This is a genomic window from Pseudomonas sp. SAR267, assembly GCF_052077595.1.
Taxonomy (GTDB): Bacteria; Pseudomonadota; Gammaproteobacteria; order Pseudomonadales; family Pseudomonadaceae; genus Aquipseudomonas; species Aquipseudomonas vlassakiae.
Genome location: NZ_JBQIHU010000001.1, coordinates 5,546,635 through 5,604,305, shown reverse-complemented (window position 1 = coordinate 5,604,305; position 57,671 = coordinate 5,546,635). Strand labels below are relative to the sequence as shown.

46 protein-coding genes and 2 pseudogenes (2 of these 48 only partly in view) are annotated in these 57,671 nt (G+C 63.4%); 30 read left to right on the top strand and 18 right to left on the bottom strand.

Annotation, left to right across the window (positions count from 1 at the left end; genetic code table 11):
• The 5 genes from ACTORR_RS26570 to dctM all read left to right on the top strand — a co-directional run.
• On the top strand, positions 1–845 hold the 3' portion of the coding sequence (locus ACTORR_RS26570) for a CaiB/BaiF CoA transferase family protein (RefSeq protein ID WP_262110348.1). It extends 355 nt beyond the left edge of the window; the window shows 845 of its 1,200 coding nt (coding positions 356–1,200); its start codon lies beyond the left edge, outside the window; it ends in the stop codon at positions 843–845.
• Positions 842–1,660 (top strand): HpcH/HpaI aldolase/citrate lyase family protein, encoded by an 819-nt coding sequence (locus tag ACTORR_RS26565; RefSeq protein WP_441344076.1) that lies wholly within the window; start codon positions 842–844, stop codon positions 1,658–1,660. Before ACTORR_RS26570 ends, ACTORR_RS26565 begins: the two co-directional genes overlap by 4 nt.
• 206 nt (positions 1,661–1,866) lie before the next feature.
• Positions 1,867–2,865 (top strand): TRAP transporter substrate-binding protein, encoded by a 999-nt coding sequence (locus ACTORR_RS26560; protein WP_054887428.1) that lies wholly within the window; start codon positions 1,867–1,869, stop codon positions 2,863–2,865.
• Positions 2,866–2,935: 70 nt separating this feature from the next.
• Positions 2,936–3,568 carry a TRAP transporter small permease gene (locus ACTORR_RS26555; RefSeq protein WP_313364927.1) on the top strand — a complete coding sequence of 211 codons (633 nt, stop codon included), beginning with the start codon at positions 2,936–2,938 and terminating at the stop codon, positions 3,566–3,568.
• Positions 3,568–4,851 carry a C4-dicarboxylate TRAP transporter large permease protein DctM gene (gene dctM / locus ACTORR_RS26550; protein ID WP_313364928.1) on the top strand — a complete coding sequence of 428 codons (1,284 nt, stop codon included), beginning with the start codon at positions 3,568–3,570 and terminating at the stop codon, positions 4,849–4,851. Before ACTORR_RS26555 ends, dctM begins: the two co-directional genes overlap by 1 nt.
• 135 nt (positions 4,852–4,986) lie before the next feature.
• On the opposite strand, the gene ACTORR_RS26545 is transcribed toward dctM, so the two are convergent.
• The gene (locus ACTORR_RS26545) at positions 4,987–5,868 is read right to left on the bottom strand and encodes a LysR substrate-binding domain-containing protein (RefSeq protein WP_313364929.1); all 882 of its coding nucleotides are present in this window, start codon (positions 5,866–5,868) and stop codon (positions 4,987–4,989) included.
• Positions 5,869–5,933: 65 nt separating this feature from the next.
• Entirely contained in the window at positions 5,934–7,724 is a 1,791-nt protein-coding gene (gene ggt / locus ACTORR_RS26540) for a gamma-glutamyltransferase (RefSeq protein ID WP_313364930.1), read from the bottom strand.
• Positions 7,725–7,841: 117 nt separating this feature from the next.
• Between ggt and ACTORR_RS26535 the strand changes: the two genes are divergently transcribed.
• Positions 7,842–8,492 (top strand): ankyrin repeat domain-containing protein, encoded by a 651-nt coding sequence (locus ACTORR_RS26535; RefSeq protein WP_054887432.1) that lies wholly within the window; start codon positions 7,842–7,844, stop codon positions 8,490–8,492.
• A 126-nt stretch (positions 8,493–8,618) separates the two neighbouring features.
• Here ACTORR_RS26535 and pobA read toward each other — a convergent pair whose 3' ends face one another.
• A complete protein-coding gene (gene pobA / locus ACTORR_RS26530) occupies positions 8,619–9,806 on the bottom strand; it encodes a 4-hydroxybenzoate 3-monooxygenase (protein ID WP_054887433.1) in 1,188 nt (395 codons plus the stop codon).
• 128 nt (positions 9,807–9,934) lie between these two features.
• Here pobA and ACTORR_RS26525 point away from each other — a divergent pair, with 128 nt between their 5' ends.
• From ACTORR_RS26525 to ACTORR_RS26515, 3 genes are all read left to right on the top strand, one after another.
• A complete protein-coding gene (locus ACTORR_RS26525; protein ID WP_313364931.1) occupies positions 9,935–10,813 on the top strand; it encodes a helix-turn-helix domain-containing protein in 879 nt (292 codons plus the stop codon).
• A 63-nt stretch (positions 10,814–10,876) separates the two neighbouring features.
• A complete protein-coding gene (locus ACTORR_RS26520; protein ID WP_054887435.1) occupies positions 10,877–11,275 on the top strand; it encodes a MerR family transcriptional regulator in 399 nt (132 codons plus the stop codon).
• A gap of 13 nt (positions 11,276–11,288) precedes the next feature.
• Positions 11,289–12,188 carry a hydroxymethylglutaryl-CoA lyase gene (locus ACTORR_RS26515; protein WP_313364932.1) on the top strand — a complete coding sequence of 300 codons (900 nt, stop codon included), beginning with the start codon at positions 11,289–11,291 and terminating at the stop codon, positions 12,186–12,188.
• A 529-nt stretch (positions 12,189–12,717) separates the two neighbouring features.
• Here ACTORR_RS26515 and ACTORR_RS26510 read toward each other — a convergent pair.
• Complete coding sequence (locus tag ACTORR_RS26510) at positions 12,718–13,233, bottom strand: MgtC/SapB family protein (protein ID WP_054887437.1); 516 nt, start codon at positions 13,231–13,233, stop codon at positions 12,718–12,720.
• Between the two features lie 142 nt (positions 13,234–13,375).
• Between ACTORR_RS26510 and ACTORR_RS26505 the strand changes: the two genes are divergently transcribed.
• The 5 genes from ACTORR_RS26505 to ACTORR_RS26485 all read left to right on the top strand — a co-directional run bounded on the left by ACTORR_RS26505 (position 13,376) and on the right by ACTORR_RS26485 (position 20,364).
• Positions 13,376–13,615 (top strand): DUF3203 family protein, encoded by a 240-nt coding sequence (locus ACTORR_RS26505; protein WP_054887438.1) that lies wholly within the window; start codon positions 13,376–13,378, stop codon positions 13,613–13,615.
• A 122-nt stretch (positions 13,616–13,737) separates the two neighbouring features.
• Entirely contained in the window at positions 13,738–15,108 is a 1,371-nt protein-coding gene (gene ccoG, locus ACTORR_RS26500; protein ID WP_313364933.1) for a cytochrome c oxidase accessory protein CcoG, read from the top strand.
• Positions 15,109–15,147: 39 nt separating this feature from the next.
• Positions 15,148–16,557: a GntR family transcriptional regulator MpaR gene (gene mapR / locus ACTORR_RS26495; RefSeq protein WP_054887440.1), complete on the top strand. Its 1,410-nt coding sequence runs from the start codon at positions 15,148–15,150 to the stop codon at positions 16,555–16,557.
• A gap of 60 nt (positions 16,558–16,617) precedes the next feature.
• Positions 16,618–18,234, top strand: coding sequence for a PAS domain-containing sensor histidine kinase (locus tag ACTORR_RS26490; RefSeq protein ID WP_054887441.1), 1,617 nt, complete (start codon positions 16,618–16,620; stop codon positions 18,232–18,234).
• 63 nt (positions 18,235–18,297) lie between these two features.
• Positions 18,298–20,364, top strand: coding sequence for a hybrid sensor histidine kinase/response regulator (locus ACTORR_RS26485; protein ID WP_313364934.1), 2,067 nt, complete (start codon positions 18,298–18,300; stop codon positions 20,362–20,364).
• 11 nt (positions 20,365–20,375) lie between these two features.
• Here the strand turns inward: ACTORR_RS26485 and ACTORR_RS26480 are convergent, their stop codons facing one another.
• Positions 20,376–21,122 carry an SDR family oxidoreductase gene (locus tag ACTORR_RS26480; protein ID WP_054887443.1) on the bottom strand — a complete coding sequence of 249 codons (747 nt, stop codon included), beginning with the start codon at positions 21,120–21,122 and terminating at the stop codon, positions 20,376–20,378.
• A 166-nt stretch (positions 21,123–21,288) separates the two neighbouring features.
• Between ACTORR_RS26480 and ACTORR_RS26475 the strand changes: the two genes are divergently transcribed.
• From ACTORR_RS26475 to ACTORR_RS26465, 3 genes and pseudogenes are all read left to right on the top strand, one after another.
• Positions 21,289–21,411, top strand: a complete 123-nt coding sequence (locus tag ACTORR_RS26475; protein ID WP_418055958.1) for a hypothetical protein — start codon at positions 21,289–21,291, stop codon at positions 21,409–21,411.
• Positions 21,386–22,497: pseudogene (locus ACTORR_RS26470) on the top strand (DUF2345 domain-containing protein); the annotation flags it as partial. The gene ACTORR_RS26475 and the pseudogene ACTORR_RS26470, both read left to right, overlap by 26 nt.
• Positions 22,498–22,641: 144 nt before the next feature.
• A pseudogene (locus ACTORR_RS26465) lies at positions 22,642–22,839 on the top strand (IS66 family transposase); the annotation flags it as partial.
• On the opposite strand, the gene ACTORR_RS26460 reads toward ACTORR_RS26465, so the two are convergent.
• The 4 genes from ACTORR_RS26460 to ACTORR_RS26445 form a co-directional block, all read right to left on the bottom strand.
• Complete coding sequence (locus ACTORR_RS26460) at positions 22,830–23,051, bottom strand: hypothetical protein (RefSeq protein WP_441344075.1); 222 nt, start codon at positions 23,049–23,051, stop codon at positions 22,830–22,832. The pseudogene ACTORR_RS26465 and the gene ACTORR_RS26460 overlap by 10 nt on opposite strands.
• A gap of 721 nt (positions 23,052–23,772) precedes the next feature.
• Entirely contained in the window at positions 23,773–25,308 is a 1,536-nt protein-coding gene (locus ACTORR_RS26455; protein WP_099814593.1) for a DHA2 family efflux MFS transporter permease subunit, read from the bottom strand.
• Positions 25,305–26,498, bottom strand: coding sequence for an HlyD family secretion protein (locus tag ACTORR_RS26450; RefSeq protein ID WP_054886994.1), 1,194 nt, complete (start codon positions 26,496–26,498; stop codon positions 25,305–25,307). Before ACTORR_RS26450 ends, ACTORR_RS26455 begins: the two co-directional genes overlap by 4 nt.
• A 30-nt stretch (positions 26,499–26,528) precedes the next feature.
• Positions 26,529–27,002, bottom strand: coding sequence for a MarR family winged helix-turn-helix transcriptional regulator (locus tag ACTORR_RS26445; protein ID WP_054886995.1), 474 nt, complete (start codon positions 27,000–27,002; stop codon positions 26,529–26,531).
• 270 nt (positions 27,003–27,272) lie between these two features.
• Between ACTORR_RS26445 and ACTORR_RS26440 the strand changes: the two genes are divergently transcribed.
• Positions 27,273–28,280, top strand: coding sequence for a FecR family protein (locus ACTORR_RS26440; RefSeq protein WP_313365540.1), 1,008 nt, complete (start codon positions 27,273–27,275; stop codon positions 28,278–28,280).
• A 4-nt stretch (positions 28,281–28,284) separates the two neighbouring features.
• Here ACTORR_RS26440 and ACTORR_RS26435 read toward each other — a convergent pair whose 3' ends face one another.
• Positions 28,285–29,604, bottom strand: a complete 1,320-nt coding sequence (locus ACTORR_RS26435; protein ID WP_313365541.1) for a Na+/H+ antiporter family protein — start codon at positions 29,602–29,604, stop codon at positions 28,285–28,287.
• Between the two features lie 234 nt (positions 29,605–29,838).
• On the opposite strand from ACTORR_RS26435, the gene ACTORR_RS26430 reads away from it, so the two are divergent.
• The 8 genes from ACTORR_RS26430 to ACTORR_RS26395 all read left to right on the top strand — a co-directional run bounded on the left by ACTORR_RS26430 (position 29,839) and on the right by ACTORR_RS26395 (position 47,523).
• Complete coding sequence (locus tag ACTORR_RS26430) at positions 29,839–31,983, top strand: methyl-accepting chemotaxis protein (protein ID WP_099814591.1); 2,145 nt, start codon at positions 29,839–29,841, stop codon at positions 31,981–31,983.
• 220 nt (positions 31,984–32,203) lie between these two features.
• Complete coding sequence (locus tag ACTORR_RS26425; protein WP_099814590.1) at positions 32,204–33,220, top strand: ABC transporter substrate-binding protein; 1,017 nt, start codon at positions 32,204–32,206, stop codon at positions 33,218–33,220.
• Positions 33,217–34,065, top strand: a complete 849-nt coding sequence (locus ACTORR_RS26420) for an ABC transporter permease (protein ID WP_313365542.1) — start codon at positions 33,217–33,219, stop codon at positions 34,063–34,065. The genes ACTORR_RS26425 and ACTORR_RS26420 overlap by 4 nt, the downstream gene beginning before the upstream one ends.
• A gap of 288 nt (positions 34,066–34,353) precedes the next feature.
• Positions 34,354–34,914, top strand: coding sequence for an FMN reductase (msuE, locus tag ACTORR_RS26415; RefSeq protein WP_054887001.1), 561 nt, complete (start codon positions 34,354–34,356; stop codon positions 34,912–34,914).
• Positions 34,915–34,923: 9 nt separating this feature from the next.
• Positions 34,924–36,108: an acyl-CoA dehydrogenase family protein gene (locus ACTORR_RS26410; RefSeq protein WP_054887002.1), complete on the top strand. Its 1,185-nt coding sequence runs from the start codon at positions 34,924–34,926 to the stop codon at positions 36,106–36,108.
• 9 nt (positions 36,109–36,117) lie between these two features.
• On the top strand, positions 36,118–37,218 hold the full coding sequence (gene sfnR, locus ACTORR_RS26405) for a sigma54-dependent transcriptional activator SfnR (protein ID WP_176509921.1): 1,101 nt from the start codon (positions 36,118–36,120) through the stop codon (positions 37,216–37,218).
• 314 nt (positions 37,219–37,532) lie between these two features.
• Positions 37,533–47,192 (top strand): RHS repeat-associated core domain-containing protein, encoded by a 9,660-nt coding sequence (locus ACTORR_RS26400; protein WP_441344074.1) that lies wholly within the window; start codon positions 37,533–37,535, stop codon positions 47,190–47,192.
• A 127-nt stretch (positions 47,193–47,319) separates the two neighbouring features.
• Complete coding sequence (locus ACTORR_RS26395; protein WP_313365151.1) at positions 47,320–47,523, top strand: hypothetical protein; 204 nt, start codon at positions 47,320–47,322, stop codon at positions 47,521–47,523.
• A gap of 414 nt (positions 47,524–47,937) precedes the next feature.
• Here ACTORR_RS26395 and ACTORR_RS26390 read toward each other — a convergent pair whose 3' ends face one another.
• The gene (locus ACTORR_RS26390; RefSeq protein ID WP_099814577.1) at positions 47,938–48,561 is read right to left on the bottom strand and encodes a glutathione S-transferase family protein; all 624 of its coding nucleotides are present in this window, start codon (positions 48,559–48,561) and stop codon (positions 47,938–47,940) included.
• Positions 48,562–48,660: 99 nt separating this feature from the next.
• Here ACTORR_RS26390 and ACTORR_RS26385 point away from each other — a divergent pair, with 99 nt between their 5' ends.
• A complete protein-coding gene (locus ACTORR_RS26385) occupies positions 48,661–49,191 on the top strand; it encodes a GNAT family N-acetyltransferase (RefSeq protein ID WP_313365152.1) in 531 nt (176 codons plus the stop codon).
• Positions 49,192–49,224: 33 nt separating this feature from the next.
• Here ACTORR_RS26385 and ACTORR_RS26380 read toward each other — a convergent pair whose 3' ends face one another.
• Positions 49,225–50,103: a DMT family transporter gene (locus ACTORR_RS26380; protein ID WP_054887286.1), complete on the bottom strand. Its 879-nt coding sequence runs from the start codon at positions 50,101–50,103 to the stop codon at positions 49,225–49,227.
• Between the two features lie 225 nt (positions 50,104–50,328).
• Here ACTORR_RS26380 and ACTORR_RS26375 point away from each other — a divergent pair, with 225 nt between their 5' ends.
• Positions 50,329–51,153 (top strand): aldo/keto reductase, encoded by an 825-nt coding sequence (locus tag ACTORR_RS26375; RefSeq protein WP_054887287.1) that lies wholly within the window; start codon positions 50,329–50,331, stop codon positions 51,151–51,153.
• A 114-nt stretch (positions 51,154–51,267) separates the two neighbouring features.
• Here the strand turns inward: ACTORR_RS26375 and ACTORR_RS26370 are convergent, their stop codons facing one another.
• From ACTORR_RS26370 to ACTORR_RS26360, 3 genes are all read right to left on the bottom strand, one after another.
• On the bottom strand, positions 51,268–53,358 hold the full coding sequence (locus ACTORR_RS26370; RefSeq protein WP_313365153.1) for a sensor domain-containing protein: 2,091 nt from the start codon (positions 53,356–53,358) through the stop codon (positions 51,268–51,270).
• A 130-nt stretch (positions 53,359–53,488) separates the two neighbouring features.
• Entirely contained in the window at positions 53,489–53,983 is a 495-nt protein-coding gene (locus ACTORR_RS26365) for a GNAT family N-acetyltransferase (RefSeq protein WP_441344073.1), read from the bottom strand.
• A 158-nt stretch (positions 53,984–54,141) separates the two neighbouring features.
• The gene (locus ACTORR_RS26360; RefSeq protein WP_313364982.1) at positions 54,142–54,549 is read right to left on the bottom strand and encodes a RidA family protein; all 408 of its coding nucleotides are present in this window, start codon (positions 54,547–54,549) and stop codon (positions 54,142–54,144) included.
• 202 nt (positions 54,550–54,751) lie between these two features.
• On the opposite strand from ACTORR_RS26360, the gene ACTORR_RS26355 reads away from it, so the two are divergent.
• A complete protein-coding gene (locus ACTORR_RS26355; RefSeq protein WP_054887291.1) occupies positions 54,752–55,078 on the top strand; it encodes a hypothetical protein in 327 nt (108 codons plus the stop codon).
• A 41-nt stretch (positions 55,079–55,119) separates the two neighbouring features.
• On the opposite strand, the gene ACTORR_RS26350 is transcribed toward ACTORR_RS26355, so the two are convergent.
• Both ACTORR_RS26350 and ACTORR_RS26345 read right to left on the bottom strand, forming a co-directional pair.
• On the bottom strand, positions 55,120–55,332 hold the full coding sequence (locus tag ACTORR_RS26350) for a PLDc N-terminal domain-containing protein (protein WP_054887292.1): 213 nt from the start codon (positions 55,330–55,332) through the stop codon (positions 55,120–55,122).
• Between the two features lie 53 nt (positions 55,333–55,385).
• A complete protein-coding gene (locus tag ACTORR_RS26345) occupies positions 55,386–55,877 on the bottom strand; it encodes an FAD/FMN-containing dehydrogenase (protein WP_313364984.1) in 492 nt (163 codons plus the stop codon).
• 139 nt (positions 55,878–56,016) lie between these two features.
• On the opposite strand from ACTORR_RS26345, the gene ACTORR_RS26340 reads away from it, so the two are divergent.
• Positions 56,017–57,024, top strand: coding sequence for a GlxA family transcriptional regulator (locus ACTORR_RS26340; protein ID WP_313364985.1), 1,008 nt, complete (start codon positions 56,017–56,019; stop codon positions 57,022–57,024).
• Between the two features lie 6 nt (positions 57,025–57,030).
• Here ACTORR_RS26340 and ACTORR_RS26335 read toward each other — a convergent pair whose 3' ends face one another.
• Positions 57,031–57,671: the 3' portion of a TetR/AcrR family transcriptional regulator gene (locus tag ACTORR_RS26335; RefSeq protein ID WP_054887295.1), read on the bottom strand. The gene runs 31 nt beyond the window's last position; only the last 641 of its 672 coding nucleotides appear in the window; its start codon lies off the right edge, out of view; the stop codon is at positions 57,031–57,033.

Below are 57,671 nucleotides of genomic sequence, written 5' to 3'. Positions count from 1 at the left end.
TCCCACGGCTGATCGTCTGCGACATTTCCGGCTACGGCGCAGGCGGCCCGTATGAAAACAAGAAGGCCTACGACCTGCTGATCCAGAGCGAGGGCGGTTTTCTGTCGGTGACGGGTGGCCCCGGCGATGGGGAGATGGCCAAGGCCGGCTGCTCGATCGCCGACATCGCCGCCGGTATGTATGCCTACACCGGTGTGCTGTCGGCGCTGCTGCTGCGCGACAAGACCGGCCTGGGCAGCCGCGTCGACGTGTCGATGCTGGAGAGCCTGGTGGAATGGATGGGCTACCCGATGTATTACGCCTACAACGGCGCGCCGCCACCCCCGCGCGCGGGCGCATCGCACTCGACCATCTACCCCTACGGGCCGTTCCCCACCGGGGGTGGCGGCACGATCATGCTCGGCCTGCAGAACGAACGGGAATGGGCGCTGTTCTGCGAAAAAGTACTGCTCGACCCGGCGCTGGCCAGCGATGAGCGCTTCAACGCCAACTTCAAGCGCTCGGAGAACCGAGAGGTGCTGCGCCAGCTCATCGTCGAGCGCTTTGCCGCGCTGTCACTCGACGAGGTGGTGGCGCGCCTGGAGGAGGCGCAGATTGCCAATGCCCGGGTCAACGACATGCACGGCGTGTGGCAGCACCCACAACTGCAGGCGCGCGACAGCTGGCGTGAAGTGGACAGCCCGGCTGGCAAGCTGCCGTCGCTGCTGCCACCGGGGCGCAATGCCGCCTTCACCCCACGCATGGACGCCGTGCCGGCGCTGGGCCAGCACACCGCGGGCATCCTCGCCGAGCTGGGCCTGAGCGCCGAACAGCGCGCCAGCCTGGCCGCAGGAGGCGTGGTATGAACGCGGTACGCTCCGCCCTGTTCGTGCCCGGCAGCCGGCCTGAACGTTTCGCCAAGGCGCTGGCGGCGGGTGCCGATGTGGTGATCGTCGACTTCGAGGATGCCGTCGAGGAGCCGCTGAAACAGCAGGCCCGCGACCACCTGGCGGCGTTCCTGCAGGTCACGCCGCAGGCCTCTGTATGGGTGCGGGTAAATGCACCGCAGCATCGGCAGCACGCCAGCGACCTGGCCTTCTGCGCGCAGCAGCGCGGGGTCGCCGGGCTGCTGTTGCCCAAGGTGGAGAACGCGACTCAAGTCGCGCTGGCCTGGCGCGGCGGCAAGCCGGTATGGCCAATCATCGAGAGCGCCAAGGGCTTGCTGGCACTGGCACAGATTGCCGCAGCCGAAGGCGTCGAGCGCTTGTCATTCGGCAGCCTCGACCTGGCGCTGGACCTGGGCTTGAACACCGAGAGCGAGGCGGCCCGGCAGTTTCTCGACCAGGCGCGCATGGCGGTGCAGCTGCATTCGCGGGGGGCCGATCTGGCGCCGCCGCTGGATGGGGTGTTCCCGGCCATCGCCGATGCCGAGGGGCTGCAGCGGGCCGTGCGGCATGCCTATGACATGGGGTATGGCGGGGCGTTGTGCATACATCCTCAGCAGGTGGCGGTGATTCATGCAGCGCTGGCGCCCAGTGCCGAGGAGCTGGCGTGGGCGCGGCGGGTGCTGGCGGCGAGTGAAGTAGCCAATGGCGCCGGGGCCTTCCAGCTGGACGGGCAGATGGTCGATGCGCCGGTGGTGTTGCGCGCGCAGCGGTTGCTGGCTGGGCATCTCGACTGAACATTCCGGCCTCTTCGCGGGCACGCCCGCTCCCACAGGTACTGCGTAAACCTGTGGGAGCGGGCGTGCCCGCGAATGGGCCGGTACAAGTGACGGTGTTAAGCAAACCCGAACGCCGCCTTATACAAATGCTAATTCTCCACACGCAGCCCGTTGGTCCATCTTTACCCCACTCCTCCTACAACAATAAATCAGAGGTGACACCGATGTTGAAGCTGACCCAGGCGCTGTTCTGCGCCGCCGCAGTGTCCATGGCCGGCCTGGCCCAGGCCGCCGACCCCATCGTCATCAAGTTCGCCCACGTGGTGGCCGACAGCACGCCCAAGGGTCAGGGCGCGCTGATGTTCCAGAAAATGGTCGCCGCCGACCCGCAGCTCAAGGACAAGGTCAAGGTCGAGGTCTACCCCAACTCGTCGCTGTTCGGCGATGGCAAGGAAATGGAAGCCCTGCTGCTTGGCGACGTGCAGATGCTGGCACCGTCGCTGGCCAAGTTCGAGCACTACAACAAGCAGGTGCAGATCTTCGACCTGCCGTTCCTGTTCAATGACCTGGCCGCCGTCGACCGCTTTCAGCAAGGCCCGCAAGGCAAGGCGCTGCTGACCTCGATGGAAGACAAGGGAATCCGTGGCCTGGCCTATTGGCACAACGGCCTGAAACAACTGTCGGCGAACAAAAAGGTGATCCTGCCCAAGGACGCCCGCGGCCTGAAATTCCGCGTGCAGGCCTCCAGTGTGCTTGAAGAGCAGTTCAGGGCGATCCGCGCCAACCCGCGCAAGATGAGCTTCGCCGAGGTCTACCAGGGCCTGCAGACCGGCACCGTCAACGGCACCGAGAACACCTGGTCGAACTACGAGAGCCAGAAAGTCAACGAAGTGCAGCCCTTCTTCACCGAGACCAACCACGGCCTGATCGACTACATGGTGATCACCAACGCTAAATTCTGGAACAGCCTGCCTGAGGACGTGCGCGGCGAGCTGCAAGCGATCATGGACGAGGTCACCGTCGAGGTGAACAAGCAGGCCGAAGCGCTCAACCAGACGTCACGGCAGAAGATCATCGACGCCAAGACCAGCGAGATCGACCCGCTCACCGCCGAGCAACGCCAGCAATGGCGTGAGGCCATGCGCCCGGTGTGGGAGAAGTTCTCCGAGCAGATCGGCGCTGAGCTGATCAAGGCCGCAGACGACGCCAACAAGGCCTCCTGACCCTGCCTGCGCCCTACCCCGGCCGCCTGCCGTGCAGGTGGCCCGTCCTGTCTCTGTCTGGAGAATCCCTATGCAATCGCTCAGGCGTGTCTGGGAGCACTTCGAGGAAGGCATGATCGCTTTCCTCCTGGCGGCCATGACCTTGGTGACCTTCCTCTACGTGGCGCTGAACAACCTCTACACGATGTTCTACTCCCTCAGTGATCACTGGGCCTTCGCCAGCGACCTGCTGCTCGGCATCGGCGACCACCTGATGGCCTATGCCCAGGACATGACCTGGAGCATCGCCCTGACCAAGGCCCTGTTCGGCTGGCTGATCTTCTTCGGTATCTCCTATGGCGTGCGCACCGCCGGCCACCTGGGGGTCGACGTGCTGGTACGGCGCACCTCCAGGCCGGTGCAACGGGTGCTGGCGATGATCGCCTGCGCCTGCTGCCTGGCCTACGCCGGGTTGTTCCTGGTGGCCAGCATCAAGTGGGTCAGCGCAGTGCTGGTGGCCGGCATCGGCGCCGAAGACCTCGACCGCTATGGCATCAAGGTCGGCCATATCGCGCTAATCGTGCCGTTGGGCTTCGCCCTGGTGATTGTCCGCTACCTGGAAATCCTCTACCGCCTGTTCACCCATCGCCAGTACGGCCTGGGCCTGGCCGACGAGGCTGCCGAAGCCAGCAAGCTGGCCAACCCCGGTGAGGAGCACCACTGATGACGGTTATCTGCCTGTTCCTGCTGCTGTTCGTGTTCATGTTCCTCGGCGTGCCGATCGCCATCTCCCTGGGCCTGTCGGGGGCGCTGTCGATCCTGATGTTCAGCCAGGACTCGCTCAGCTCGCTGGCGATCAAGCTGTTCGAGACCTCCGACAGCTACACCTTCCTGGCCATCCCGTTCTTCCTGCTGTCGGGTGCGTTCATGACCACCGGCGGCGTGGCCCAACGCCTGATCGACTTTGCCAACGCCTGCGTCGGGCATATCCGCGGCGGCCTGGCGATTGCCGCAGTGCTGGCGTGCATGCTGTTCGCGGCGTTGTCGGGGTCGTCGCCGGCCACCGTGGCCGCCGTCGGCTCGATTGCCGTGGCCGGCATGGTGCGCTCCGGCTACCCGCGCGAGTTCGGTGCCGGCATCATCTGCAACGCCGGCACCCTGGGCATCCTGATCCCACCGTCGATCGTCATGGTGGTGTACTCGGCGGCCACCGAGACTTCGGTGGGCAAGCTGTTCATGGCCGGCGTGGTGCCAGGCATCTTGCTTGGCGTATCCCTGATGATCACCATCTACGTTGTCGCCCGCATCAAGAAACTGCCGGCACAACCGCGGGCCAGCTTCGCCGAATGGCTGAGCACCGCCCGGCGCGCATTCTGGGGCCTGTTGCTGCTGGTGATCATCCTCGGCGGCATCTACAGCGGCATGTTCACCCCCACCGAAGCGGCGGCCGTGGCGGCGGTGTACTCGGCGTTCATCGCGCTGTTCGTATACAAGGACATGCGCCTGCGTGACTGCCCGAAAGTGCTGCTGGAGTCGGGCCGGCTGACCATCATGCTGCTGTTCATCATCGCCAACGCCATGCTTTTCGCCCATGTGCTGACCACCGAGCAGATCCCCCAGCAGATCACCCAGTGGGTGATGTCCGAGGGGCTGACGCCGATCGGCTTCCTGATCATGGTCAACATCGTGCTGCTGGTGGCCGGCAGCTTCATGGAGCCATCGGCGATCATCCTGATCCTGGCGCCGATCTTCTTCCCGATCGCGATGAAACTGGGCATCGACCCGATTCACCTGGGCATCGTGATGGTGGTGAACATGGAGATCGGCCTGGTGCACCCACCGGTGGGGCTGAACCTGTTCGTCACCTCGGCCGTGACCGGGCTGACCCTGGGGCAGACGATTCGCGCGGCGCTGCCGTGGCTGTCGATTCTGCTGCTGTTCCTGGTGCTGGTGACCTATGTGCCGTTCATCTCGCTGGCGCTGCCGGAGTGGTTGGGCATGCCGTAGCCATCGACCTGAAATGCTGACCCTGTGGGAGCGGGCGTGCCCGCGAAGCAGGCACCGCGGTGTATGGCACCGGCTCTGCCGGTGTTCGCGGGCACGCCCGCTCCCACAGGGTTTGTGCAAGATTCAAAGGCCGAGTCAGATCCCCCCGCCCGCCAGCAACTGGCTCATCACCCCGGCCAGGTCCTTGACCATCACATCCGCCGTCTGCTTGTGCACGATGACAATCTCGTAGCTGTCCACCTCCGGCAACCCTTGTGCATGCCCCAGCACCCGGTGCTCACCGGTTGCCGCTCGCGGTGGCAGCAGGCTGATGCCCATGCCGTCGGCCACCGCCGCCTGGATGCCGCTGAGGCTGGAACTGGTGAAGCTGATGCGCCAGCGCCGGCCCATGCCTTCGATGGCACTGATCATGTCCTCGCGGTACAGCCCGCGTGGCGGGAAGGTCACCAGAGGAACCGGGTCAAGCTCGAACGCCGGCATGCGCGCACTGTCGATCCACTGCAGGCGCTCAGGCCAGCAGGCCACGCCCTCGCGGCTGTTGCGCCGCTGCTTGAGCAGGACCAGGTCGAGCTCGCCGTTGTCGTAGGCCTGGCTGAGGTCGCGACACAGGCCGCTGGTGACCTCCAGCTTGACCTGCGGGTGCAGGCGGCTGAATGCCGACAGCGCGTTGGTGGTGCGCCCGCCGACAAAATCCTCGGGTACCCCCAGACGCACGGTGACCCCGACCATTGCCCCAGCCAGGGCTTCGAGCATCTGGTCGTTCAGCGCCAGCATGTGCCGGGCATAACCGAGCAAGGTCTGCCCGGCGTCGGTCGGCAACACGTCACGGTTGCCGCGCACCAACAGGCGGTGGCCAACCATGTCTTCGAGGCGGCGCACCTTCTGGCTGATGGTCGACTGGGTCGAGTGCAGGCGTGCTGCGGCAGTGGTGAAACTGCCGCAATCGGCCACTAGGACAATGGCGCGCAACAGATCGAGGTCGAACAGGGCTCTATTCGATTTAACGCTGATGGACATCTTGGTATTCAACGGCTGCATGACAAGACTGACTTCTACCACGCCACTTCTGGCCCGGCAACGCGCTAGTCACCCAGCGCCACACCTTCTCGCCGTGGGTCGGCACCACCGTCCCAACCTTGGCCGCTGCGCTGGATGATCTGCAGGCCACTGGTCATGGTCATCGGCGTGACCTCGTGGCCCCACGCAGCCAACTGGCGGATCAACGCCGGGCTGAACAGCCCGGCTTCCACCTCAGTGCCGGCGTTGCGGCTGCCGAAGTTAGGCAGGCCGGCCGCCTGTTGCGGATCGAGATGCCAGTCCAGCAGGCCAATCAGCGCCTTGTTCACATAGCCGATGATCTGCGAACCGCCAGGCGAACCGAGGCTCGCCACCAGTTCGCCGGAGGCACGCGAGAACACCAGCGTTGGCGCCATCGCCGACAGCGGGCGCTTGCCAGGCTGCACCCGGTTGGCCACCGGCTTGCCATTCTCCGCAGGCAGGAACGAAAAGTCGGTCAGGTGGTTGTTCAGCAGGAAGCCATCGACCATGAGGTGCGAACCGAAGGCGGACTCCACCGACGTGGTCATGGCCAGGGCCTGCCCGCTGTCATCGACAGCAGACAGGTGCGAGGTGGAAATCCGCAGCGGCGAACGGTCGGGCGCCAGGGCCAGGTTGGCACCCTGCGGGGTGCCCGGACGGGCGCGCTTCATGCTGTATTCGCCGACCTGCCTGGCGCGCTCGGCGAGGTAGGCCGGGTCGAGCAATGACTTGACCGGCACCGGCACATAATCGCTGTCGGCCAGGTACTGGGCACGGTCGGCGTAGGCCAGGCGCTCGGCTTCAGCCATCAGGTGCACGGCCTGTGGCGTAGGTTCGAGCCCTGCTACGGACGGCACCTGGCGTGGCGGCTGCTGGGCCAGGTCGCGTTGCGCCGAGGCCTGCTGCAGGGCGTCGAGGATGCCCAGGGTCTGCAACACGGTCACCCCGCCGGACGACGGCGGCGGCATGCCGCAGATGTTCCAGGCCTTGTATGGGCCACAGACCGGCTCGCGCTCCTTGGCCTGGTAACGCTGCAAATCCTCGAGTGACAACTGCCCGGCATTTGCGTGGCGACGCACTTCGTCCACCATGGCCTGGGCAATCTCACCGCCATAGAAGGCATCGACGCCCTGCTCTGCAATGCGTTCGAAGGTTTGCGCGAGCGCCGGGTTGCGCAGGATTGTGCCGACGGCCAGCGGCTTGCCCTGATCATCCAGAAAGTACTTCGCCATGGCCGGCGAGCGGGCAATGAAGGGGTCGCTGGCCACCAGCGTATGCAGGCGTTCAGAGACCGCGAAACCATTGCGCGCCAGGGCGATGGCCGGCGCGAACAAGTCTTTCCACGGCAGTTTGCCATGCTGGCCATGGGCCAGTTTCAGCGCCCGCAGCACGCCCGGCACACCCACCGAGCGCCCGCCGATCTGCGCGGCACGAAACGGCATGGGCGAGCCATCCGCTTGCAGGAACAACGTTTCCGTCACCCCTGCCGGTGCGGCTTCGCGGCCGTCGAAGGCCTGCACACGCTGGCCATCCCAATAGAGGATGAACGCGCCGCCACCAATGCCGCTGGACTGCGGCTCGACCAAGGTCAGCACCATCTGCATGGCGATCGCCGCATCGATGGCGCTGCCACCGGCACGCAGCATCGCCCGCCCGGCTTCGCTGGCCAGCGGGTTGGCGGCCGCGACCATGTGCCGGCTGGCGTGCACCGGCTGCAGGCCGCTGCGGTAGCCGGACTCCAGCTCCGGTGGCGTGGGCAGCACCTGGTCGGCCCAGGTGCCGCCACTGGCCGTGGCCAGGCACAAGGTGGTGATCAGCGCAGTGGAAACTCTCATCGGCGTGCATCCTGCCTTTACCTATCAAGCGGGCCACTGTGGGTCATGCGCATTCTTAACTTCAAGCCCTGGGGTGATTTTTCTAGGATACAGGCAGATCATTCAGGAGCCCTCGCCATGCGCTTATCCCTTGCCGCCCTGGCACTCGCCCTTTGCACCAGCCTTGCCGCCCACGCCGAGACCACCGCCATGGACAAGCAGTTGCACGATGCCGCCGCAGACAATGACGTCACCCGCCTGCAACGGCTGCTCAAGCAGGGCGCCGGCGTGAACAGCCGCGATGGCCAGGGGCGCACCGCCTTGCTGGTGGCCACCCATGAGAACCAGGTCGCAGCAGCGAAAGCACTGATCGAGGCCGGTGCGGATGTGAACGCCAAGGACAACATCGACGACAGCCCGTACCTGTATGCCGGGGCGCGTGGCTTGAACGAAATCCTGCAGATGACGTTGAGCCATGGTGCCGACCTCAAGAGCACCAACCGGTACGGCGGCACCGCGTTGATACCGGCGGCCGAGCGCGGGCATGTGGACACCGTGCAGATGCTGATCGATGCGGGAGTGGACGTGAATCACCTGAACCGCCTGCACTGGACCGCGCTACTGGAAGCCGTGATCCTCGGCGATGGCGGCCCACGCCATGTCGAGATCGTCCGGCGCCTGCTGGCGGCGGGAGCGGATCGGCAGATTGCCGACAAGGATGGGGTGACCGCGCTGGAGCATGCGCGCCAGCGGGGCTATCAAGAAATGGTGCAGCTACTCAGCCACTGAGGCCTGCACAGTACCTGTGGGAGCGGGCGTGCCCGCGAAACAGACAGCGCGGAGTCTGGCACCGGCTTCGCCGGTGTTCGCGGGCTAGCCCGCACACAGGTTTCGCGTCGAACTCCAGACCTGGCGTCAGGCCACCTCTTCGTACGGCAAACCCACATAGTTCTCGGCAATATTCACCAGCCCGGCCGGTGATGTGAGGAAGTACTCGCGGTCGGCCTCCTGCATCTTCTGGTCCCAGGCATCCTTGTGCTCGCCAAAGTCATGCAGCAGCTGGGTCATGAACCAGCTGAATCGCTCGCCCTTCCAGACCCGGCGCAGGGCCAGCGGCGAATACTGCTCCAGCAGGTCGGTACGCCCCTCGCGGTACACCTTGACCAGGATCCGGTACAGGTAGTTGACGTCCGACGCCGCCAGGTTCAGGCCCTTGGCGCCAGTCGGCGGGACGATGTGCGCGGCATCGCCGACCAGGAACAGATGGCCGTACTGCATCGGTTCGACCACCAGGCTACGCAGTGGCGCGATACTCTTTTCCAGCGCAGGCCCGGTGACCAGCTGCTGTGCCACATCCTCGGGCAGGCGCGCCTTGAGCTCGTTCCAGAAGCGCTCGTCAGACCAGTCTTCCACCCGCTCGTCCAGCGGCACCTGCAGGTAGTAGCGACTGCGCGTCTGCGAGCGCTGGCTGCACAGCGAGAAACCACGCTGGTGGTGGGCATAGATCAGTTCATGGTTGACCGGTGGGGTATCGGACAGCATGCCCAACCAGCCGAACGGATAGACCCGCTCGTACTCCTTGAGGACGCCTGCGGGGATGCTCTTGCGCGAGACGCCGTGAAAACCATCGCAACCGGCGATGTAGTCGCACTCCAGGCGGTGGGCCTTGCCGTCCTTTTCAAAGGTCACGTAGGGCCGTTCGCCCTTGAGTTCGTGCGGCTGCACGTTGCTGGCCGAATAGATGATCGGCGCGCCGCTGGCGTCGCGAGCCTGCATCAGGTCGCGGGTGACTTCGGTCTGGCCGTAGACCATCACCGTCTTGCCGCCGGTCAGGCCCTTGAGGTCCAGGCGCTGGCGACGGCCCGCGACCAGCAACTCGACGCCCTCGTGCACCAGGCCTTCACGGTCCATGCGTTCAGCCACGCCGGCTTCGCGCAGCAGGTCGACGGTGCCTTGTTCAAGCACCCCCGCGCGAATGCGGCCGAGGACGTATTCAGGGGTCTGGCGTTCGAGGATGACGGTGTCGATGCCCGCCTTGTGCAGCAACTGGCCGAGCAGCAGGCCGGAAGGACCGGCGCCGATGATTGCAACCTGAGTGTTCATTGTTTTTATCTCGTGAGAGGGGGTGCCCTTGCATTTTTAATGGCAATAACCGGCAAATAGCTGTTATATCCGATGCAAAAAATGCACTTTTGATAAAACCGTTCGATTAACGGACAGGCGCTCAACCCATGAGATCCACCCTTCCTGGCGTGCCGCTGTTTCAGCTATATGGCGAAAACCAGCATTGGCCCGGTACCGACCTGCTGCACTGCGAGTCGATTCCCGCTCGCAGCCGCATGCATCACTGGGAAATCAAGCCGCACCAGCACGCCGAGCTGTTCCAGTTGTTGTACGTGCAGCGCGGCGAGGCGCAGGTGGAAATCGAGGGCGTGCGCAGCACCATCCTCGAAGCGGCGATCCAAGTGGTACCGCCGCTGACCGTGCATGGCTTTCGCTTCAGCGCCGATATCCAGGGCCATGTGCTGACCTTCGGCACCGCGCTGGTGGCCGACCTCGAACAGCGCCTGGGCGCACCGCTGGGGGTGCTGGCGAAAGCGGCGTGCTACCCGTTGGGCAAGGACCGCATCCAGCTGCGCGGCCTGATCGAAACGCTGCAGCAGGAATACCAGGGCAACGCGACTGCGCGGGCAACCATGCTCGACGCGCTGGTGACCGCGCTGATGGTGTGGATCAGCCGTCGCCAGCAACTGGGCCAGGCCCCACGCAACCGGGACGAGCGTGACCGGCAGCTGTTGGGGCAGTACCTGCGCCTGGTAGAAGCGCATTACCGCGAACACCTGTCGGTCGAGGAATTCGCCGCACGCTTGAACATCTCCAGCCTGCAGCTCAACCAACTGTGCCGGGCGCTGAGCGGGCAGACCGCGTTGCAGGTCATCCATCAACGCCTGTTGCTCGAGGCACGGCGCAACCTCATCTATACACGCATGAGCATCGGCCAGCTGTCAGACAGCCTGGGTTTCAGCGACCCGACCTACTTCGCCCGCTTCTTCAAGCGCATGAGCGGGCAGACGCCCAATGGTTACCGGCGTGCGGTACAGCCCGACTGATCTGCTTGACGTATACGTCAACCTGCCCTCAGGATACTGCCATACCCCACGCCGAGCCCAAGCATGAGCAGCCAGACCTACAGCATCTCCGACCTCTCCCGCGAACTGGACATCACCACCCGCGCCATCCGCTTCTACGAGGAACAGGGCCTGCTGAGCCCCGAGCGGCGTGGTCTGGAGCGCATCTATTCGGCCCGTGACAAGGTCAGCCTGAAGCTTATCCTGCGTGGCAAGCGCATCGGCTTCTCGCTGGCCGAATGCCGCGAGCTGATCGAGCTGTACGACCCCAGCAGCGGCAACCTCAAGCAGCTCCACAGCATGCTGGCGAAGATCGCCGAGCGTCGCGCCCAGCTCGAACAGCAGATGCTCGACATCCACCAGATGCAGCTGGAACTGGACACCGCCCAGGAGCGCTGCGAACAGGCCCTGGCCGCCACCCTGAACCACAACGACAAACGCTGACAGGAACCCCACCATGCCCATGCCCGCAACAGTCCGCCTGGTCGAAGTCGGCCCCCGCGACGGCCTGCAGAACGAAGCCCAGCCCATCAGCGTCGCCGACAAGGTGCGCCTGGTCGACGACCTGACCGACGCCGGGCTGGGCTATATCGAGGTCGGCAGCTTCGTTTCGCCCAAATGGGTGCCGCAGATGGCCGGTTCCGCCGAAGTGTTCGCCGGCATTCACCAACGTGCAGGTGTTACCTATGCCGCACTTGCCCCAAACCTGCGCGGCTTCGAAGACGCCCTGGCTGCCGGGGTGAAGGAAGTGGCGGTGTTCGCCGCTGCCTCCGAAGCCTTCTCCCAGCGCAACATCAACTGCTCGATCAGCGAAAGCCTGCAACGCTTCGAACCGATCATGGAGGCCGCGCGCAGCCACGGCGTGCGGGTGCGCGGTTACGTGTCCTGTGTGCTGGGCTGCCCTTATGAAGGCAAGGTCAGTGCCGAGCAAGTAGCCCCGGTCGCCAGAGCGCTGCACGACATGGGCTGCTACGAGGTATCGCTGGGTGACACCATTGGCACCGGCACGGCCGGTGACACCCGCCGGCTGTTCGAGGTGGTCTCGGCCGTGGTGCCCCGCGCGCAACTGGCTGGCCACTTCCATGACACCTATGGCCAGGCCCTGGCCAATGTGTACGCCAGCCTGCTCGAAGGCATCAGCGTGTTCGACAGCTCGGTGGCCGGGCTGGGGGGCTGCCCTTATGCCAAGGGCGCCACCGGCAACATCGCCACTGAGGATGTGCTGTACCTGTTGCAGGGGCTGGGCATCGAGACCTGTATCGACCTCGACCGGCTGATCGCCGCCGGGCAGCGCATAAGCGCGGTACTGGGCAGGGCCAACGGTTCGCGGGTGGCCCGTGCGCGCAGCGCAGCATGAGTTTCATGCAGATGTCACATGAGTGTGGGTGAGTGTTACCTCTCCCACAGGTTTCAGCAAAAAATCGGGTAACAGGGAAACAAATCGATAGATTGTCAGGCCGCGCGATTTCACCCTATCCGGTCAAATCATTGATTTTTAAGGATTTTTAAAAGTTGGCACGGCACCTGCTATAGCTTTGGTACAACAACAAGAAAAACGCGATACCAATAAAAACAACATGTAACGGCTCTGACATAACAAGAACAACACGGCAGAGGCGCAGCAAGCAGATTTTTTTGGAGTCGACAGGCTTTTCAGGGGTTCGCCCCGCGGACTGACACAGAACAATAAAACTACCTCAAGGTAGCGGCAGTCAGGCTCGGATCCAGCGGATGAAAGCAGGTCAGCGCTCAAAAAAATACGTTTGCTCTTGACCCGGATGGGGGTCGCACGCAACACCAAGGCTGGCCTACAAAAACAACAAAAGGCCGGCCTCAATAATAAGAAAAGAGCAAGCAACACGCTTTGAGGGGAGCTTCGGCTCCCCTCAGTGCTTCCTGCCCTCCTCTTTCTGCTTCTCTTCGTCCTGCCTCTCGACCTTCTCCACCAGCAACGGCATCGTGCCCAGTACCAACAGCGCCAGCACCGTGCTGATCAGTGCCGTGGCCTCTCGCCCCATGCCTGCGGCAGTACCGATTGCCGCCGTCATCCAGAGCCCAGCAGCGGTAGTCAGGCCTTTCACGTGGCTGGTGTCCTGGCCGTTACCCTTGAGGATGGTGCCCGCACCGAGAAAGCCGATGCCGGCGACGATACCCTGGATCACCCGGCTCAGCGCCTGCTCATCAGCACCCGCCATGCTCGGCGCGAGCACGAACAGCGCCGCGCCCAGGGAGACCAGCATGTGCGTGCGCACCCCGGCGGATTTGCCCCGGTGTTCGCGCTCGAAGCCCAGCACGGCGCCGAGCACGGCCGCCATCAGCAGGCGCACGAGGATCCGCACGACCTCGCGCTCATCGGTGATGTCGGCGAACTCGGACTGGATAGTTTGCCAGATGAATTCCATGAATCAGCTACCGGGCTGGTTGGTTATGGCCTTATGAAGTTGACCCTCGCACAGCCCGCAAAGTGCCCACCCGGCACCCCGATGCAGCAACCGTTCACCGCCTGCGGTCACAACCTGTAACCGCACCCCGGAGGACCACACCATGCCCATCGAAGTCGAAGAAAGCACTCAACGCTGCACCCTGATTGGCGACAAGCTGCGCATCGAAGGCAAAGGGCCCGAAATCGAGATCGTCACCGACGAGCAGCTGCGCATGTCCGTGGCCATTCTCGCCGGCGAGCGCTTCCCGATCACCGAAGCCGAAGCCGACGCGCTGACCGTGGCAGGTGCGGTAGATAGCCGCAGGCACCTCAAGGCCAGCACCCCAGGTTCTGTGATCTGAGGCATCGGACACACTTCGCAGCAATCTGATATGGTTTTTATTGCCTGACCTGAGCCTGTGCTGAAAACAGTTCGGGGGCCATAGTGCTCGTGCCTGATCGAGGCCGTGAGAGCACCAACGCCATGACCCAACGTATCCCTGCCATCCAGATTGCCGCCACCGGCATCCATACCCGCAGTTTCACCGGGCTGTACCGCACGCTGCGCATTGCCTTCGCTGGCGCGCTGTTCGTGCTGTTTTTTGGCACCGCCTGGCTCGACTGGGACGGCCGCCAGGCCGTGCTATGGGACTTGGCCGAGAGCAAGTTCCACATCTTCGGCGCTACCTTCTGGCCGCAGGATTTCATCCTCCTTTCGGCCCTGTTGATCATCTGTGCCTTCGGCCTGTTCGCCATCACGGTCTACGCCGGCCGGGTGTGGTGCGGTTACAGCTGCCCACAAAGCATCTGGACCTGGCTGTTCATGTGGTGCGAAAAGGTCACCGAAGGCGACCGCAACCAGCGCATCAAGCTGGCCGCCGCGCCCTGGAGCCTGAACAAACTGGCCCGGCGCACGCTCAAGCACAGCCTGTGGCTGGCCATCGGCGTGCTCACCGGGCTGACCTTCGTCGGTTACTTCACCCCGATCCGCGCCTTGGCCCATGAACTGCTCACCCTGCAACAGGGCGGCGTGGCGCTTTTCTGGGTGCTGTTCTTCACGGCGGCCACCTATATCAATGCCGGCTGGCTGCGCGAAGCGGTGTGCCTGCACATGTGCCCCTACGCACGCTTCCAGAGCGTGATGTTCGACAAGGACACCCTGGCCGTGGCGTACGACCCGCGTCGCGGCGAATCCCGTGGGCCACGCAGGAAAGGCAGTGATCCGCGCGCCCTGGGCCTGGGTGATTGCATCGATTGCACCTTGTGCGTGCAGGTGTGCCCCACGGGCATCGACATCCGCGATGGCCTGCAGATGGCCTGCATCGGTTGCGCCGCCTGTATCGATGCCTGCGACAACGTGATGGACAAGATGGGTTACGCCCGCGGCCTGATCGGTTACAAGTCCGAACATAGCCTGCAAGGCGGCACCACCCATTGGCTGCGCCCGCGGTTGCTGGGCTACGCCGCCGCCTTGCTGCTGATGGTCGGCGCCCTGGTTGCGGCCTTGCAGATGCGCCCGATGGTGTCGCTGGACGTGATCAAGGACCGGGGCCTGTTCCGCGAAAACGCCCAGGGCCAGATCGAGAACATCTACCTGCTCAAGATCATCAACAAGACCGCGCAGCCGCAGCGCTACCACCTGCGCCTGCTCGATGCCGAGGGCTTCGAACTGCATGGCGCCACCGAATTCAGTATCCCGGCCGGGGAAATGAGCGAGATGCCGGTGTCGGTGGCCATGCTGGCCGAGCGGCCGGCCAGCAGTTCTCAGGCACTGGCTTTCGAAATCCGCGACAGCGACCAGCCTGCCGTGCGCAGCGTGGCTCACAGCCGCTTCGTGGCACCACTGAACCGCTGATCCCTTACACTGACACTTCACCTTGCCTGCCGAGCCCCCATGAAACGCTACGAACGCTTCGCCGACGACATTGCCGAACTGATCCGCTCCGGGGTGCTCGGCCCAGGCCAGCGCGTACCTTCGGTGCGCTACGCCAGCCAGACCCACGGCGTCAGCCCGTCCACCGTGTTCCAGGCCTACTACCTGCTCGAGCGCCGTGGGCTGATCCGCGCACGGCCGCGCTCGGGCTACTTCGTCAACGCCCACGCCCCGCGCCAGTTCAGTGAACCCCAGGCGCTGGAGCCTATCAGCGAATCGACCGAGGTCGATGTCAGCGGCCTGGTGTTCTCCATCCTCGACTCGATCAAGGACCCCGGCACCGTACCGTTCGGCTCGGCTTTCCCCAGCCCCGAACTGTTCCCGCTGCAGCGCCTGTCACGCTCGCTGGCCAGTGCCAGCCGGGCCATGGACCCACGCATGGTGGTCACCGACCTGTCGCCGGGCAACCCGCAACTGCGCCGCCAGATTGCCTTGCGCTACATGGTCGGTGGGCTGATGCTGCCGATGGAAGAACTGCTGATCACCAATGGCGCGCTCGAAGCCTTGAACCTGTGCCTGCAGGCGGTCACCGAGCCCGGCGACCTGGTGGCGATCGAGGCGCCGGCCTTCTATGCCTGCCTGCAAGTGCTGGAGCGGCTCAAGCTCAAGGCCGTGGAAATCCCGGTGCACCCGCGCGAGGGCATGGACCTGGCCGTGCTGGCCCAGACCCTCGACAAGCACCCGGTCAAAGCGGTGTGGTGCATGACCAATTTCCAGAACCCGGTCGGCGCCAGCATGCCCGAAGCGAAGAAGCAGGCGCTGGTCGAGTTGCTGAGCCGCCACCAGGTGCCGCTGATCGAGGACGATGTCTACGCCGAACTGTATTACGCGCAGCAAGCTCCCAAACCGGCCAAGGCCTTCGACACCCAAGGCCTGGTGATGCATTGCGGCTCGTTCAGCAAAAGCCTGGCGCCGGGTTATCGCATCGGCTGGGTCGCGGCCGGGCGCTTCGCACAGAAGATCGAGCGACTGAAGCTGATGACCTCGTTGTGCGCCTCGATGCCGGCCCAGGCGGCCATCGCCGATTACCTGCAGCACGGCGGCTACGACCGTCACCTGCGCAAGCTGCGCTACGCCCTGGAGGGCCAGCAGGCCAACATGCTGGCAGCCATCGCCCGTCATTTCCCGGCGCAGACCCGCGTCAGCCAGCCCTCCGGCGGCTATTTCCTGTGGCTGGAGCTGCCCGAGCAGATGGATGCCCTGAAACTGTTCCACATGGCCCTGGCCCAAGGCATCAGCATCGCACCGGGGCCGATCTTTTCGCCAACCCGGCGCTTTGGCAACTGCATCCGCCTGAACTACGGTTCACCCTGGAACGAGGCCGCCGAACGGGCCATGGAAACCCTGGGGCGCATCATCCGCTCGTTCTGAAGGAAGGCCTGAAAAACTGCAGCTATAGTTGGGCGACCCACACGCTGGATCGCCACGGTGATGTCTGACGAATCGACGCCTTCCACCCAGCAACTGCAGGCACGTATCGACCAGGCCCAGGCCAACAGCAGGCTGCTGGGCGAACTGGTCGACCACAGTCAGGCCAACGTGTTCGCGGCTGATCGCAACCTTCGTCTGCTGGCGATCAACCGCACCGCGCAAGAGACCTTCAAGCGCCTGCGCGGCTTCGTGCCAAAGGTGGGCGACTATATCCCACAGTTCATTGCCAACCAGCCCGACATCGTCAAGTGGCTGGAGCCGGTATGGCCGCGCGTGCTGGCCGGCGAGGCGTTCACCGACATCATCGCCCTGGGCCCGCCCGACGCCCCGCGCCACTACGAGATCAGCTACAACGCCCTGCGCGACGCCCGGCAGCACATCCAGGGTGGTTACCTGTTCGCCTACGACATCAGCGCGCGCGTCGCCGAACAGGAGCGCGTGCGCAAGATCGAAGAAGCCCTGCGCCAATCGCAGAAAATGGAAGCCGTGGGCCAGCTGACTGGCGGCATTGCCCATGACTTCAACAACCTCCTCGGTGGCATCCTGGGTGCCCTGGAAATGGCCGAGCAACGCCAGGCTGAACAACGCTACCAGGACTCCGCCCGGCTACTGGGCCTCGCCCGGCAAAACGCTCAACGGGCAGCCTCGCTGGTTCAGCGGCTGCTGGCGTTTTCGCGCCAACAGACACTGATGCCGCAGGCGGTAGATGTGCAGCAGCTGGTGGCAGGCATGCATGAACTGATCGCCAGCTCGCTGGACGCGCGCATCACCTTCATTGACCAGACCCTGAGCAACCAGTGGCTGGTGCGCATCGACCCGCACCAGCTGGAGAACGCATTGCTCAATCTGTGCATCAATGCCCGTGATGCCATGCCTCAGGGGGGCACGCTGCGCATTGCCAGCGAAAACACCTGGCTCGATGATCTGCAGGCACGCGCAGTGGACCTGCCCAGCGGCGCCTACCTGCATCTGAGTGTCTGCGACACCGGCATTGGCATGTCCGCCGACGTCCTGCAAAGAGCGTTCGAGCCCTTCTTTACCACCAAACCACTGGGCCACGGTTCCGGCCTTGGCTTGTCGATCGTGTATGGTTTCGTGCGCCAGTCCGGCGGCCAGTTGCGCATTGTCAGCGAACCGGAGCAAGGCGCCTGCATCCACCTCTACCTGCCCCGGGCCGGCGGCGACGATGCCGGGCAACCCAGCGCGCAGCCGCGGGCGCCGGAGCAGCAGGTTCACGCAGCGCCCCGTGTAGTTCTGCTGGTGGAGGACCAGGACATTCTGCGCCTGCTGATCAGCGAGATGCTCGAAGAACAGGGGCATGACGTCCACGCCTGCAGCGACGGCCGCCGCGCACTGGAAACCCTGGAAAAAGGCTTGCGCCCTGACCTGCTGATCACCGATATCGGCTTGCCGGGCGGCATCGATGGCTACCAGGTCGCGGCGGCCTGCCAGCAACTGCCTGGCGCCGTCGACGTCCTGTATATCACTGGCTACGCCAGCAATCGGGTCGATGTCAGCCCGGGCAAGCATTGCGCGGTCATGTACAAACCGTTCGCGCTGGCCACCCTCAACCAGCAAGTCGAGCAGTTGCTGAAAAACCGGGGGTTGCCCCCTTAGGCCGCTATGCGGCGGCCTTGCGGGCAGGTAAAGTCTGGCCACTCATTTGTGCCGGACGTCGCCATGCCCCAACGCGAGCTGCTCGCACTGCGTCAGGAAGTCGAAACCCTGCGCCAACGTAACGCACAGCTGGAATCACAGCTGCTGCAGCACCACGAACATCAGGACGCAAGCATCTATCGCTTCCTGTTCGACACCATGGATGAAGGTTTTTGCGTCATCGAATTCTTCGACGGCCCCCATGGCCCGCTCAGCGACTATGTGCATATCCTCGCCAACGCCGCCTACGCCAAGCATGCCGGCATCCCCAACGTCGTCGGGCAGAAGCTGCGCGAGATGGTGCCCGACGAGGCGGACGACTGGGTCGCCCGCTACGGTGCGGTATTGCGCACGGGCGAACCGCTGCAGTTCGAGCAGGAGCTGGTCGCCACCGGCCGTGTGCTGTCGGTGATCACCTTCCGTGTGGAGCCTGCCGAGCGCCGCCAGGTCGCGGTGCTGTTCACTGACGTCACCGAGCGACGCAAGGCCGAAGTGGCCCTGCAGCGGCTGAACGCCGAACTCGAACAGCGGGTCAGCGCAGCCTTGGCCGAACGCCGCCGGTTTGCCGAACTGGTCGAGGACAGCCTGCTCAACGTGCATGTGGTCGATACCCAGCTGCGCTGGCTGGCAGTCAACCGCCAGGCCAAACATGACTTCCACGCCTTGTATGGCCACACACCCGAAGTCGGCGAACACCTGCCAGCGGTGCTGGCCAGCCACCCGGCGGACCATGACCTGATCATGCCGATGTGGCGCCGGGCGCTGGCGGGGGAGCGGTTCACCGAGATCGGCAGGTTCGGGCCACGCCACTATGAACTGCGTTTCAACGCCCTGCGTGAGCATGACGGCGGCGTGCAAGGCGCTTATCTGTTTGCCTACGACATCACTGACCGGGTTGAGGAGCAGCGGCGCCTGGCCGAGGCCGAGCAGGCGCTGCGCCAGGCGCAGAAAATGGAGGCCGTGGGCCAGCTCAGCGGTGGCATCGCCCATGACTTCAACAACCTGCTCGGCGGCATCATCAATGCCCAGGAGCTGATGCAGCAGCGCCTGGGCCAGCAGCGTTACGCAGAACTTGAGCCATTGCTGGCGCTGTCCAGCGGCTCGGCGCAAAAAGCCTCGGCCCTGGTCCACCGGTTGCTGGCCTTCTCCCGCCAGCAGACCCTGCAACCGCGGTCGACCGACGTCGCGGCGCTGGTTCTTGGCATGGAAGAACTGGTTCGCCGCACCATCGGCCCATCCATTCGCTTGCACAGCCGCTTCCTGGCTCGGCCATGGCCAACCTTCATCGACCCGCCACAGCTGGAAAGCGCCCTGCTCAACCTGTGCATCAACGCACGTGACGCCATGCCGGGCGGCGGTACCATCGACATCCAGGGCGACAATCTCACGCTCGACGACGAGCAGGCCCGGGCGCTGGAACTGGCCGCCGGGGAATACGTAAGGCTCAGTGTTGCCGACACCGGCTGCGGCATGACAGCAACCGTAGCGGCGCGCGCAATCGACCCATTCTTCTCGACCAAACCCATGGGCCATGGGACGGGCTTGGGGCTGTCGATGATCTATGGCTTCGTGCGCCAGTCGGGCGGCCAGCTACGCCTGACTTCCTCGCCTGGCCAGGGCACACGGGTCGACCTGTACCTGCCGCGTCACCCTGAACAGCCTGTTACTGCGGCCCGGCCGGCACAGCGCAAGACGCTGACAGGCAGCGATTCGGCTGGGCAACGCATCGTCCTGGTGGAAGACCAGGCGGCGCTGCGGCTGGTGGTCGGCGAAGTGCTGGAAGAACTGGGCTACCAGGTCGAAGCCTTCGCCAATGGCACTGCCGCGCTGGCGCATATGCAGCAGTGCGCGCAACCCGACCTGCTGCTGAGCGATATCGGCCTGCCCGACGGCCCCAATGGCCGCCAGGTGGCGGAGCGTTGCCGGCAACTGTATCCGGACCTCAAGGTGCTGTTCATCACCGGCTACGACGCGAGCGCGGCACTCAGCGATGGCCAGCTGCTGCAGGGCACCAGCGTGCTGACCAAACCCTTCGAGCTCGAAGCGCTGGCCGAACGGGTCCGTCAGTTGCTGGCGGGTGAGCTGCCCTGACGGGGCAGCGTTCAGCGCCCGCCGCCGAGGTCAATGAAGCTGCCGGTAGAATACGAGGCCTTTTCCGACAGCAACCAGAGGATCGCCTCGGCCACTTCTTCGGCGCGGCCGCCGCGGCCCATGGGCAGGCCGGGTTCGAGCTTGGTCACGCGGTCAGGGTCACCGGACAGGGCATGGAAACCGGTATGGATGTAGCCCGGTCGTACACCGTTGACCCGCACACCCTCGCCCGCCACTTCCTTGGCCAGGCCGATGGTGAAGGTATCCAGCGCGCCTTTGGAGGCGGCGTAGTCGACGTACTCGTTGGGTGAGCCCAGGCGCGCCGCGACCGAGGACACATTGACGATCGCCCCGCCCGCCCCCCCGTGGCGGCGGGCCATGCGCAGCAGGGCGTGCTTGGCACAGAGCATGGGGCCGACGACGTTGGTCTTCATCACCTTCAGCAGGCGGAACTCGGACATGGCCTCGACACGGCTTTGCTGGCCGATGGTGCCCGCGTTGTTGACCAAGGCAGTCACCGGGCCGAGTTCCTGGTCGACGCGGTGGAACAGCTGGATCACCTCGTCCTCGACGCTGGCGTCGGCGCGCACGGTGATGGCCTCGGCGCCGAGGGCGCGAACCTGGGCGAGGATACCCTCGGCGGCCTGGTCGTCGGCGTGGTAGTTGATGCAGATGCGATAGCCCTCGCGGGCGGCTTGCAGGGCGGTGGCGGCACCGATGCCACGGCTGGCACCCGTGATGACGATGACTTTGTGCATGGCGGTTGACGGATTGATAAGGGACGAAGGCCCGACAATAGGTGAAATAACCTGACAATGGAATGACCGTCACGTCTTGACAGGTTTTGACCCGCCCTCCGCGGGCCGGTTATGCCAAAAGTTGTGATACCTTGCTCCGCTTGTTTCGCCAATGAATATGACGTCGATGGAATTGACGAGCATTTTTACACCCCAGCACCGCCGTTTGATCAAGTTCACCAGCCCGGTCCAGGGCGATCAGGCGCTGTTGCTGGAGCACTTCAGTGCTGGTGACCTTTCTGGCTGGTGATATCGACCGCCCCGTGGTCACCTCGGCGCTGTACAACGCCGACCACACGCCGCCGCGGTTCAGCAAAGCCGCGGGCCTGCCAGGCAACCGTGCGCTCTCCGGCATTCAGACCCAGGAGCACAAGGCCGGGGTTTCAACGAGCTGTTATTCGATGACACACCGGGCGCCTTGCATGCCCGTGTCGGTACCACGCACCATGCCACGGCACTCAACCTGGGCAAGCTTACCGAGCCACGTATTGACGGGCAGGCCAAGGCCCGCGGCAATGGTGCCGAATTGCGCACCGACGCCGCGATTGCCCTGCGCGCCGCCCAAGGCCTGTTGCTGACCACCTATGCACGCCAGGACGCCACCGGTTCGCAGCTGGACCGCGAAGAACTGCTCAAGCTGCTGGCCGACTGTGGCGAGCTGTTCAAAAGCCTCGGGCAAACGGCCGCCGCACGAGGCGGCGCAGCGGTGGATAGCGAGGGCATCGACACCTTGAGCCAGGCCCTTAAACAGTGGCCAGCGCCCGACAGCGACAGCCCTGGCGAACCCGTCATGGCCGTTGCGGCTGAAGCAGGTATTGCCAGTGCCACACCACGCTCGCAACTGCACTATGCCGGCGCGAATCATGACACCACCGCCCAGGACCATCTGCAGTTGACCAGCGGCGCCGCCATGCGCCTGCAAGCCGGCAAAGGCATCAGTGCGTTCGCACAGGATGAAGGCATCAGCGCGATCGCCAATCGCGGCAAAGTGCTGGTCCAGGCCCAGGAAGACGACATCGCCGTCAATGCCCAAAAGAACCTGCACCTGTCGGCCGCCGAAGGCGAGGTAGTCATCACCGCACCCACCATTCGCCTGGTGGCCGATGACGGCAGTTACATCAAGATCGGCGGCGGTGTCGAAATCGGCAGCCAGGGCAAGGTGATCGTCCATGCCAGCGAGCATGACTGGGTCGGCCCCAAGGCCGACAGCGCCCAGGTGCCGGCATTTGCCCGCGATCCGGCGGCGCAACGCCTGGCCTTCCACTACCCCGGGTACGCCGACGACAGCGTGCGCATGGCCGTTGATCACGCCTACCAGATCAGGCTCGAAGACGGCAGACCGGCATGGTACTCCGCGACTTTAAACCCGTCATGGCCTGGGGCGTTGCCGTTATTGTCGGCTCGCTGCAGCTGATCTTTGGCAATGCCTTGGCAAGTGAGAAGGCAGCGTTTGCGAACTATCGAAACCAGATAGAGGCCCAAAACGGTGCTGAAGCAGGGCGTGATTCACGCTGATGAAACACCTGTGCAAATGGTTGCGCCGGGCGAGAAGAAAACCCATCGAGCCTATGTCTGAGCCTGCAGCACGACGCCGTTTTCGGCGCTCAGGACGGTGGTCTACGACTTCACAAGCCGTACTGGCGAACACGCGCGCAACTTCCAGGAAACTTACGCAGGGTGAGTCGAGCGGGCTTTTGCTCTTGCTCTTGCTCTTGCTCTTGCTCTTGCTCTTGCTTTTGCTCTTGCTTTTGCTCTTGCTTTTGCTCTTGCTTTTGCTCTTGCTTTTGCTCTTGCTTTTGCTCTTGCTTTTGCTCTTGCTTTTGCTCTTGCTTTTGCTCTTGCTTTAGCTCTTGCTTTTGCTCTGCTTCTAAGCGCGCGGTAGTTCAGCAAACGCCGAATGCGACTTCAGGAGGCCGAGTGCAGGCCTTGCGGAGGGAGGTGACGGGCATGGATGCCCGTCAAGCGCTGCGGCCCAGGATGGGCCGTTCAGCGCGGTCCTCCCGGGAGCAAGGCCGGAGCGAGGGAACCCCGGAGCGCAGCGCAGGGGCCGGATGATAGGAGCCAGCGTTTTTTGGTTACTTTTTGTCGCGTTTGACAAAAAGTGACCCGCCGTAAGGGCGGAAAGGTGACTGTGCGTCGCCATCGCAAATGAATGGATTCGGAATATTCAAAACCGTCGCAGTCGAGCTTTGGCTTTTGGCTTTTGGCTTTTGGCTTTCAAATCAGGTGCGCATTCATTTGCGATGGTGGCGCACAGTCACCTTTCCGCCCTTACGGCGGGTTACTTTGGTCTTGGCCAAAGTAACCAAAGCCGCCCGCTCCCATCATCCGGCCCCTGCGCTACGCTCCGGGGTCCCCTCACTCCGGCCTTGCTCCCGGGAGGACCGCGCTGCAGGCCCCATCCTGGGGCCCAGCGCTTGACGGGCATCCATGCCCGTCACCTCCCTCCGCAAGACCTGCGTTCGGCCTCCTGAAGTCGCAATTTGCGTCGCCTGAACTATCGCGCGCTTAGAAGCCAAAGCAAAAGCAGAGCAAGAGCAAGAGCAAGAGCAACAGCAACAGCAACAGCAACAGCAACAGCAACAGCAACAGCAACAGCAGCGTTACTGCCTCAATGGCCCGCCGAAGCCGGCCCCGCCTTCGCCGTAAACGGTGGCTTGGCCAACCACACCAGCAGGATCAACCCGGCAAACACCCAGGTCATCAAAGTGAAGTAATCCACCGTCGACATCATGTACGCCTGCGCATTGACGATCTGCTCCAACTGCGCATAGTGCTGCGCACTCGCCCCGCCCATCTGCTCCAGTGTATGCCGCGTCGCCGGATCGAACTGGCTGATATGCTCACTCAGGTACGCATGATGCTGATCCGCCCGACGAATCCAGATCCACGTCGTCAACGAAGCCGCAAAGCTCCCCCCCAACGTGCGCAGGAAGGTCGCCAGCCCCGAGCCATCGGCAATCTGATGCGGCGGCAGGTCCGACAGCAGAATGCTCAATGTCGGCATGAAGAACAGCGCCACACCAATCCCCATGAACAACTGCACCAGGGCGATGTGCTGGAAGTCCACCTCGCTGGTGAACCCGGCACGCATGAAGCAACTGGTGCCGATCGCCAGGAACGCCAGCCCCGCCAGCACCCGCAGGTCGAAGCGGTGCGCGTACTTGCCCACGAACGGCGACATGATCACCGGCAGCAAACCGATCGGCGCCACCGCCAGCCCCGCCCAGGTGGCGGTATAGCCCATCTGCGTCTGCAACCACTGCGGCAGGATCAGGTTGATGCCGAAGAACCCCGCATAACCACCAACCAGCACGATGGTGCCGACCCGGAAATTGCGATGCACGAACAGCCGCAGGTTGACCACCGGGTGGCGGTCGGTGAGCTCCCAGATGATGAAGATCGCCAGGAACACCACCGAAATCAGTGTGCCGACGATGATGAACGACGACTCGAACCAGTCCAGGTCATTGCCCTTGTCCAGCACCACCTGCAACGCACCGACGCCGACGATCAGCGTCAGCAGGCCGATGTAGTCCATCGGCTGGTGGCTGGTGACCACCGGCCGCGTGCGCATCTGCTGGCGCACCACGGCAGCGGCGAACAAGCCGATCGGCACGTTGATGAAGAAGATCCACGGCCAGCTGTAACTGTCGGTGATCCAGCCACCCAGTATCGGCCCGGCAATCGGCGCCACCACCGTGACCATCGCCAGTAACGCCAACGCCATGCCCCGTTTCGCCGGCGGGTAAACGGCAATCAGCAAGGTCTGGGTCATCGGGTACAACGGCCCGGCCACCACACCCTGCAAGACACGAAAGCCCACCAGTTCCGGCATCGACTGCGCGATGCCACAGAGGAACGACGCCAACACGAACAGCAGCGTGGCCCAGATGAACAGCTTCACCTCGCCAAAGCGCCGGCTCAGCCAGCCAGTCAGCGGCAAGGCAATGGCGTTGCTCACCGCAAACGAAGTGATCACCCAGGTGCCCTGCTCGTAGCTCACCCCCAGGTTGCCGGAAATGGTCGGCAGCGCCACGTTGGCGATGGTGGTGTCGAGCACCTGCATGAAGGTCGCCAGCGACAGGCCGATGGTGGTCAGCAGCAGGCTCGGCGGGGTGAACTGCGCCGGGGCGTTGTTGCTCATCGCTGGGCCGTCTTGCCGGTGGCGCTGTTCTCGTGGATCAGCCGGGCGATCAGGTCATCGGCCTCGACCAGCTGGCGGTCATACACCTGGGTGGTGTAGCTGGCCTGCTGCGGTGGTTGCTGGGCCAGGGTCGGGCCGCTCTGGTCGTGCAGGTCGACCTCGACCACGGTGGACAGGCCGATGCGCAGCGGGTGGTCCTTGAGCTGGTCGGGGCTGAGGTGAATACGTACCGGCACCCGCTGGACAATCTTGATCCAGTTGCCGGTGGCGTTCTGCGCCGGCAGCAGGGCGAAGGCGCTGCCGGTACCCGCGCCGAGGCTGTCGACCGTGCCGCTGTACTTGACTTCGCTGCCGTACAGGTCGGCGCTGACTTCCACCGGCTGGCCGATGCGCATGTCGCGCAGCTGGGTTTCCTTGAAGTTGGCGTCGATCCACACCTCGTTCAGCGGGATCACCGCCATGGTCGCGGTGCCGGGCTGCAGGCGCTGGCCAAGCTGCACGGTACGCTTGGCGACATAGCCGGTCACCGGCGCCACCAAGGTGGTGCGCGCGTGGTCGAGGTAGGCCTGGCGCAGATCGGCCGCGGCCGCCATCACCTCAGGGTGCGAGGACACCACGGTGTCATCGACCAGCGCGGTGCTGGTGTTGAGCTGCTGGCGTGCGCTGTTGACGGCGGCCTGGGCCACGGTCAGATCGTCCCGGGCATGGGAAATCTCTTCCGCGGCAATCGCGCCGCTGTCGGCCAGCACCTTGCGTCGGTTGTAGTTCTGCTGCGCCTTCTGCAGCTCGGCCTGGCGGGTTTCCAGCTGAGCCTTGAGCGAGTCGACGTTGCTGTACAGCCCGCGCACCTGGCGCACGCTGCGCGCCAGCTTGGCTTCGGCGGACTGCAGGGCCACTTCGCTGTCGGACGGGTCGAACTGCAACAGCACCTGGCCGGCATGCACCAGGTCGCCGTCATCGGCGCCGATGCTGGTGACAGTGCCGGTCACCAGCGGCGTGATCTCCACCACGTTGCCGTTGACGTAGGCGTCATCAGTGCTTTCGTGCCAGCGCCCGATCAGGCTGTACCAAGCCCAGGTGCCGGCGCCGGCGAGCAGTACCAGCAACAGCAGGCCAAGCAGCCAGGCCTTGCGCTTGCCCGACGCTGGCGCGTCGGCGGAGGGAGTTGTGGTGTCTGTGGGAGTGGCCATGACAATACCTTGGAAAATGTGTAACAGGGATCAACGATCGCCGAAGCGGCGGATCGTCAGAGGGTCGCCGGCACCTAGCAGCACCTTGGCCAGCAGACCTTCGAGAGACTTCAGTTCGTCCGGCTGCAACACGCCGACCAGTTCGTTCATCGCCGCCGCGCCGATCTCCGGCAGGCGGTCGGCCAGGCGCTGGCCATCGGCGGTCAGCCCCAGGCGCACCTGGCGCCGGTCATCAGGACAGCGGTTGCGCAAGATCAGGCCCTTCTGCTCGAGGCGGTCGAGCATGCGGGTCATCGAACCGCTGTCCAGGCCGAGGTAGCGGCACAGTTCGGCCGGGGTATCCACCTCGTACTGGGTGACAATGATCAGCACCTTGAACTGTGCGGCGGTGACGCCTTCCGATTCGAGGTGCCAGTCGAGAATGCGGTCCTTGAGGATCGCCGCCCGGCCCAGCAGCATGCCGATGGCGCAGGTCTGGAAGTTTTCCGGGGTGAAATGAGGCATCGGGGTCTGCTCGGGGAATTGTTTAAAAATATTACTGCCTAGGCAGTGAATGTCAAAGCTTTGATTAGGCTGCTATGCAAATATTCATGAAACAGCCGTTGTCGACGACTATGCAGCGGGCACGCAAGCCGTTTGCCGCGAAGCGTTCTCAAACGCCGGAAATCCCTTGCTCAACCGACGAAAAACACACATAATTGATAGTCATTCGCCATTACCTCGGTTCTCGGGAACCCCTGTGCAGGGGTAGAATGCGCAAAACCCGGAGCCATGATGAACCAAGACCGCCTCAATCCCAGCCCAGACGATCCGATCACCGATGCCGCTGCGCACTGGTGCATGCGTCTGCACGCCGACGATTGCACCCTGGTCGAACGTGAGGCCTTCTCCCGCTGGCTGGCGGCCGACCCGCGTCATGCCGAGGAATACCAGGCGATGCTGGAAATCTGGCAAACCGCCGACCTGTTGCCGCGCACCGCCACGGTCATCGATTTCAACCTGCCCGCGCAGCACCTGCCACGGTCACGCAACTGGCGGCCACTGGCCTCGGCAGCAGCGCTGGCCCTGCTGGTATTGCCGCTGGCCGGCTGGGTGGGTTGGGAGCAAGGCTGGTTGCCCAACCACTACCAGCACTTCGAAGCGGGCAACCAGATGAAGACCGTGCAGTTGAGCGACGGCAGCATGGTCGAGCTCAATCTCCACACGGAACTTACCTACCTCAACTACAAGGACCAGCGTCAGGTCACCCTCAAGCGTGGCGAAGCTTTCTTCAAGGTGCAGCACGACAGCAGCCACCCGTTCATCGTCCGCGCCGGTGGCGGCCAGGCCCGCGTCACCGGTACCCAGTTCAACGTCTGGAAGTACCAGGACCAGGTCAAGGTCACGCTGGTGCAGGGTTCGGTGCAGGTCAGCAGCGCGGGCAGTGCTGGCGGCTACCGCCTTGGCCCTGGCATGCAGGCCAGCTACCACACGGGTGATTTCGAACCGCAACTGGCCGAGAACAGCGACTACGACAACAGCCTGGCCTGGCGCAACGGCAAGCTGGTGCTCGACAATCTGAGCCTGGAGCAGGCCCTGCCGGTGATCAACCGCTACCTTGACGCCCCGCTGCTGCTGGCCGACCCCGGCACCGGGCGCATCCGCATCAGCGGCATCTACAACACCGGCGAGGTCGAGCGGCTGGTGGACAACCTGCCCAAGGTGTTGCCGGTCTACCTGACCCGCAGCAAGGACGGCAGCACCGTCCTCAACAGCATTTCCCCACCACCCGACAAGGGCTGACGCCTTACAGCGTCATGGCCGCCAGCCAGCCGAACGCCAGCAGCGGCAGGTTGTAGTGAAGGAAGGTGGGGACCACCGTGTCCCAGATGTGATGGTGCTGGCCATCCACATTCAGCCCGGAGGTCGGGCCAAGGGTCGAATCCGACGCTGGCGAGCCGGCATCGCCCAGGGCACCTGCAGTGCCGACGATGCATACCGTGGCCAATGGATCGAAGCCCAGCTGCACGCACAGCGGCACAAAGATCGCAGCCAGGATCGGCACCGTCGAGAACGACGAGCCGATGCCCATGGTCACCAGCAACCCCACCAGCAACATCAGCAAGGCGCCAATGCCCTTACTGTGGTCGACCCACTGCGCTGCGGCCTCGACCAGGCTTTTGACCTCGCCGGTGGCCTTCATCACATCGGCAAACCCGGACGCGGCGATCATGATGAAACCGATCATGGCCATCATCTTCATGCCCTCGGTAAACAGGTCGTCGGTGTCCTTCCAGCGCACGATCGCCGACAGCGAAAAGATCAGGAAGCCCACCATGGCGCCGATGATCATCGAGTCCAGCCACAGTTGCACGACGAATGCCGCAGCGATCGCCAGCCCCGCCACCAGCAGGGTGAGCGGGTTGTACTGCACGCTGACCTGCTCGACCTGCTCGATGCGCGCCAGGTCGTAGTCGCGCTTCTTGCGGTAGCTGATGAACACCGCCAGCAGCAAGCCGGCCAACATGCCAGCGGCCGGGATGGCCATGGCATGGGTGACGTTGACCCCGCTGACATCGACCCCGGCCCTGGCGACGTTGGCCAGCAGGATCTCGTTGAGGAAGATGTTGCCGAAGCCCACCGGCAGGAACATGTACGGCGTGATCAGGCCAAAGGTGATGACACAGGCGATCAGCCGACGGTCGATGCGCAGGCGCGTCAGCACATACAGCAGTGGCGGCACCAGCAGCGGGATGAAAGCGATGTGGATGGGCAGGATGTTCTGCGACGACACCGCCACCACCAGCATCAGGCCGATCAGCAGCCATTTGACCTTGCCGCCATTGGCATGGCCCTGGCGGTCGATCATGTTCAGGGCGCGGTCGGCCAGGGCATGTGCCAGGCCAGACTTGGCAATAGCCACGGCGAAGGCGCCGAGCAACGCGTAGGACAGCGCCACCGTGGCGCCGCCGCCGAGGCCACCGTTGAAGGCCTTGAGCGTGCCTTCGATGCCTAGCCCACCGACCAGGCCACCGGCCAGGGCGCCGATGATCAGGGCGATGACCACATGCACGCGGGACAGGCTGAGTATGAGCATGATGCCGACGGCGGCGATCACTGCATTCATGGTTTGGGGTTCCTCATAGCGGCAGACAAAAAGCGCGCACTCTGAATGACTGGGAGTTGGATGTCAAAAACGCCATAGGGCGGCTTATTTCGCTGCCATTTTAAATTGAATGTTTGAATAAAGAAAAAAGCGCCACGGCCGATACAGGGGGAGGCTCACAGGCGCCGAAAACCTCAAGCCAAACACCTCTGAGCCTCACCGCCAAACCCTTACTGCCAGAAAAAGGGACTCCCCATGCCTTTGCGACAACTTTCCATTCAGTGGAAGATCACCCTGCTCGCCGGTCTCTGCCTCGCCAGCATCGTCACCCTGCTCGTCGGCCTTTCGCTGTACCGCATGGACCACAGCTCGGACCTGGTCAAGGCCAGCAGCATGCAGATGCTCACCGAGGCCGCGCAGTCGCGTATCGAGTCGCAAGGCGAGGTTCAGGCTCTGAACATTCGCCGCCAGTTCATGGACGCCTACCAGTACGGTGCGGGGTTCTCTCGCCAGGTATTGTTCTTGCGTGAACAGGCGGAAAAACGCTTCCTCGATGCGTTCGACCTGCGCGAAGACATGACCCGCCAAGTGCGCGCCGCGCTGCAGGCCAACCCCGACCTGCTCGGCCTGTCGCTGGTGTTCGAGCCCAACGCACTGGACAACAAGGACAGCCTGTTCGCCGGCAAAGCCGAGCTGGGCAGCAACGAAACCGGGCGCTTCGCCCTGTACTGGTCGCAGCCACGCGCCGGCCAGCTGACCGCCATGGCCCTGCCCGAACACGACATGGCCAACACCGAGATCGGCCCCAGCGGCCAACCGGCCAACACCTGGTGGACCTGCCCGCGCAGCACCGGCAAGGTCTGCGTGGTAGAGCCGTACTTCTATGACATCGACGGTCAGCGCGTGCTGATGACCAGTATCGTCTTCCCGCTGGCGGTCAACGGCAAGATCATCGCCACCCTGTCCATCGACATCAACCTCAACAGCTTGCAGGCCTTGAGCCAGGACGCCAGCCGCAGCCTCTACGAGGGCCGCACCACGGTCGGTATCCTCAGCCCGGTCGGCCTGCTGGCCGGCTACAGCGCCGACGCCAGCAAGCTGGCCCAGCGCTTCGACCAGGTCGACCCGCGCCAGGGCGCCGAGCTGGTGCGAAAGCTGGCCACCGGCAAGCTGAACATCGTCCACGACCAGGCACGCCTGAAAGTGCTGGCCGCCTTCGAGCCGGTCCCCGGTGCTCAGCCCTGGGGCGTGCTGCTGGATGTGCCAGAAAGTGCCCTGACTGGCCCCGCCGAAGCACTCAAGCAAGAACTGGACATCCTGAACACCAGCGGTACCTTGCTCGAACTGGGCCTGGGCCTGGCCGCCGCGATCGCCGGCCTGCTGCTGGTCTGGCTGATGGCCCGGGGCGTGACCAAGCCGATCCTCGGCGTGGCCGCGATGCTCAAGGACATCGCCAGCGGTGAAGGCGACCTGACCCGCCGCCTGACCTACGACAAGCGCGACGAACTCGGCGAACTGGCCGGCTGGTTCAACCGTTTCCTCGACAAGCTGCAACCGACCATCGCCGAGGTGAAGCGCTCGGTGCAGGCCGCCCGTGGCACCGCCGACCAGTCGTCGGCCATCGCCAGCGAAACCAGCGCCGGCATGGAACAGCAGTACCGCCAGGTCGACCAGGTGGCCACTGCGTCCCATGAAATGAGCGCCACCGCCCAGGACGTCGCTCGCAGCGCCGCCCAGGCCGCGCAGGCTGCCCGCGAGGCCGACCAGGCCACCCGCGAGGGGCTGGCGGTGATCGACCGTACCACCACCAGCATCGATGCCCTGGCCGCCAACATGAGCGAAGCCATGGCCGAAGTCGAAGGCCTGGCGCAGAACAGCGAGAAAATCGGTTCGGTGCTGGAGGTGATCCGCTCGATCGCCGAGCAGACCAACCTGCTGGCGCTCAACGCCGCCATCGAAGCAGCCCGCGCCGGTGAAGCTGGCCGCGGCTTTGCCGTGGTCGCCGATGAAGTGCGCAACCTGGCCCAGCGCACCCAGGAGTCGGTGGAAGAAACCCGCCAGGTGATCGAGGCCCTGCAGACCGGCACCCGTGATGTGGTGGGCACCATGGACCAGAGCCACCGCCAGGCTCAAGGTGGCGTCGAGCAGGTTGGCCAGGCGGTCAGCGCACTGCAGCGCATCGGCCAGGCCGTCAGCGTGATCACCGACATGAACCTGCAGATCGCCTCGGCGGCCGAAGAACAAAGCGCAGTGGCCGAAGAGATCAACAGCAACGTGGCGACCATCCGCGATGTCACCGAATCGCTGTCGGGCCAGGCCAACGAGTCGGCGCGGGTCAGCCAGTCGCTGAACAGCCTGGCCAACCAGCAGCAGGCGCTGATGGACCAGTTCCGCGTCTAAAGGGCTAGCAGGCCGCTGCGCGGGGGGCGCAGCGGTGTCAGCTCCCGTCATGCCACCGCTCGTCATCAACCGCTGCGCTACGTGGCCGTGCGCCAGGCGTTACCGGAATGTCGGTGCGAGGCGCTTGCAGCCCCATCACGCAAACCTCCCTCCTGGGTGTTCGCCCCCCCCTCGTCTACACTTGCCCCAAACCCAAGGCGCGGCAAACCAAGAGGCCCTCATGAAGACAATCCCTGCGCTGTTGGCCGGCCTGCTACTCACCATCGGCCTGGCCAGCACCGACAGCGCCGCATCGGCAGAGCAAGCCAAACCCATCCACTTCGGCGCCATCGGCTGGGAAAGCGGCGCCCTGACCACGGAAATCCTGCGTCACATCGTCGAGCACGGCTACGGCTACCCCACCGACACCCTCCCCGGCAGCTCGGTGAGCATGGAGGTGGCACTGGCGCGCAACGACCTGCAGGTGATCGCCGAGGAATGGGCCGGGCGCAGCCCCGCCTGGGTCAAGGCCGAACAGGCCGGCCAGGTGTTCGCCCTGGGCGACACGGTGAAAAATGCCGAGGAAGGCTGGTGGGTACCGGCCTACGTGATCAAGGGTGACCCGGCCCGCAACCTCAAGCCTCTGGCCCCGGACCTGCGCAGCGTCGACGACCTCAAGCGCTACCCGCAGGTGTTCCGCGACCCCGAGCTGCCAGACAAAGGCCGTTTCCTCAACAGCCCCAGTGGCTGGACGTCCGAGACCGTCAACAGTCAGAAGCTCAAGGCCTATGGCCTGGATGGCCTGTACAACAACTTCCGCAGTGGCTCCGGCGCAGCGCTGGACGCCGAAATCAGCTCGGCCATCCGCCGCGGCCAGCCGGTACTGTTCTATTACTGGAGCCCCACCGCGCTGATTGGGCGCTACGACCTGGTGCGCCTGCAGGAACCGCCGTTCGATGCGAGCGCCTGGGCCACCCTGACCGATGCGAAAAACCCGAACCCGAAAGGCAGCCAGTCGTTGCCGGCGAAGCTGTCGATCGGTGTGTCCAAGGCCTTTCGCGATGGCTACCCGGACTTGGTAACGGTCTTCGAGAAGGTCGACCTGCCCATCGACGTCCTCAACAAGGCCCTGGCCGAGATGAACGAAAAGCGCCAGCCAGCAGCCGATGCCGCCAAGGCGTTCCTGCGCGCCAACCCGCAGGTGTGGAAGGCCTGGCTGCCCGCTGAGGTGGCCACCAAGGTCGAGGCGAGCCTGTGAGTGCTGGCTTTCCCGAAGCCCTGCAACTGTCTTTCGCCGACACCATCAACCGCTGGGTCGACTGGCTGGTGCTGCACTATGGCGACCACCTGCGCAGTGTCTCCGACCAATTGCTGCAGCTGCTGGTCGGCCTGGAGAACCTGCTGCGCCTGATACCCTGGTGGCTGCTGCTGTTGCTGGTCGGCCTGCTCGCCTGGCATGCCAGCCGCAGCCTGCTGCGCAGCGCAGTGCTGGTCGCACTGTTGGCGTTCATCGGCATGCTCGGGCTGTGGGACAAACTGCTGCAGACCTTGGCATTGGTGCTGGTCAGTACCGGCCTGTGCGTACTGGTTGGCGTGCCCCTGGGCATTTTGCTGGCCACCCGTCCATTGGCCCGGCGCCTGCTGTTGCCGGTGCTGGACGTGATGCAGACGCTACCGGCCTTCGTCTATTTGATCCCGGTGCTGATGCTGTTTGGCCTGGGCAAGGTACCTGCGGTGTTCGCCACCTTGATCTATGCCTTGCCACCGCTGGTGCGGCTGACCGAGCTGGGCCTGAGCCAGATCGACCCTTCACTGCTGCAGGCCGCCCACGGCCTCGGTGCCGGCCGCTGGCAGCGGCTGCGGCGCGTTGCCCTGCCGCTGGCGTTGCCGAGCATCATGGCCGGGCTCAACCAGTCGGTGATGATGGCCTTGTCGATGGTGGTGGTGGCCTCGATGATCGGTGCCCGTGGGCTTGGCGAGGATGTGTTGGCAGGCATCCAGACGCTCAATGTCGGCCAAGGCGTCGAAGCCGGGTTGGCCATCGTCGCGCTGGCGATGGTCATCGACCGGATCAGCCAGGCCTATGGGCGCAACGGCAAGTAATCGGCCACCCGCCATCCGCGATGGCTGCTGCGCCGCTCAATTGCATAAGAATATGAATTCTTATTCTTTTTTAACCACGCTCAATTTCGCTATAACGGTCCCAACTGTACAGCCGCCAACACCCGGCCAACTGTCTGCAGCGCAACACCCGATCAACACACAACGCCCACAAAGCAACAGCGGTAGCGTCTAAAGTTTCGCAACCTGTTGATCCATAAGGCATTGACAACTCGGCACGACGATTGCTCAAGCAAAGTCCCCCGCTCAACCAGAACCGGAGACCTGCCCATGAGCACCCCACTGAACGTCGTCGCCCTGTCTGGCGGTACCACCCGCCCCTCTCGCACCTTGGCCCTGACCGAGGCGATCCTCGCCGAACTCAGCCAACACCTGCACATCAAGCCACACCTGATCGAACTGGGTGACATCGCCCGGCCGCTGGGTGCCGCCCTGTGGCGCAGCGAACTGCCCGACACCGTGGAGCAACAGCTGCGTCTGGTGGAAAAGGCCGACCTGCTGGTGGTTGCCGCGCCGGTCTACCGCGGCAGCTTCCCCGGCCACTTCAAGCACCTGTTCGACCTGATCGGCCAGGACGCCCTGGTCGACACGCCTGTGCTGCTTGCTGCCACCGGGGGCAGCGAACGCCACGCGCTGGTCCTCGACCACCAACTGCGCCCGCTGTTCAGCTTCCTGCAGGCCCTGACCCTGCCGATCGGCGTGTATGCCAGCCAGGCCGAGCTTGCCGACTACAAGGTTTCCAGCGAAGCCCTTGGGGCGCGCATACGCCTGGCCGCCGAGCGCGCCGTGCCGCTGTTCGGGGCCCATCACGCGTTGCGTGAAAGCGCCTGAGGAGCCGTCATGAATGCACCTTTGAATGCGGCCCGTCCGGCACTGGCGGTGGCGCGCGACCTGGCCTTGCAGTTCGCCCAGACCGCAGTGGAGCGCGACGAACGCGGTGGCACGCCGAAGGCCGAACGCGATGCCCTGCGCAGCAGCGGGTTACTGTCGCTGGTCATTCCCCAGTCCTTCGGCGGCCAGGGCGCGAGCTGGCATGACACCTTCGAGGTGGTGCGCGAGTTCGCCCGGGTCGACAGCTCGCTTGCCCATGTGTTCGGCTTTCACCACTTGATGCTGGCCACCGTGCGCCTGTTCTCGCGCCCGGAGCAGTGGCAACCCTGGTTCGAGCAGACCGCACGCAAGCACTGGTTCTGGGGCAACGCCCTCAACCCGCTGGACACCCGCACCGTGGTCAGGCACCTCGACGGCTGGTGCGAGTTCTCCGGCAAGAAGAGCTTCTGCTCCGGCGCCAGCGACTCGGAAATGCTGATCGCCTCGGCGGTGGACGAACGCGCCGGGGGCAAGCTGCTCATTGCAGCGATCCCCAGCGGGCGCACCGGCATCACCCTGCACAACGACTGGAGCAACATCGGCCAGCGCCAGACCGACAGCGGCAGCGCCACCTTCGAACGGGTACGCGTCGAACACGCCGAGCTGCTGCTCGACCCCGGGCCGTTGAGCACGCCGTTCGCCGCCCTGCGTCCGCTGATCGCCCAGCTGCATTTTGCCAACCTGTTCCTCGGCATCGCCGAAGGCGCCTTCGACGAGGCGCGCCAGTACAGCCTCAAGGAAAGCCGGCCGTGGTTCCGCTCCACTGCAGCCCGCAGCGCCGAAGACCCGTACGTGCTGCACCACTACGGCGAGTTCTGGGTGGGCCTTGAGAGCGTGCGCCTGCTGATCGCCCGCGCCGCCCGCCAGCTCGATAGCGCCTGGGCCAAGGAGCAGGCGCTGAGCGCCGAGGAACGCGGCGACCTGGCACTGGCAATCGGCACTGCCAAGGTCGCGGCCACGCGCCACGGCCTGGACATCTGCAACCGCCTGTTCGAGGTGACCGGCGCACGCGCCACCCACGCCTCGCTGCGTTTCGACCGCCACTGGCGCAATCTGAGGACGCAAACCCTGCACGACCCGGTGGACTACCGCATCCACGAGCTCGGCGAGTGGGCCCTGTGCGGCAAGCGCCCCGCTCCATCCTTCTATTCCTAAGGATCGCTCATGCAACTGCTGACCCTCCCCCCGTCACCGACACTGGCTACCTCGATCAGGGCGACCGCACAGGTCTTCGAAGACCCCAGGTCGCAGGCGCTGCTCGCCCACCTGCAACAGGTCGCCCCCAGCGAGGCCAGCGTCCTGATCATTGGCGAAACCGGCACGGGTAAGGAGCTGGTCGCACGGCATATCCACAACCTCAGCGGCCGGCGCAACGGCCCGTTCATCGCGGTGAACTGCGGCGCATTCTCCGAGTCGCTGGTCGAAGCCGAGCTGTTCGGCCATGAAAAAGGTGCCTTTACCGGTGCCCTGGCAGCCAAGGCCGGCTGGTTCGAAGAGGCCAACGGCGGCACGCTGTTCCTCGACGAGATCGGTGACCTGCCGTTGCCGATCCAGGTCAAGCTGCTGCGCGTGCTGCAAGAGCGTGAAGTGGTGCGCCTGGGCTCGCGCAAGAGTATCCCGATCAATGTGCGGGTGCTGGCGGCGACCAACGTGCAACTGGAGAAGGCGATCAACGCCGGGCATTTCCGCGAAGACCTGTACTACCGGCTGAACGTGGTGACCCTGCAGTTGCACCCGCTGCGCGACCGGCCGGGGGACATCCTGCCACTGGCCCGGCACTTCATCAGAAGCTACAGCGAGCGGCTGGGCTACGGGCCGGTGGAGCTGAGCCCCAAAGCCCAGGCCAAGCTGGTCGAGTACAGCTGGCCAGGCAATATCCGCGAGCTGGAGAACGTCATCCACCACAGCCTGCTGACCTGCGGCGACGGCGTGGTGCAGGCGCAGGACTTGCGGTTGTCCAACCTGCGCCTGGAACGCCAGGAAGAAGAACCGGTCAACCCTGGCGTGGACGATCTGCTGCTGCAGGCGTTCAGCCGGTTGTATGAGGAACAGCCTGGCGATTTGTACGAGAAGGTCGAGAATGCCCTGCTGCGTTCGGCCTACCACTTCTGCCATTACAACCAGGTGCATACCGCGCAATTGCTCGGGTTGTCGCGCAATGTCACGCGCACGCGGTTGATTGCGATTGGCGAACTGGTGGTGAACAAACGTCGGGCACAGCAGCCACAGGTGCTGGATAACCGGGTGGTGCGGTTATCCATCTGAGTATTCCTGTACTGGCCTCTTCGCGGGCACGCCCGCTCCCACAGGATCACCACAGCGCCGAGACTTGTGCAATTGCTATGGGAGCGGGCGTGCCCGCGAAGAGGCCGGAGCAGGCTGAGGTGTTCAGCGCCTATCAGATCGAGCGCCGCCCGCGCGGCGCTCGATCTGATAGGCGCTGCAACCTTGTCGGCGAACACCTGGCAAGCCGGAAATCCGGCCAGGATCGCGGAAATAACTATCATTTTTGCCAGTTGTCTCCATATTCGTCCAGGCGCTTCATAGGACCTCATGCCGACCCTGTAAGGACGCCTATTATGCTGTTCACCGAAGCCAACTTCAGAAAGTTTTTCAAAAGCCAGGACACCATCACTATCAATGGAGTGACGGGGAAGTTCGTCGAGGCAACAGCGTCTGCTGTCAAAGTACAGGCCAATAAGGCGCTGGAAGTTGCCTACACCGACATCACTGCGGTGCCCCAGCTCAAGCAGAGGGTGCAGGAATTTACGACCCAGATCGAGGTCATCCTTGCGTCGGGGGCAGAGCGCGTTGAACAAAAGGACTGGAAATCCCTGACCCCTGCATCCGGCCCGGTGTTGGTTGATCTCATCTACGGAACCGGCGCATCTGCCTACGCGTACTGCATATACGGATATGTAACCATCAAACCCGTATTGGATGGGCATGAATTTGTATTCAGTCTGGATGCCAAACAATCCCAGGCTTTCGAGGCGCTCAAAAAACTGTATGACCCCTTGCAGAAATGGGGCGCATGGGATGGCCAGCACACGTGGCTCAGCCAAGTGAGCAATGTGTATCTGCTGAAGGCGTTGGTGGCCAAGCCATCATCAGCCGCCAACCCAGGGGTTGGAACCGGTTGGGTTCGCCATGCAACGATCGATGCTACGTTGGCGACCGGCACCTACCCTCGCTGGATCACTGTGCTCGACGACAGCACGGGCGCCTCCATGCCCGGCTCGCCCCTGATTTTCGACCTCACAGGCCATAACACCCCAGACAAATGGCCTGCATTCATCCGCGACCAACTTAACGCATCGCCTTTGCGCAATTATCTGCGCCTGGGCACCGATGACTCACCCGATGGCACGTTCGGCCCTGAAGACAGCGGCACATTCTGGCGCGCTGATGTGCCGTTGCGCATTGCGCTTGGGCATCTGACTGATGACCGGGCAAACCCCGTGCTGCATACCGCTGACGGGAAAGCCGCCAGCATTGCCCAGGTTCTTCAGGAGCGTGTTCAACCTCCACCTGGCGGCACTGGCACGCGGGTGGTGGAAATCTGTCTTCGTGATGGCCCCAGTAATGAGCCGATCAAATCTTGGCCCTGCGTTCTCGACTACACCACCGATGAAGACAACCTGCTCGGGCGTATCGATGCATTTGTGGAAAGCGTGAACGCTCACCTGCCTGTACAACCGTTCTTCCGCAAGACCGGCGACCAAAGCCGGGTTGAAGCACACAAGAAAGACTGGTCAGTAGACTTGCGCACCACCTTGAAGCTCAAGCTGACGGTGCGCCAGGCAACTTGGGTACGGCATGCAACGATCGATGCTACATTGGCGACCGGCACCTACCCTCGCTGGATCACTGTGCTCGACGACAGCACGGGCGCCTCCATACCCGGCTCGCCCCTGATTTTCGACCTCACAGGCCATAACACCCCAGACAAATGGCCTGCATTCATCCGCGACCAGCTTAACGCATCGCCTTTGCGCAATTATCTGCGCCTGGGCACCGATGACTCACCCGATGGCACGTTCGGCCCTGAAGACAGCGGCACATTCTGGCGCGCTGATGTGCCGTTGCGCATTGCGCTTGGGCATCTGACTGATGACCGGGCAAACCCCGTGCTGCATACCGCTGACGGGAAAGCCGCCAGCATTGCCCAGGTTCTTCAGGAGCGTGTTCAACCTCCACCTGGCGGCACGGGCACGCGGGTGGTGGAAATCTGTCTTCGTGATGGCCCCAGTAATGAGCCGATCAACTCTTGGCCCTGCGTTCTCGACTACACCACCGATGACGACAACCTGCTCGGGCGTATCGATGCATTTGTGGAAAGCGTGAACGCTCACCTGCCTGTACAACCGTTCTTCCGCAAGATCGGCGACCAACGCCGGGTTGAAGCACACAAGAAAGACTGGTCAGTAGACTTGCGCACCACCTTGAAGCTCAAGCTGACGGTGCACGAAATCGATGAGCCCAGGGAGGCAATGCGTGCCGTCTCGATACCCTACGCGATCACCACCCGAAATAACGGTTTTCTCCCCGACATGAGCGACTTTTCGCTTGAGCGGCTCGGCAGTATCGATACTGGCTGGAGCACCAGCAGCACGATCAAGGCCGGCCGTGCATTGGTCGAAGGCGAAGTGCTGAGCGCCTTTCTCATCGACCGGCTGAATGGCGACATACGCAAGATCGATTACACGGCGCAAAAGGGCGAGCTCTCCATCAGCCAGTGGCCAAAAGCCTTTGCCGACCATCTAGCGGCGGCCGGTGAACCGATCACCGCCGGTGGCTGGAGCGCTGACAACAACTTTTCAACGGCGAGCGAACCCCTTCGCCTGTGGAGCCCTTCACGCTATCGCGCCTTCAGCACCGCGCCGTTTGCCGCCAACATCGTACAGGCCCTGGCCTGCGACGAGTCGTTCAGCCCGAGGCAGGGCGACACGCTGTGCCTGCAAGTACGCGACCTGACGACCCAAGCGCTATACGAACATCACTTCTTTACCCCTACTGCCGCTCAGGCTGGCGAGCAGTGGTCCAAAGCGTTGTGCGAGCAGATCAACCGTGACAGCCGCCTGCTGCGGGCGGGCGTGCTCGAAGGGAGCAGAGTGACCCCTGCACCCAGCGGCAATGCCTTCTGGGTGCCGCAGTGCGCCGAGCTGAGCGTAACCCTTACCGAGGCGCGTTGGTGGCAGAGCCAGGCGGTTGAGGCCGAGCAACCGCTGGAGGACGGACAAACCCTGCAGGCCTGGGTTTACGACGCCTTCACCCATCGTTTGCTCGCTCAACATCAATGGACACCTGGCGAATCCCAACGCGCCGCAGGCAAATGGCCGGCAGCCTGGGCCAGGGCGCTGAACGCTTCGCCGGTCTCGCCCTACCTACGCGTGGCCACGTACGATCCACAGGCTGCTCGGGCTGACGAAGCGGACCAGCTGCGGCTCTGGCAGCGCGGTGACGCGCTGCGCATCTTCACCACACTGCCAGATGCAGCCGACCTGCTGCCAGGTGCCACCCTGCTGTCAGCCTGGAAGGCCGACCCGGAACATGCGGTGCTGGTGACCGTGCGCCACCCGTTCAGCCGCCAGCTGCTGCACCGTGCGTTGTTCAAACCTCAGGATGCTGATCAGGTCAACGACCGGACGTCGTGGCTAGAGGCATTGGCCGACTTCCTCAAAGCCCAGGCTTGGCCGGAGGTACAGATCGGTGCCAGTACCGAGCCGCTTCGCGTGCTTCGGTTCAGCGAGCTGCAGGTAACGGTGGACAACGTCGGCGACGGTAAAACCTGGAGCGATGGCGATTACGTCAACTACCTGCTCGAGACCGACGACTGGCCCGGCCGCATGCCCGTTGAACAAGCGCAGTTCAAGGTGGCATCAAAGGTTGCCAGCGTGCAGATCGACGTAACTGACTTGAACGGCGAGCTGGTATTCCGCCTTGACAGGACCGCGCATGACAAAGGCTACCGGGTTGCTGCCTGTGTGCCGCAGCGTAGTGAACACCCCATCTGGCCGGTGGACGTCAGCGACACCCAGGTTACCTGGGTGGGGCCGATCAAAAACGGCGTGTACGACCTGCACCTGACCTATCCGGAAAGCGCCCGGGACAGTACCGCACTGACCGTGGGCCATATCGGTGCCTTCCACCCCACCCACTTCTGGCACGGGACACAAGCAGTCGAGTTCACCCCTCCTGCCCCCATGAGGGAGTACGAGGAAATCAGTTTCCTGTGCGAAGACTACGGCAACACCAACCACTCCGAGGTGTTCGACACCAGCAACCAGGACCGCACCGGTGTGGACGAGCGCAGCGGGTTGTTCCATGCCCACTACCCAATCGCCACCCTGCAAGGCCTGCACGGCCTGGGGCCGGTATGCGACCTGACCCTGCACTACTCGGCGCTGCGAGCCAACGAAGCTGGCCTGGGCGATGGCTGGGCCTGGCGTTTCTCCAGGATCATCACCAGCTCCACACAGGTAGCCGACCACCGTGTGCTCACGCTGGCCGATGGCACGCCGGTGGTGTTCAGCGACGAGCAGTGGAAGCAATTGAGTGCAGGTGAGGCCGTCAAGACCCAGGCTTGCCGGGTGACGTGCAACAAAGATTACTCTGAGTTCACCGTCGAATTCCCGAGTGGGCGGAAGGAAATCCTCAGCAAACCGGCCGCGCCAGGCAGCGACACAATCGAGCCCAACGATGAGTTTCGCAAGAAAGTGCTCCAAATCTTGAAAGCGATCAAGGCCAAAAGCGTGCCGCAATACCCAACCTGGCCTGATGCCTGGACCCAGTGGATATTGTTGGTCATAAGCCCCATCGGCTACCACGCGGCTGCAGCGATCGATTACAGCGAGGCAGTCAGCGCCTGGGAGAGCCACGGCAAGACCAAAGACCTGGACCGGCGTATCGCCATGTATGAGCGGCCATTCGTACAACTGCTGCCTTCGCGCATCGTCTCGCAATACGGCGAAGCACTGGATTTGCAATGGAAGCGCCAGAACGGTCAGTTCCTGCTGATGAGCATAAAAAGTGGCGACACCGAGCTGTTCACCGCAACGTATGACGACCCGCAGGTCAAGGCCGGTAGCCAGGTGAAGATGCAGTTGTGGCCGGGAAGCGACGAAGCGTTCAGCGTAGAGCTGAAGCTTGAGCAATTCCTGCTGCGCACACTCAAGCGTGTGCAGGGCAAGAAAGTTCTGCAACAGGTCGATTGCGGCTATGACGACGACCCGACCCTGGACAGGGTACTGTGCCGCCTGCAGGAGCAGGACGGTTCCGTCGAATGCGTCCAATACGTGAAAAAGGACGCCACATTGAAAAGCTCGCCCGCCCTGCCCCGGGTGGTGTTGCATGCCCTGCTGCCGGGCGGTGGGCAGCAGAACCACATCCATCGTTACACCTATACCGGCAGCTTCCAGAACCCCGATGACCAACTGTTCATCACTGCCGTTGAATCCGGCCCACATGCTGAGATCCAGCATGACTTGCACGGCTATGGCCTGGATACAGCGGGCAACCGTACACCCCTGCTGCAAGGGGTCGGTTCAGCACACACCCATTGGCTGGACTTCGTCCTGCGCCATGAGCAGACCACCACCACCATCCGTTATACCGGCCTGGGCGATGAACTCGCAGCCGTGATCGAGAACATGGTCGTCAGGCTCAGTGCTTCACAGCTGGAGATCAGCGGTCCTTCACAGCTGCAGATCAGCGCCGACGCTCCACCCGTAGAGCGCCAACAGGCTGTGTTGCAATTGCTGTGGCGCTATTCCGGCAAGAACCGCAAGCGGCTCCAGGCGGCAATCGGGCACATGCTCAGCCTGGCGCCGAAGGCACAGCGCGAAAACCTGGGCAAAACGGTCGAGGCGACCACCATAGTGACCGATGGGCAGGGTAACCCGCTGCGCCTTTATACCAGTGGCTCGCATGGCGTTCACTACAGCTACTACGGTGACCAGACGCAAAACCAGATCACGCTGGCGGGTGTGGAAAAGCTGAGCAAAGTGCCGACACTGGAGTGCCCATTCGTTCCAGCCTATGCCAGCGCACCGCTGATGGCGGAGTACCAATGTGACGAGTATGGCAACCCTCAGGGCCTGAAACTCTACGGATATGAAAAGGTAACCCGTGCTGGCCACGATTATCTGGAACTGGCCGAGGTGGTGCTGGTGCACGGCATTCGCGGCACGCTGGTGAACGACACCCTGGGCGAGGACACCTCATGGCAGTTGAGCGGCAGCGAGGTGCTGTGGCACCAGGTCAGCAGCGCAACGACAATCCCCACCAGCAAGAAAACCGCCAGCAATGAAAGCAAGGTGCAGGAGTGGTCGATTACCAGCAAGCAGACCAGCCACCATGCAGACCAGTCCATGGAACTGATCCACGAGCAGAAGTTCGTCGACAACCCCAACGAAGGAGGTATCCGGATGACGGTCAGCACCACGACTGCAGCGGGGACTGCGCAGGTCAGCAAGGAGTTGCGCTCGCGCTACAGCAGGCGCGCCCTGCAAAAGGTCGAGAATGGCGTCGAGACCCATTGGCAACGTGATGCCTTGGGGCGGGTCACTCAGGAAACACGCTACGTGCTGGCCTCCGGTAGCACCGGCAAGGCAGACAAGCAGGACGCTGATGAGCGCATCGACTCGGCCTACAAAGACAATGGTAAACAGGTTGAACGGACGCATAAGGACAAAAGCCAGAGTCTCTCCTGTCTGGATGGCTTGCAACGGGCCTGGCGTAGTGCGTGGCGTAGAGCGGCCGACGAAAACTATGTAGCGGTGGATGAATGCTGCTATTCGGGCCTGGACGAGGCTGCCCTACTCGGGAGTTGGGCGTGGGATTACCTGCCGGGTGGGCAGGCGGTGCGCAAGGATAGGCCTTTACGCGGGCTGGCCGGGAGGCAGCCATGGCTGGAGCAAGAAGCCTTGGGGAGCCAAGATGATCAGGTTCCAGTCGACAAACAGGCAAATGTTTCCGATGTCTATTTGCAAACAGCAGATACGCTCAATGAGCGCGATGAACATACACTCACAACACACAGAAGCTATACAACATTTGTGGCATCAGTATGCAGGTTCCTTCAGCAGGTGGACTCCCAAAAACCACATCGCCGATCACCACTCAGACTCGAAAATGATTCTTATGACGTGAACACTATTGGCGTAGCTTATGTCAAAATCCGAGCAGCAGCTAGGGACGCGGGCTTAAGAATTACTGATGAATACCGACTAATGAAATACATCCAAAACCTCGCCAAACTCAAGGACTCGGAGGGTTTGACAGATGCAATAATGGTCCAAAATCACGAGTCTGAGACTGGACGCGTAGCGCTGCCCATTCCGCGGGACTTCAGCAAAGCCCCTCCCATCAAAAACATACGAGATGTATTCGCATGTTTTTCCCCTGGACCATATATTTCAGAAACAAACATCTCAACTAAGCTTGAAGAGATAGCTCTGGATCTACTATGGAAATCAACTTTTTCTCAAGTCTATTCAGTTGTATCTCTAGCCTCGGAAGACCAAGAGGTAAAAACAATCGAGCAACAGGGCTTGGGCCCTCTCTGCCTGTCGAAGCGAACAACCACCCGTACCGTCAGATCCAACGGCACTTTCGAACACTCGGTGCAATGGGCGGATCACGCCAGCACCCAGCACCTGCAACTCGACCAAAAATACGACGCCAACGGCCACATCACCCATCACGCCCGCACCGTGGGTAAGCAGACCCTTGCCTACTCACTCGAACGCGACCTTCTCGGCCGGGTAACCAAAGTCACCCGGCCGGATACCAGCACGATCGAGCGCACCTACCACGGCTTCAGCAACCAAGTCACCCGGCTGACCGTCGACGGCAATGTGATTGCCACCCAGACAGTCACCGATCCCGGCAAGCTGAAAACCCGAAAAGTAGGCAGCCGCGAATACGGGCTAAACGACCAGACCGTGACGCTGCCCGACAAAACCCAGCTGCAGACGCTGCGCGATGCCAAGGGCACACGCTTGGAGGCCAATGGCAGCGCACTGTTCAGCCAGACGAACAAGGACGGCGTGGCAAAACTAAAGGCCGAGCCCACCGAAACCGGCATCGGCTGGCAACACACCCTCATCAGCGCCCAGGTGCCCGGCCGCCGGCAGACCGTTGAAAGAACGCCACGCGGCACGCTGCTGGGCAACGAATGGCAAACGCTGCGCGGGCAGAGCATCGCTGCCCTGCGCGCAGACGGCCGCACCCAACGGGTGTTTCTCGACGGTGAAGGACGAATGCTGCGCAGCTGCCAGGAGCACGAGGATGTGCTGTACCGCTACGACGAGCTTGGCCGGTTGCAGGTGCGCCAGGTGCACGCACTGACCGGTGCCGGGCAGTGGCAGGTGCACAGTGAGCGGGACGGTTTCAACCGCGAAACCGAGCGCACCTTCCTGCGCAACGGCGCCCCTTGCTTCAGCCAGCGCATGGCCTGGCGTGGCGATGGCCGTCTGGAAAGCAAGGCAAGTTACCAGGACGGCAAGCTGCTGCGCACCGAACGTTTCACCTACGATCAGCTCGACCGCCTCGAAAGCTATACCTGCAATGCCAGGCAGGCGGCGCTCTGCCCTCACGATGGCAAAGGCACGCCGATCAAGGCCCAGACGTTCACCTGGGACAGCCTGGACAACCTGACCAGTTGCACCAGCACCCCGTTCAAGGGCGATGCGGTAACAGAAACCTTCAATTACGGTACAGCCACGGATCCGACCCGCCTGAGCGCAGTGAAAACCGGCCAGCAGACCCGCAGACTGAGCTGGAACAAAAACGGCCAATTGCAAGCCGATGGCCAACGCGCCCTGGCCTATACGGCCGCCGGCCAACTGAGCAGCGTCAAGGATGAAAGAGGCGCACTGCTCGCCCGCTATGAATACGACGGCCTGCAACGCCTGGCGGCGCAATACTGCGAACTGGACCAGACCACGCGCGAACTGCGTTATGACGGTGATGAGCTGATTGGCGAGGTGTGCTACGACAAAACTGGCAACGCTACCCGCAGCACCTGCATTTCGCCCGGCCTGGCGCAATATGACGACGACCAGGTGCGCTGGCTGATCGACGACCCGCAGGTGGGCATCGTCGGGCAGGTCTGCGATGGGCAGCTACAATTGGCGCCGCTGCTGCCGTTCGGCGAGGGCACTGCGCTCAAAGGGCTGGTCAGTGGCTACAACGGCATGCGCCGCGACCCGGTGACCGGCCAATACCATGCAGGCAACGGTTACCGCAGCTACGACCCGACCCTGCGCCGCTATGCCCAGCCCGACTGGCTGAGCCCGTTCGGTGAAGGGGGAATCAACGACTACGCCCACTGCCCCGACCCGGTAAACCTGCACGACCCCAGTGGCGCGATCATGCTCAGCCGTTGGGGCCAGGACCAGGAGGTGGCATATTACGAGCGGAAGCTGCGCGAGACCAAGCCCTTTGCGGTAGATGGCCGCTGGCGCGGCCTGGCCTTGTCGGCGGTGCTGACGGTAGTGGGCATCGCCGCCTCGATCATGACCGGTGGTGCGGCTTCGGTCTTGTTCATCGCCATGACAACCTGCGCGGTACTCTCGTTCGGCTTTGAGGTGGCTTCGGTACTAACGGCCAAGTCCAACCCCGAGCTGTCCAGGAAGCTTGGCTATGCCTCGCTGGCGTTCGCGGTCGCTTCGCTGTTTGAAACTGCGCTGGGGTTGATCAAGAAGATACCGGGCTGGATCAAACATGTAATGCACTCGGTGCGCCAGGCCGGCAAAACGCTGCGTCGGTTCATGGCCGGCACAAGGCTCGCGCGCAATGCCGTGAGCCCGGCTGCATACGCGATGCAGGAACTCGGCGCACTTGGCGGTATCGGCCGAGCGGCGGAACCTGCCAGGCGCGGCGTGCTGGCCACGCTCAAAGCAGGCGGTGGCTGGATGCTGGACTATCTGGGCGGGGCACAACCCATCCGCCTTGCCAATCCGCGCTATGCACGCATGGGGGCTTACGGCAGAGCCTTACGCGCGGCCCACCGGCTGAACAGCTTTGCGACCCGTTCACGCCTGGCGAGCAGCGCAGCGTGGATAACAGGCTACGCGGTCGATGGCTTTATCGCGTACAACTCCGGCGATACCTTCAAGACCATTGCAACCGGTGACACTTCCACCCCGATCTCGCCATGGGGGCGTTACTCCATTCCGCTGGAGGAACGCCATAGCTGGGACTACGGAGTAGATGGACATCTGTTGACTTGAGGTCAGGGCGTTTGCCGGTTGCTGAAATGGGCGATCGGCACCTGGCAAAAATGCCAGTTTCCATTTCTGTGTGATGGATCAAGACTGGCGCTTCACAAACGCGTTGCATCCTTGAGGAGCGAGAAGCATGAGTACGCAAAGGGTTGCGAAGGTGAAGATGTACAACACCACGCTGAAAGCAGGTTTCCTGGATCACGAGATCGAAGACGACGATGTCATCCTGGAGCGAGAGGCGGTGGGTTCTTTGAATTTGAAGAACGGCGACGAGGTGACGTTCGATGTTGAGAAACGGGGCGACAAGTATTATGCCAAGGACGTAAAGCTCAAGTGAAAGGCAGGGGCGGATAGCAAGCTTCACAACACCGGCTGTAGCCAATATCCGCCCCCAGCCCATCAATGCTGCGCGCAACAGCGGGTGGGACTGGTTTTCACCTTGGAAGAAGGTGGTCTTGCCGACGGTGCATTAGGTGTCGCCTGTGATCTTTGGTCAATCTCCCTGAAATCTCTATTGCCTGGTCGGGCCCTTTCGCGGGCACGCCCGCTCCCACAGGTATGCGCATGTGTCAAAGGCTGTGGTGATCCTGTGGAAGCGGGCGCGCCCGCGAAGAGGCCGGCTCAGAATCACGCCGTAATTCCTGTGGCGGCCCATTCGCGGGCACGCCCGCTCCCACAGGTACAGCGCATGTATCAAAGGCTGTGGTGATCCTGTGGGAGCGGGCGCGCCCGCGAAGAGGCCGGCTCAGAATTACGCCGTACGGGGCATCAGCTCGTAGGGATGCTTCCACCCCGGCACCGCCTGAATCCGCTGCTTCCAGGCCTCGATGTGGCTGAAATCGGTCAGCACGATCCCGGTATCCTCCGGCATGAACACATACCCCGCCAGCGACAGGTCGGCGATGGTCAGCCGCTCACCGACCATGAACGGCGCCTTCGCCAGGTGCGCATCGACAATCCGGTAAGCCGCCGTGGCCCGCTCGCGCAGAAAGCCGGTCACCTCGGTCTCACCGGTCTTCTTCAGGCACAGCAGAAAACGCAGCGCCGCGTAGTAGCTGGTGAACTTGTGGTTGTCGAACAGCATCCAGCGCCAGATCTCGCGCTTCTCGTTGTCGTCACGCGGGCCGAACTGGCCGGTGCGTTCGGCGAGGTATTCGAGAATCAGTGCCGACTGGGTCAGCCGTTGCCCGGCGTGCTCCAGCACGGGCACTTCGCCCTGCTCGTTGACCTGGTCGCGCCATTGCGGGTCGCGGGTCTGGCCGTTGAAGAAATCGACGAACACCGGTTGCCAGTCCTGGCCGGTGAGTTCGAGCATCAGCGCAGCCTTGTAGGCGTTGCCGGATTCGGCGAAGCAATGCAGCGTGTAGTCGGACATGGGCGGACCTTCAGTTTCCTTTGAGGGATCGGTTGGGTTCGTACAGATTACACAAAAATATGCTTAGATCTCCCGATCAACCCGCCAGGAAGGCCGGCAATGCCCTACCCCGATCTGCCCCGTACCCTGTCCACGCCCCGCACCCTGGTGGTCCGCCCCGCGCCGGCATTCGCCCAGCAACTGCGCCAGGCACTGCTCGACAGCTATGCACTGCACCAGCCATTCCTGGCCTGGGCCAAGCCCGACTGGACCTTGAAGGAAGTGCAGGAGACCCTGCAACTGAGCGCCGAGGAGTTTCTCGACCCGGCCAAGGAAAAGCGCTATTTCATCCTCGCTCCAGACAGCGGTGAAGTGATCGGCTGCATCGGCCTGCGCCCTGGCGATGACCAGTACGAAGTGGGCTATTGGGCGAGCCAGGCCAGCAGCGGCCAGGGCCTGATGCGTGAGGCGCTGACCTGCCTGCTGGACGCCGTCGATGCCCCGGTGTGGCTGACCACTGATATCGATAACCATGCCAGCCAGCGCCTGGCCGAAAGCGCCGGGTTCGTGCGGGCCGGCAGCCAGCTGACTGAATTTGACCCAAGCACGCCGAGGCCTGTGTACCGACGCGTGCCTGCGGAAAACCGATGAGCCGGCACCTCCATCGGCTGGAATAATTCGCCTCTATTTCTTGCGCTGCATCCACGCGGCCCCGAGGCCACTCAGGCAGATGATGGCAATGCCCAGCAAGCTCGCACTGTCGGGCACCTGCCCATAAATCAGCAGCCCCAGCAACCCGGCAAACACGATCTGGCAGTAGCTGAACGGCGCCAGCAGCGCTGGCGCTGCATGGCGGAAGGCCTGGGTCAGCAGCAGGTGCGCGCTCATGCCGAAACCGCCCAGGGCCAGCATCAGCAATGCATGGTCCCAACGCGGCACTTCCCAGAAGAACGGCACCAGCGCACTCATCACCAGGGTGTTGCACAGCCCGGCGTAGAAGTTGCTGGTGGTCGGGCTGTCGTAGGCCGCCAGGATACGCGTGAGCAGCTGATAGAAGCAGAAACCCAGCGCCGAACCGAACGGATAGAGGATCGCCGGGGTGAACATCGCGCCACCGGGGTGCACCACCACCAGCACACCGATGAAGCCCAGCACCACCGCCACCCACTGCCCAGGCGTCACCCGCTCCTTGAGCAAGGGCGCCGACAGCGCGGTGACCAGCACCGGGGCAAGGAAGTTGACCGAGGTCGCCTCGGCCAGCGGCAGGTATTGCAGGCCGGTGGTGAACAGCAGGCTGGTACTCAGCAGGCTCAGCGCCCGCAAGGTCTGCAGCACCGGACGGCGGGTGCGCAGCACATTCAGGCCCGACTTGGGCAGGAAGATCCCGGCCATCAGCAGCGTGTGCACCACGTAGCGGGCCCACACCACCATGACGATCGGGTACAGCCCACCGAGGAACTTGGACAAGGCATCGTGACTGGCGAACAGGAACGTCGCCACCACCACCAGGGCGATGCCGCGCAGGGGTTGGTTGACTCCGGACAGCGGTGTGCTGGAACTCATGGCGTTCTCGACGGCGGCGTGGCTGCATGCTGCGCCAGGGGAAGGTGCGACAGCACGGATTCTAGAAGAGATACGACAACTTAAGGAAGTTCAATTCCAGGCTTTACCTGGGACGTTCGCCATTCCGTTCGCTTATCGACCACTTTCTACACCCGCTGCATGGTCTGTGCCTGGCAAAGCGCGCACCATCGATGACGGACCCTCGACCTCGAACAAGGAGTTTTCATGCAACGGCTCACCACCCGCAACGGCCTCGACCTGCCCTGCATCGGCCTGGGCACCTGGCCAATGACCGGCGACGCCTGCACCCGCGCCGTGCACCAGGCGCTGGAGTTGGGTTACCGGCACATCGACACCGCCACTGCCTACGCCAACGAAGCCGCTGTCGGCCAGGCCCTGCGCGACAGCAGCGTGCCGCGTGAGCAGATCCACCTGACCACCAAAGTCTGGTGGGACCGCCTTGAGCCCAAGGCCATGCGCCAATCGCTGGAAGACAGCCTGCGGGCGCTGGGCACCGAGCAGGTCGACCTGTTCCACATCCACTGGCCCGCCAAGGACTGGGACCTGGCCCGTAGCATCGAAACCCTGGTGGCATTGCGCGACGAGGGCAAGGCGCGCAGCATCGGCGTGGCCAACTTCCCGCTCGGCCTGCTGCGCCGTGTGGTCGAGGAACTGGGCGCGCCACTGTCGGCGATCCAGGTCGAATACCACGTACTGCTCGACCAGCAACCACTGCTCGACTACGCCCGCCAGCATGACTTGGTGCTGACCGCCTACACCCCGCTGGCCCGTGGCCGCGCGGCGGAGCAGGCGGTGATCCGCGAGATTGCGCGCAAGCATGGCGTACTGCCGAGCCAGGTGGCGTTGAAGTGGTTGCTGGACCAGAACGGGGTGGCGGTGATTCCCAAGGCCAGCAGCCGGGACAACCAGCTGGCCAACCTGGCGGCACTGGAGGTGCGGCTGGATGATGCCGACCGCGCGCTGATTGCCGGGTTGCCGAAGGGGCAGCGGGTGGTCAGCCCGGAGTTTGCACCCGACTGGAACAGCTGAGTCCTGCCAGGGCCTCTTCGCGGGCACGCCCGCTCCCACAGGGTTCACCGCAGGCTTGAAGACTTGTGCAGAACCTGTGGGAGCGGGTTTACCCGCGAATGGGCCCTTGATCAGTTACACCGAAACCTGCTTCAAGCGCTCGCTGGCCGGCGCCGGCCGCCCGTACAGATAGCCCTGGAAGTGCGAGCACCCTTCCGCCCGCAGCCGCTGCATCTGCTCCTCCGACTCCACCCCTTCGGCCGTGGTCTTGATCATCAGGCTGTTGGACAGCTCGGTAATCGCGCGGATGATCGACATCGCCTCGCGGCTGTCGCACATGTCATGCACAAACGACTTGTCGATCTTGATCCGGTCGAACGGGAACGAACGCAGATAGCCCAGCGACGAATAGCCCGTACCAAAGTCATCCAGCGAGATCGACACGCCCAGGTCCTTCAGCGCCCGCAAGGTACGCACGTTTTCTTCGCTGTTGCCGAGCAGCACCGACTCGGTGATCTCCAGCTCCAGGCGCTGCGGTGCCAGGCCCGAGTCGGCCAGGGCCAGGGCCACGCTGTGGACCAGGTTGGCATTCTTGAACTGTACCGGCGACAGGTTCACCGACACGGTCTGCTCGGTTCCCCAGCTGGCCGCCTCCTGGCACGCCAGGTTTAGCGCCCGGGCGCCGAGCTCGTGGATCAACCCGGTTTCCTCGGCGATGGGGATGAAGTCCATCGGCATGACCATGCCCCGGGTCGGGTGCTCCCAGCGCAACAGCGCCTCGTAGCCGGTCACGCTGTTGGTCTGCTGATCCACCACCGGCTGGTAATGCAGGTGCAGCTGCCCCAGGTGCAGCGCCGTGCGCAGGTCGGTTTCCACCAGGCGGCGCTGACGGGCGGCGACATCCAGTTCCAGGTGGAAACACTCGTAACGGTTACGGCCGTTGCGTTTGGCCTCATACAGCGCCATGTCGGCATAGCCGAGCAGTTGTTCGGCCTGGTCGTTGTCGTCGGGGGCGATGGCGATGCCGATGCTCAGACCCACCGAGAACTGATGACCCTCGATCTGGAATGGCGGGCAGATCGCCTCGATCAGGCGCCTGGCCGTGTTACAGGCGGCTTCACGACTGTCCAGATGGGTCAGCACCACGGCGAACTCGTCACCGCCCAAGCGGGCCAGGGTGTCGTGCTCGCGCAGTTCGCGGCGCAGGCGCTTGCCGAGCGCGCGCAACAGCTTGTCACCGAAGGCATGGCCGAGGGAGTCGTTGATGTTCTTGAAGTTGTCCAGGTCCAGGCACAGTGCGGCAGTGAGCTTCTCGTTGTCGTGACCGCGCACCAGGGCCTGCCTGAGGCGCTCATGGAACAAGGTGCGGTTGGGCAGCCCGGTAAGGGCGTCGTGGTGCGCCATATGGTGGATCTGCGCGTGGGCGGCCAGCTCTTCGGTGGCATCTTCGGCCACGAACAGCACGTAATCTGCCTGGCCCTCACACTGTTGGCTGAGCAGCACGCGGCTGCGCAGGGTGCGCGGGCCACAGGCGGTGTCGACCCGGGTTTCGGCGGCAAAGCCCTTGCTGCTGCGCGCCCCACGGCTGAGCTGGGTTTCCAGGTAGTCCGCGGCGGCCGGTGCCAGGCACTCTGCGGGCGTGTGGCCGATCATTGGCTTGGCGCCGCCACCGAACAGGCGCTCGGCCTGTTGGTTGGCGAGCAGGATGCGCTGGCTTTCCAGGTCCTGGACGATGACGCTGGCAGGGATGTTGGCAATTACCGAGTCAAGGAACTGCGACAGGTTGGCCATTTCCTGGCTGTACTGCTCGGCCAGTTCCTTGGCTTGCAGCAGCTCCAGCTCCTGCTGGCGGCGCTCGGAAATGTCGCGGGTGACCTTGGCGAAACCGACCAGCTGGCCGTGGTCGTCACGTACCGCCTCGATCACCACATGGGCGTGGAAGGCCGTGCCGTCCTTGCGCAGGCGCGAACCGATCTCTTCGAAACGGCCGCTGCTGCGGGCCTGTTCCAGGTTCTGCTCAGGCAGGCCGGCCGTGCGCTGGTCTTCACTGTAGAACAACGAGTAATGCTGGCCGACGATCTCCTCGGCGCGGTAGCCCTTGGCGCGCTGTGCGCCGGGGTTCCAGTTGGCGACAATACCGTCGGGGGTGAGCAGGTAGATGGCATAGTCCACCACGCTCTGGATCAACAGCCGGTACATGATGTCGGGGCTTGCGACTAACGACATGAAATTTACCTGAACCTGCGACGCGCACGAAAGGAACCCCGCGCCAGGGCGGCCGGGTCTTGTAAGGCAGTGCTGGCATTATGCCTTGCGAGTGGATTTTGTGAAGTGGATCACAGAATTTTGCTGCCGGTCAGTGAAAGACGGACGTCACCTGGTAGGTGAGCAGGTCAGCCTCGTCGGCGGGGAAGATCTGTTGCACAGGCCGTTGCAGGTCGGCTACCACGGCCTTGCAGAACGCCACCGCGATCGGATCCAGGGCGTAGCAACGCAGCAGCCAGTCGCCGGGGCTGGCGAGGAACTGGTTGGCCACGGCACGGCCGATGCCCTGGCGCCGATAGCGCTTGAGGATGAACAGGTCGGCCAGCTCCAGCGCGTCGAAACCGGGCAGTTCGCTGCGCTCTACAAGCACGAAGCCGGCGATGAAACCGTCCGCCAGCACCAGGCTGGCGCTCCAGCCTGGGGACTGCCAGTAGCGCTGCAGGTGCTCTTCGTGAATGTAGAAACGGCCGTCCACTTCGACATCTTCCTGCTCCCAGTCGGAGGACTCATAGGCATAGAACTGGTAGAGGTTACGGATCAGTTCGGCCTGGTCGGGGGTGGTGGGCAGCAGTTCGATGGGCAGCATGGCTGGGTGGGCTCGGGGAAAAGGCCATTCTAAGGCTTTTGTAGTGCCTGTACTGGCCCTTTCGCGGGTAAACCCGCTCCCACAGGTTCTGCACAAGCCTTGAAGACTGTGGTGAACCCTGTGGGAGCGGGTTTACCCGCGAAGAGGCCGCCACAGGCTTATGCAATAGCCGCCACAGCCTCGATCTCCACCAGCATGCCATCCAGCGCCAGGCGCGGCACCGGTATCAGCGTACAGGTGGGCTTCATGTGCCCTCCCCAGGCGCGATCCGCCTCAGCCACCAACTGCGCCAGGCGTTGCTCGCTGTGATCGACAATCAGCAACGTCAGCTTGAACACTTGTGCCAATTCCGCTCCTTTCGAAGCCAGCGCAATCTGCAGATTGGCCAACGCCTGGCGGGCCTGCCGTGCAAATTCGGGCGAAAGCTGGCCATCGGCATCCTCCCCGCCCTGCCCGGCGATAAACAGCAGGCGGCTGCCGCTGGCGACCTCGGCGACGTGGGAATAGGCATTGGCGCTGGGGTCGTACAGGCCTTGCGGGTTGGACAATTGAAATGCGCGGGTCATGGGACGCTCCTTCGTATGAATGAGCGTCTGAGTCTGTGGGCTCGAGTTAGGTAGAGGTCAAGCTGTTGTAGGAGATTTCTTTATCGCCGCGCAGAACCTCAACGACGTGTATGTAGGACTGCGCCGCACAGTTCGCTAGATTGCAGTTCCCGGCACGGAGGCCAGCACTGCGGCGTAGCGCCGCTTCACTGAAGGAAAAGCCATGAGCAAGCCCTATGCGTTCCAACTCGCCTACACCATCAGCCCGGTGAACAATGATCATGAAGGTGACGCCGCAATAGCGCGAACCCACCTGCGCGAAGAGATGGGCTGGAAGACCTCCGGCAAAGTCGAAACGACGCTGCACGGTGAGGTTGTCCTGTCACCGGGTACGCCTGACGAAAAGCGCAAAGAAGCCAGCAAGGCGATTCGTACCCGCATCCGTGACGCGTTCAAGGCACTGGAGGTAGAGGACACGGTCAGCTTCGCCGGCAGCCTGATGGTCAGCGGCCTGGACCCGGCCATCAAAATCGGCATCACGCCCGACTGACGCCACCGGTATCAGGCGCCATGCGCCTGATACCGCCGCCGTCATTTCTCCTCCAGCACCGCCCTGCCCTTCACTGCCCGCGGCCCACGCCAGGCCCAGAACAGCAGCCCCGGGAACGGTGCATAGACCACGAACACAACCCACAGCATCTTGCGCTCTGCGCGCCGATCGCTGCCGATGATGTGCCAGATGGCAAAGATCTCGAGCAGGATGACCAAGGCCGCGACAATGATCCAGATCGTTCCGATTTCCATGAGCACTCTCCCGTTGGCATGTACTGGGTTGGGTTGCTGCCAGCGCTGAGGGTTCAGTCGGATTTGCTGCGAACGCCCAGTCCCGGCACCCCGTCCAGGGCCGCCTTGAGCGCCACGGCATCGGCAAAGGCCTGCTCGCTCACCAGCACCCCATCCTTCAAGCGCAGCCATGAAACCTGCCCCGCCTGCCCCGGATAGCGACTGGCAATACGGCCTTCGCGGTCGAGCAACACCCGGTAGCTGTAATCACGCATCGCCGGAATGGCGAACAGCTTGCTGATCAGCGCCGGCATGCGGTGAATATCGGCGACGAACACCGCATCGCGCGCCTCCAGGTAGCCCTTGGGCGCGTCGGCCAAAGCGGCCTTGACCAGCTTGGCACCCTCCATGTCGCGGGCCACCAGCAGTATGTGAGTGTCGGGTTTCAGGCTGTAAGGCTGATCGTACTGGTCAAGCAGCGTCCAGGGTGCCAACCGCTCGCCTGGCTCCAGGGCATGGGCCAGCAACGGCAGCAGACCGAACAGTAACGCAATGGCATATTTCATCGAAGTTCTCCAGAACAGAGGTGCCAGCATATTCCACTTGCCTCAACACGACCTGCACCACGACACGCGCGCGCCGGCGATTGTCTTTCCCGCACGCTGCCGCCACACTCTGCTGGCCAGCCAGGAAGCGGAGTCCAGAGTGCCCACCCCACGTCAGTTCAGCAAGAAGACCAGCACCAGCAACATGCTGCGGCTCAAGGCCAGCGCCGGTAGCCCCGAGGCCCCTTATCGCGTCGACTTCATCCTGCTCGAGCACTTTTCGATGGCCAGCTTCACCGTGGCCATGGACGTGCTGGTCACCGCCAACCTGCTGCGTGCCGACAGCTTTCGCTTCACCCCGCTGTCACTCAAGGGTGACCGGGTGCTCAGCGACCTGGGCCTGGAACTGGTGGCCAGCGAATTGTCCTCCAGCGACCTCAAGGCACTCGACCTGCTGATCGTCTGCAGCGGCCTGCGCACGCCGCTGAAATACCCCGAACTGGACCGCCTGCTGGAAGAATGCGCCGCCCACGGCATGGCCCTGGGCGGGCTGTGGAATGGCGCCTGGTTCCTCGGCCGCGCTGGTGTGCTCGATGATTACGGTTGCAGCATCCACCCCGAACAGCGCGCCAGCCTGTCCGAGCGCAGCCCGCAAACCCGCATCACCCCAGCCAGTTTCACCCTCGACCGCGACCGCCTCAGCGCCGCCAGCCCCAACGGCGCCATGGAGCTGATGCTCGGCCTGGTGCGCCGCCTGTACGGCGACGGCTTGGCCGAAGGGGTGGAAGAAATCCTGTCGTTCTCCGGCGCCCGCTACCGCCAGGTCGGCCCTGGGGCGAAGAAGTCGATGAGCTTGCACCTGCGCACCATTGTCGAGCTCATGGAGAACAACCTCGAGGAGACCCTGAGCCTGGACCAGCTGGCCGCCTACAGCGGTCGCTCGCGTCGGCAGATCGACCGCCTGTTCCAGGCCCAGCTCGGCACCTCGCCGCGGCGCTATTACATGGAACTGCGCATCACCAAAAGCCGCCGCCTGCTGCAGTACTCCGACCTGTCGGTGATGGAGGTGGCAGTGGCCTGCGGCTTCGTCTCGGTATCGCACTTCAGCAAATGCTACGCCGCCTACTTCGGCTACCCGCCGTCACGCGAGCAACGGCTGGGCGAGTGAGCGGATTCAGGCGCGGATGTAGCTGAGCACCACGTCGCAGATCATCTGCCGGTGGCGTTGCTTGACCTGCTCGTCGGCCAGGTCGATCTGGAAGATGTCACCGAAGGTGTGGCGGTTGGACACCCGGTAGAAGCAGAACGAACTCATCAGCATGTGCAGGTCGATGACCTCGATGCCTTCGCGGAACACGCCCTCTTTCACGCCACGCGCCAGGGTGCTGCCCAATGCCTGCAGCACCAGGCTGCTCATTTCGCGAATGGCCGGGGACTTCTTGACGTACTCGCCGTAATGGATGTTCTCGGTGCAGACCATGCGCACGAAATCGACGTTGCGGTCGTGGTGGTCGAAGGTGAACTCGGACAGCCGGCGAATCGCCTGCTCGGCCGGCAGCGACTCCAGGTCCAGGCTCTGCTCGGTCTTGCGGATGTCGCCGTACAGCTTGACCAGGCACTCGACGTACAGCTGCTCCTTGCTGCCGAAGTAGTAGTAGATCATGCGCTTGGAAGTGGCCGTGCGCTCGGCGATGGCATCCACGCGCGCGCCGGCCAGGCCCTGCTGGACGAACTCGTTGATGGCAGCCTGGAGGATGTCCTCGCGGGTTTTCTCGGGGTTGTTCTTGCGCGGTTGGCGCGTAGCCGAGGGTTCAG

Excerpts from the sequence above, each read along its gene's own strand:
- ACTORR_RS26365 (WP_441344073.1), bottom strand. The coding sequence starts at position 53,983 with ATGCTGCCCATCGAACTGCTGCCCACCACCCCCGACCAGGCCGAACTG.
- ACTORR_RS26545 (WP_313364929.1), bottom strand. The coding sequence starts at position 5,868 with ATGTCCATCAGCGTTAAATCGAATAGAGCCCTGTTCGACCTCGATCTG.
- dctM (WP_313364928.1), top strand. The coding sequence starts at position 3,568 with ATGACGGTTATCTGCCTGTTCCTGCTGCTGTTCGTGTTCATGTTCCTC.
- ACTORR_RS26400 (WP_441344074.1), top strand. The coding sequence starts at position 37,533 with ATGCTGTTCACCGAAGCCAACTTCAGAAAGTTTTTCAAAAGCCAGGAC.
- ACTORR_RS26555 (WP_313364927.1), top strand. The coding sequence starts at position 2,936 with ATGCAATCGCTCAGGCGTGTCTGGGAGCACTTCGAGGAAGGCATGATC.
- ACTORR_RS26430 (WP_099814591.1), top strand. The coding sequence starts at position 29,839 with ATGCCTTTGCGACAACTTTCCATTCAGTGGAAGATCACCCTGCTCGCC.
- ACTORR_RS26480 (WP_054887443.1), bottom strand. The coding sequence starts at position 21,122 with ATGCACAAAGTCATCGTCATCACGGGTGCCAGCCGTGGCATCGGTGCC.
- ACTORR_RS26380 (WP_054887286.1), bottom strand. The coding sequence starts at position 50,103 with ATGAGTTCCAGCACACCGCTGTCCGGAGTCAACCAACCCCTGCGCGGC.
- ACTORR_RS26345 (WP_313364984.1), bottom strand. The coding sequence starts at position 55,877 with ATGAAATATGCCATTGCGTTACTGTTCGGTCTGCTGCCGTTGCTGGCC.
- ACTORR_RS26475 (WP_418055958.1), top strand. The coding sequence starts at position 21,289 with ATGGAATTGACGAGCATTTTTACACCCCAGCACCGCCGTTTGATCAAG.
- ACTORR_RS26375 (WP_054887287.1), top strand. The coding sequence starts at position 50,329 with ATGCAACGGCTCACCACCCGCAACGGCCTCGACCTGCCCTGCATCGGC.
- ACTORR_RS26370 (WP_313365153.1), bottom strand. The coding sequence starts at position 53,358 with ATGTCGTTAGTCGCAAGCCCCGACATCATGTACCGGCTGTTGATCCAG.
- pobA (WP_054887433.1), bottom strand. The coding sequence starts at position 9,806 with ATGAACACTCAGGTTGCAATCATCGGCGCCGGTCCTTCCGGCCTGCTG.
- ccoG (WP_313364933.1), top strand. The coding sequence starts at position 13,738 with ATGACCCAACGTATCCCTGCCATCCAGATTGCCGCCACCGGCATCCAT.
- ACTORR_RS26535 (WP_054887432.1), top strand. The coding sequence starts at position 7,842 with ATGCGCTTATCCCTTGCCGCCCTGGCACTCGCCCTTTGCACCAGCCTT.
- ACTORR_RS26490 (WP_054887441.1), top strand. The coding sequence starts at position 16,618 with ATGTCTGACGAATCGACGCCTTCCACCCAGCAACTGCAGGCACGTATC.
- ACTORR_RS26350 (WP_054887292.1), bottom strand. The coding sequence starts at position 55,332 with ATGGAAATCGGAACGATCTGGATCATTGTCGCGGCCTTGGTCATCCTG.
- ACTORR_RS26515 (WP_313364932.1), top strand. The coding sequence starts at position 11,289 with ATGCCCATGCCCGCAACAGTCCGCCTGGTCGAAGTCGGCCCCCGCGAC.
- ACTORR_RS26505 (WP_054887438.1), top strand. The coding sequence starts at position 13,376 with ATGCCCATCGAAGTCGAAGAAAGCACTCAACGCTGCACCCTGATTGGC.
- ACTORR_RS26440 (WP_313365540.1), top strand. The coding sequence starts at position 27,273 with ATGAACCAAGACCGCCTCAATCCCAGCCCAGACGATCCGATCACCGAT.
- ACTORR_RS26385 (WP_313365152.1), top strand. The coding sequence starts at position 48,661 with ATGCCCTACCCCGATCTGCCCCGTACCCTGTCCACGCCCCGCACCCTG.
- ACTORR_RS26410 (WP_054887002.1), top strand. The coding sequence starts at position 34,924 with ATGAATGCACCTTTGAATGCGGCCCGTCCGGCACTGGCGGTGGCGCGC.
- ACTORR_RS26520 (WP_054887435.1), top strand. The coding sequence starts at position 10,877 with ATGAGCAGCCAGACCTACAGCATCTCCGACCTCTCCCGCGAACTGGAC.
- ACTORR_RS26425 (WP_099814590.1), top strand. The coding sequence starts at position 32,204 with ATGAAGACAATCCCTGCGCTGTTGGCCGGCCTGCTACTCACCATCGGC.
- sfnR (WP_176509921.1), top strand. The coding sequence starts at position 36,118 with ATGCAACTGCTGACCCTCCCCCCGTCACCGACACTGGCTACCTCGATC.
- mapR (WP_054887440.1), top strand. The coding sequence starts at position 15,148 with ATGAAACGCTACGAACGCTTCGCCGACGACATTGCCGAACTGATCCGC.
- ACTORR_RS26435 (WP_313365541.1), bottom strand. The coding sequence starts at position 29,604 with ATGAATGCAGTGATCGCCGCCGTCGGCATCATGCTCATACTCAGCCTG.
- ACTORR_RS26355 (WP_054887291.1), top strand. The coding sequence starts at position 54,752 with ATGAGCAAGCCCTATGCGTTCCAACTCGCCTACACCATCAGCCCGGTG.
- ACTORR_RS26560 (WP_054887428.1), top strand. The coding sequence starts at position 1,867 with ATGTTGAAGCTGACCCAGGCGCTGTTCTGCGCCGCCGCAGTGTCCATG.
- ACTORR_RS26485 (WP_313364934.1), top strand. The coding sequence starts at position 18,298 with ATGCCCCAACGCGAGCTGCTCGCACTGCGTCAGGAAGTCGAAACCCTG.
- ACTORR_RS26360 (WP_313364982.1), bottom strand. The coding sequence starts at position 54,549 with ATGACCCGCGCATTTCAATTGTCCAACCCGCAAGGCCTGTACGACCCC.
- msuE (WP_054887001.1), top strand. The coding sequence starts at position 34,354 with ATGAGCACCCCACTGAACGTCGTCGCCCTGTCTGGCGGTACCACCCGC.
- ACTORR_RS26455 (WP_099814593.1), bottom strand. The coding sequence starts at position 25,308 with ATGAGCAACAACGCCCCGGCGCAGTTCACCCCGCCGAGCCTGCTGCTG.
- ACTORR_RS26510 (WP_054887437.1), bottom strand. The coding sequence starts at position 13,233 with ATGGAATTCATCTGGCAAACTATCCAGTCCGAGTTCGCCGACATCACC.
- ACTORR_RS26565 (WP_441344076.1), top strand. The coding sequence starts at position 842 with ATGAACGCGGTACGCTCCGCCCTGTTCGTGCCCGGCAGCCGGCCTGAA.
- ACTORR_RS26525 (WP_313364931.1), top strand. The coding sequence starts at position 9,935 with ATGAGATCCACCCTTCCTGGCGTGCCGCTGTTTCAGCTATATGGCGAA.
- ACTORR_RS26395 (WP_313365151.1), top strand. The coding sequence starts at position 47,320 with ATGAGTACGCAAAGGGTTGCGAAGGTGAAGATGTACAACACCACGCTG.
- ggt (WP_313364930.1), bottom strand. The coding sequence starts at position 7,724 with ATGAGAGTTTCCACTGCGCTGATCACCACCTTGTGCCTGGCCACGGCC.
- ACTORR_RS26445 (WP_054886995.1), bottom strand. The coding sequence starts at position 27,002 with ATGCCTCATTTCACCCCGGAAAACTTCCAGACCTGCGCCATCGGCATG.
- ACTORR_RS26450 (WP_054886994.1), bottom strand. The coding sequence starts at position 26,498 with ATGGCCACTCCCACAGACACCACAACTCCCTCCGCCGACGCGCCAGCG.
- ACTORR_RS26390 (WP_099814577.1), bottom strand. The coding sequence starts at position 48,561 with ATGTCCGACTACACGCTGCATTGCTTCGCCGAATCCGGCAACGCCTAC.